We start from the raw sequence: 48,652 nt of genomic DNA on the forward strand, positions 1-48,652 counted from the left end.
AAACAGGCAACCGGAAGGTGGCGCAGCAGGAAGTGAGAGTGATGGTAGTGCCATCACCGAAACAGGCAACCGGAAGGTGGCGCAGCAGGAAGTGATGACTTTAGACGGAGACATTTGATGGCAACACCGAAAACGAAGACGACCAAGTTCCCTACCTCGGCGGATTCGCCGTTCGAGGATGGGTATGACATTGCTGGGGAGCGAGATGCTCTGAAGGATTTGGTCGAGGCGGAGGAACCGGACGAGAAAGATCCTCGCTGGGAGCGTTTCATGGACCTGCTCGAAAGGGAAGAGCGCCTGCGGCAGGAACAGGCGAATCGCCAGCAACGCCAATACGCTGACCCGATCGTTCCAGATCATGAGGCACGCGCACTGAAGGCAATCGGCAGCCTCGTTGCTGATGAGACTGATGTGATGGCAATCCATACCAAGGAGGCCTATCGACTGTTCATCGGCAGGACGCGTGATGAAAGCCCGCGCGGCTACGGAATCACCAGCGGGAAGAAGGTTGCAGCAGTGCTCCGGTCAATCTGGAACCTGTCGGCCAATGACAATCCCTATGCGGACTGGATTCTGGTGCAGGTGACGGATCGGGTCGGCGAACTGCGCCAACAGCTTGAGCATGCCGGAAAGCATTTCCAGGACGATCTGGACAAGTTGCAGGCGCGTGGCCTGCGCGTGTCCGTATTGAAGAGTCGTGCGCCAGTGGAAGTGGAACTGGGTTTCCGTAGTCCCTACGGCTACATGATCGTGGATCTGATCCTGGACTTTGACTGGTATGCGCGTGTGGTCAAGACGATGGTGCAGAAGAACCGGCTGGGCGACATCGAGGGGAAGGAAGACTTGTACCAGATGACCAAGCGGATTCGGGCGTTGTTTGAGTCCACCTTGCCCTACCAGAAGTATCTCCTCCGTGAGGAGTTGCGCCTGCTATCCAGGAGCGATTTCCTCCCTGGCGCCAGCGATGAAGCAAGGAAGCGGGTTGAAGCAGCGGTTGGGATATTCGGTGAGGTGCCGCAGCCGATCTTCACCGGTGAAATGCGACCGCGTCATAGCCGTCGTCGGGCGGATGTGAGTGAGGCAGAGATGCGATTGCTGGTGGATGTGGCGCAGGGAAAAGTGGATACGGCCGGAAGTGATCTGAACCAGGAAAACACGCTCCTATGAGCGGTTTGTCATCAATCCAGATGGATAAAAGGCCTTTTAAGGGTAAGGGGGCGGATGAGTGGCTGGCGCGGCTCCATCGTGACTACCGGAAGGTCGTGTTTGAGATGGAGGAATTGTCCGAGCACTCGAAGGGTGCCGCAGGCAACGCCTGGTATGTGTATCTGCATCACCGGAAATCGACTGGGCAACGCTTCCTGATGTGGCGCAGCTTTGGCGTGAAGCATTTCCACCTGACATGGGACAGCATCCAGCCCACGCTGGGCCGAATGACACGGTCACAGCAGGACTGGTTTGAGGACGTCAATGCGGCAGTGCGGTTGCTGAATGCGAAGGAGGTCGTGACCAGAAAGGCAATACGCATGGCACAGGAACTGAACATCGAGGATTGAAGCAATGAAGTGGGTACGCCACCCCTTGGCGTGGATTATTTAATCAAATGAAGGAGAAGAGGCAATGAGCAATGAATTTCGTGGCACGGGCAATCTGGGCGACAACCCCACGCTGAAGACCGTCCTGGTCAAGGGCGAGGATCGAAAGGTCGCAGAGATCCGGGTTTTCTTCGACGAATACAAGCCGGATGGTCAGGGCGGTTTCGAGCAGTCGGGTGGGTTCTGGATGAATGCGTCGGTGTGGGACAAGCGCGGCGAAGATGTTGCCCAGCACCTGCGCAAGGGGGCACGTGTGCATATCGCCGGCCGCCTGGCCGAGCAGGAGTGGACAGACAAAGAGTCTGGCGAAGTGCGGAAGACGATGCAGCTCAATGCCGATGATGTCTATCTGTCGCTGTCTCGTCTGGAGGAAGTGAAATTCAGGCCGAAAGCGCAGGAAGTGGGTGCTTGATGCGAACAGTCCCTTCTTTGCTGCTTTCATCCGTGCTCATGCTCAATTCCTCAGCATTTGCTGCTGAGCGTCACGAGCTGATGATGTGCAACACCTATTCGGGTGGCGGAGGTGTCAGCGTCAAGGGCAGAACCCTCAAGTGCGAAGGCGAACCGGATGCTCGCGGCTACAGCAAATTCTTGACGACGAGTCTGACGGACCTGTACGGCCAGGGTTGGAGGGTTGAGTCCATGTCGGCCTACCCGGCGAGCTCGTCTGGGGAGGCGACGGTGATTTTCCTGCTGAACCGGACAACGACATCCGGCCCCGCATTACCTGCCCAGAAATAGGAGGCTTCATGAGACATCCAACCCAGCCCGAGGAAAACATGATTGCAGCGGTGCTGCAATCGGTGTCGGAAGACGCGTGCCGCTATGGGATGGGCTCGGGATGTTTTCATGGGTTCGAGTTCAAGGCCATGAGGCTTGGGCGGCGTGGTCGGCCAGGTGCAATGGCAAGAGTGAAGATTGTGGTCAGTCAGGATGGCGAGGTGATCGAATCACGCTTACTCGATGTTCTGAATGAACCGTTGTAGGCCGCGGCTGGGTTGAGTCTGGGATGTGAGCCAGCACTATTTCAACACGACGTTTGACGGTGAACCCGTGACCGTCATTTTTGGATGGGACGCAACGGTTTGTTCAGGGAGGTGATGCAGTGATAGACAAGAACTGGCAGGAAATTGCCCCGGATCCCGATTGGGTGCGGCAGGAAGTAGCCCGCCTGAATGAGGCAGTCGATGAATTTGCCGGTGCCATGAAGGCGAAGCTGTCGCAGAAAGCGCATGAGGGCTGGACCGGCTGGGACAAGCCTGAATCAGGCATCAAGATATGGAATGCCATGCTTGCCCAAGGCGCTGCGGTACCGCTGGCCCGTGGGCAGGAGGTGGACATTGCCAATCTGGCGATGATGCTATGGCGGATCAATGGGAGGGGGGAATGAATGCCCTTGCGATCTGGGGCCCGATGTTTTTGGCCGTGCTGGCATCTCTCATTGATGCGTCTGCGATTTCAGGATGGCTTGAGTGAAGCTCTACCTCTGCGAAAAACCCTCACAGGGCAGAGAAATCGCCAGCCACATCGGTGCTCGGACACGCGGGGATGGATGCATTACTGGTAACGGTGTGTCGGTAACCTGGGGTATCGGCCACCTGGTTGAACAGGCGAAACCGGAGCACTACAACCCGTCATTGAAATTCTGGGACATCGCGCAATTGCCTGTGCTACCGGATGAGTGGCACATGGAGGTGAAGCACCAGACCCGTGATCAGTACAAGATCGTCTCGAAGCTGTTGAAGCAGGCAACTGAGGTTGTCATTGCCACCGATGCCGACCGTGAGGGCGAAGTGATCGCACGGGAGCTGATGCAACTGAACGGCTACCGCGGCAAGGTTTCGCGCCTCTGGCTTTCAGCGTTCGATGATGCGTCGGTGAAGAAGGCTCTGGCTAACATCCTGCCGGGCGAAAAAACGCTGCCGATGTATTTCTCCGGGATGGGCCGAAGCCGGGCGGACTGGCTGGCCGGGATGAATCTCACCATGGCCTTGACCAAGGCATTCGGTGCCGGCGGTAAAGACGGAACCTTGCATTGTGGTCGTGTACAGACGCCTGTGTTGGCTTTGGTGGTGCGGCGCGAACGGGCCATCGCCGCGTTCGTTCCAAAGGCGCACTTCGGGGTCAATGCGACTTTCCTGATGGGCGGGGCATCCGTACCGATGGCCTGGGTGGTGCGAGCGGCGCTTCTCGACGATGAGGGCCGTCTCGTCGACCGCGGAAGTGCAGAGGCGGTGGTCAGGCAGGTCGCAGGGCAGACCGGGAAGGTGAGCCATGTCGAGACGACACAGGAACGCGAAATCGCGCCGTTGCTGTACAGCCTGGGATCACTCCAGCGAGATGCCTCGGCGCGCTTCGGGATGAAGGCGCAGGCCGTACTCGATGCTGCGCAGGCACTTTACGAAAAACACAAGGCGACATCGTATCCACGAACGGATTGCGAATACCTACCACGCTCGATGCTGGCCGAATCGAACGAGACGCTGCAGGCTATCGGCGGAGCGAAGCCCGAGTTGGTAACACTGGCGACGGTTGCCGAGTCGGCGCTCAATGGTGCCGATGAGCGTTTCCGGGGCAGGGCCTTCAACAACAAACAGATCACTGCCCACCACGCGATCATTCCGACGCGAAACCCGAACATCGATGTGTCGGCCATGACCCCTACCGAGCGGACGATCTTCGACATGGTTTGTCGACGGTATCTGGGGCAATTCCTGGGGGATTACCAGTACAGCAAGACAGTGATCGAGGTGATCTGCGAGGGTGAGAAATTCAGGGTGAGCGGCAAGACGCCGCTGATCCCCGGCTGGCGGCAGACCCTGCCAGAGGTGACGAAAGCATCCACGGACAAGGACGATGACCAGGATGCGGCGGTGACGCTCCCGAAGGTAGGTGTGGGCGAGGATGCCCGCAACCTGCGTTGCGAGGTGCAGGACAGAAAGACCTCACCGCCCAAACGTTACACCGAGGGCACGCTGTTGGCGGCGATGGAGTCGATCGACAAGGAGATCGAGGATCCGCGCTGGAAGGCAGTGATGAAAAACAAGGAGAAAGCGGGCATTGGAACGGATGCAACGCGTTCGGCCATTATCGAGGGGCTGTTCAAGCGGGACTACATCGTCGCCAAAAAGAAGGAGCTGCTGCCGACCGAGAAAGCTGTCGCGCTGATTGGACTGATCGAGGAGGTTTCGCCTGAAATTGCAGATCCAGTCTTGACTGCTCAGTGGGAAGATCGACTGAGCCAGATAGAAAAGGGTGAGATCGAGCTGTCGCAGTTTGAACTCAGTCTTGGTGAGTGGCTGGTGCAGGTGATTGACGGCATCAAGCGTCAGAAGGGCAGGCGGCAGATCTCCGTGTCTGGAATACGCACACCGGACAAGGGTAGTGCGGTCGTGGCGTGCCCTACTTGCGGCAAGTTAATGCGCAGAATTGATGGGCCGAATGGCTTCTTCTGGGGTTGTACGGCATACAGGGAAGGGTGCAAGTCGACGCTCCCCGATGTCGACGGTAAGCCCGGATCCGCCAGACAGGCATCGATACCACAATTGCAGGCAGGGCCTTCCTATCCATGCCCCAGATGCCAGAAGCCCTTACGCCTGGTGAAAGGCCCCAAAGGGCCATTCTGGGGATGTACAGGCTACCCGGAGTGCAAACACACCCAGCCGGATGACGAAGGGAAGCCAGGCGTTCGAACTGACGAGGTGGCAGGAAAGGTTCAGCGACCCGAGGCGGCCGTGGCGCGAGGAACACCCATGCGTACCGCCAGGGCAGGTGCAGCCTGTCCGGACTGCAAGACAGGCTTGCTCGTCAGCAAAACCATGAAAGATTCCGGTAAGGCATTTGTGGGATGCAATCGCTTCCCGGCGTGCAGATTCTTCGCATGGCCAGAGAAATAGCCGGATGCGAATGATACACACCACACGGATCGAAATTCCCTGCGCTGAGCCGGTATGGCTGGTTGCCGAATGGCCGGACGGCACCTGGTGCGATCTCCATGAGCTGTCTGAAATGACTCACATGAGCGACGACTACCAGATTGTTCGAGTGCTGACGCACGACGAAGGATTCACCCCAATTAAAACGCAACGATGGAGCCCGAATTGCAAATGACAGAAAGTGAAATCCGCCACGCAGTGAGCGACGAGCTGGTGAGGGATGTGCTTCGTGAGCGCCGCTCAGAACGGCGCTGGAGACTGATCAAGCGCGGGATGATGGTCGCGGCCGGCGTGGTGTTCTTTGCCTTGTATCTCTTCGGCTACGCGAAGCAGATGGGATGGAAGATGATCCCCAACAACGAGATCACGGCGGTGATTCACATCGATGGGGAGATTTCCGCCGGCGCCACGGCCTCGGCGGAGAAGGTGGTTCCCTTGCTCCGGAAGGCCTTCGAGGCAAAGAACGTGAAAGCAGTGGTGCTGAGTATCGACAGTCCAGGAGGCGCTCCGGTTGAAGCCGAGCGAATTTACCAGTCGATCAAGGCTTTCAGAAAGAAGCATCCCAAACCGATTGTTGCGGTGATCAACAACGTCGGTGCGTCGGCAGCCTACATGGTGGCGCTGCATACCGACAAAATCTACGCTGCGAATTATTCGCTTGTCGGATCCGTTGGCGCGGTTCTGACAGGTTGGGACTTCCACAAGGCGCTTGAGAAGCTCCAGATCAGCCAGCGGGTGTATGCCTCCGGCAATCTGAAATCCATGCTCAATCCCTATATGCCCATGACGCCAGAAGCCGATCGCAAGGCGCAGGAAATGGTTCAGAAGATGGGCGAAAGATTCAAGGCAGAGGTTCAGGCTGCCCGGGGAAAGAAACTGCAGAAAGGAGTGGATTACACCACCGGCGAAGTCTGGGATGGGGTGCAGGCCAAGGAGATCGGGTTGATCGACGAAATCGGCACGCTTGATACCGTGGCGAGTTCATGGGATAGGGCGGTGCATGATTTTGGGCCGCGCGCGCCAGGGGCGGGGTGGCTAAGCGGGATGGCCACTGGCCTTGAATGGCTGGCACGCTTTCAGAATGGTTTGCATTGATCGCTACCGAGTGATGAAAAAATAATCGCGCGGTAAGGACGCTTGATCGGACTGAGATTTTGGGTGAAATGCTAAAGTCTTATCCACAGAAAATGTGGATGAATTGTCATGGAGCCGGATATGAGTAATGTGGTGGACCTTGCGGGGTTTCAGTGCCCGGTTGGCAGCATGGCCATGCATTCCGTGTATGGCCTGGTTGAAGTCTTTTCCCAGGATGGGTGGATGCGTGGTGTGGTCTATGAACACCATGAAGAATTGAGCCTTGCCCATGAGAATGATGACGTGGTTTTTGCTGAGCACATCGAGATGCGTGAGGCATGGGTTCATGTTCGCGAACTTACCGAGGCGGATCTTGCGAAAGACATCGAGAGCCTGCGCAAGCGTGGTCAATTTTTCTTCAATCCTGTCGACTGAAGTGAGATCGACGTGCTCCCGTACCCATCTTCCCCTTGACCGCATCCCGACGCTCAGATCCACCAGAAGCGGATACACAAAGCAGTCTGTTCAGGGTTGATTTGGGCCGCTGATCATCAGTCCCAGTACGGCCAATTCCAGGCGGTCAGGTTTTAAACCTTGACCATCCGAAACTTGACCATAAGACTTGACCATAAGGATGACTTCGTCATATGCGAGCGGCTTGATTAATGAGCTTGTCGGGAATGGAAAATTGAGCCCAGCAAGGGCTTGCGCCACATACAATTATTTGTATAATTACGTTAATGATAGATACTAAGCCTGTCGAGTTCCGGGGCAGCGCCCTCGATGATCTGCGCGCCTTCCCCATCTCGGCTCGGCGCGAAGCTGGACACCAAATCGACCTGGTACAGCAAGGCGGCGAACCGGAAAATTGGAAATCGATGACAACGGTAGGCCAAGGCGTGCGGGAAATCCGGATTCGGGACGAAGTCGGCGCGTACCGGGTGATCTATGTCGCCAAGTTTGCCGATGCCGTCTATGTGCTGCACTGCTTTCAGAAAAAAACGCAGAAAACCAGCAAGGTAGATATCGACTTGGCAGCGAAACGCTACCGGGATTTGTTGAAGGAGATAGAACAATGAGCAATAAACGATTTTCCAGCGTGTGGGATGCCATCGAGGACACCCCCGAGGAAGCGGAAAACATGAAGCTCCGCTCGGTCTTGATGATGGCCTTGAAAAATCATATCGCCCGCGTCGGCATGAGCCAGTCGCAAGCTGCCAAGCTGTTCGGTGTGACGCAGCCGCGCGTCTCTGATCTCATGCGCGGCAAAATCGACTTGTTTGCCCTGGATGCCTTGGTCAACATGGCGACAGCCGCAGGCCTGCACGTCGAAATGCGTGTGCTGGAAGCTGCATAGGGCAAGTTGCAACGTTTGCCGGGCTTTATTTTCCGATTCCAAAATGAACCCTGCATGCAGAAAGTGGCTTCGTCTGCCTGGGGCGGTTGTCGCCCATGAAAAGACACTGACGAGGCGGGGGAAAGCGTTACTGGGCGGCAAGCAGCGGTCAAGCCGCCCAAGAAATTCAAGTTTGCGGGTCAACGTCTACCCTATGACCACAAACACCGACACGTCGCGGATAAAGGTGTCCCTTATGAGTTTAAGGACGCTTACCAGTTAATGGCCGCCTTTTTCACCGAAGTGGATCGTGTATTAAAGGAAGCAAAGCAATGAAAAAAATCGCCATCGGGATCATGTCTCAAGAGAAAATCCGCGAACGCATGCTGGCCATCGCCAAGGGCGAGTACAAACCCAAACCCGGCGAACCTAAAATCTGGTTCACCTCGATGAAATCCCTGGCTGAAGTCCTGAGCGACGATAATCGCGCCCTGCTCAAGACGATCCGTGATTTGCAGCCTGAATCCATCAGCGGTCTGGCCGTTATCACCGGCCGCAAACCCGGAAACCTTTCGCGCACCCTAAAAACCATGTCCCGCTATGGGATAGTGGAAATGCGCAGGGAGAATCACCACGTGCGGCCCATTGTCATGGCAACCGAATTCCAAATTCTTGCAGCGTGAAATTTGGCGCTGCATCGTTACCCCTCAAGGCCACACGCCTAATCGATGGAATCCATCTTTGCGGTGTATCAGCTGACGAGACATCATCTCGTGTAAAGCGGTTGCGACCGGCTCTAGTCGGCCAATCGGTCGTCACTGGCTGAGTGGGGAAATGCGTTACTGGGCGGCCGGTGTAGGACTGTAAGCTGCCAGCTGTGAAATCGGCACGTACTTCTGTTGATCGGCCGAAGCTGCCGGTTAGGCTGACCGTTCCATATGTCAGGTCTTCGGCTCTAAGCAGTCAAAGCGCCGTTCAACGTAAAAGCAACCGGTGTTGCGCGGTTTTATCACGCAGCGTCCGAGTTGACTTCCGGGTTGGGCGTGCAGTCACTACTTGGCACCCTGCAAGAGGAACAAATCAAGAGGAATTCTTGACCAACTATCCTTAAAGAGTGGCTCTAGTGGTTCAAGCTCTTGGAGCGACCTTAGAGGCGTAAGCTTCTGCAATGATTTCAGTGGCTCCAATTTTGTGAGTTTGCTTACTGCCCCTTCGATAAACCCTACGCCACCACCTTGATGGTCTCGGACAATCCCATCTTTGAACCAACCAAGATGCTTTCCATTAAACCCATAAATTGTGGACTTCTCAAGATAAGCAACTGGAGTTCCATTCCAGAGAAATATTGTTAGCTCTTCGTTGGTGTCGATATAGGCAATTGCCGTGCCCTCACGATCGAAAAGGGTAATTTCACGGGCACACGCAACGGACGAAAACAGCAAGCAGAGGGTGATGAGCAGGAGTTTCAGTTTGTCAGGAATCATATGGGCCTCATGGAAAGAATTTGGTCGCCACAATCAATTCGCCCGCAGGCGATATACAACCTGCCTGAATCATTTTTTCCGCAACTACCAAAATCTTCTTTCGATGGGTATGAAAGATCGGTACGTAATCATCAGCCCCATCTCCACCACAGTGATCATCAAGAGCCTCGCGCGAAACAAAACACCTCACGTTCTTTCCATCAACCTTTGCGCGAAAAAAGACGCTCGATCTTTCTCCGGCCCAAACAACTTCATCGCCAAACTCAATGTGCATCGCTTTTTCCTTTGCTTAGTGGAAGCGCCCAATGTTAAACGGCCACACATATTCCTGCCGTTACAAGCCCCCCGCCGACAAATGCGCAGACGGTAGACGCAATCAGTAGCCCCCAAATGATGCTATGCCAAAGCTTCTGGCGTCCGGAATCTTGGAAGGCGTGATTGATGTATGTGTGATGGAAGAAGAAAACGATGGTGGCCAGGAATGCCCCTAAGAGGAAAAATGACAAAGCGCTAAGTGCATAGAGCTTGAAAGCAGGATAGATAGGCTTACCCACTAAAGCCTGAACAAAGGCAAGCATTGCAACTACCGCACCTGCGTTTAGAACTCCGAGCCCCTTTGCTCCTTGCGAAATGAGATCGTGAAGGCGATCAATGGTTTTCATCCGTCGATCATGTTCAAGTTGTTGCCCAAGGAAAGCTTGCTGACTTTCACCACCACGTTCCATTCATGTCCCCCTACGACAAAGTTTATGCGATGGCTTGATGCCCAACGCCTTGGTTAAGCAGAGCCGCGAAGCCGCTTCGGTTTGAACGAATTGTTAAGCGCTACCAACTGCCTTTTCTGGGCTTGGGGGCCAATTAGCGTTCCGCTCTCTTCGTTTCAAGCTGCAACAGTGCAGCTTCTCGTAGGTTGGCCATCACCGGGTCCACTTCCCATTGGGTGTACTTTTCTATCAGGACAACCTGAGCCGAGTAGAACTTTTTCTCCATTGCTTCCAGCAACAGTGCCGTAATCAAGAAAGAATGCCTGACCGAGTCACTTTGACGCATCCGCTGATCGGCTTTGGTGATGAAATTAGCTTCCGATTCTTTTTTTCTAAAGAGCCCGAACATTAGTCAATTCTCCTGTGGCGCGCCTAACAATTATTCACCAGACAGGTCGATCTGCATTATTGAAATTCGCAGAACATGCTGACGTGCCGTAAGGCGAGGTGGTGCTCATTAGCCGCCACATCGACAGAATGAAACCGGTCGATCACAAGCCTCGCAATTCCCTTCTTTAGCGCGATGGGTAATATTTTTAATTGTTTCATCGTAGGTTTTTTGGTCGGCGTATTCTCTTTGCCTTTGTTCGCGCTCTAACTTTTCTTGAGCAAGTATCACTCTTCTAGGAACCCCATACTCCTGCCCAAAAGAATCATTAAACCAAGGCGGCGGATTTGGCAGCGGTTTACTATCACTAACGGGTTGCTGCGAAAACGATGGGGCATAGACAACCCACTCTTCATTTCTTCGTTCAAGCTTTACGGGCTGCCCTGATTTTTGAGCGCACTGCTTTGCGTAGGATGCTGCTTGTTCGTAGATTTCGAAGAACGTATCAGCCATATCCGGTAATGCCTATGAAGGTCATGGAAACTCACGCTGCGACACTAAAGATTACCCATGCAGACCAGTGGGCCGCGAATAGACTCGCAGCGAGAACTCCAGGAGTGATTAGATTTTCAATGAGAAGATTGAAAAATCCGACATTTCTATGCAGTGAAAGAAATAGCACGCCAACAATGAATCCAAAAATAAACGTGCCGATAGCAAACAATAACGAGAAAGTCCCAGTGAATAACAAACCTAATAATGAAAACCATGCGGCTAGAGAAATTAGCACAATGAGCAGCTTATACAGTTGCCCAATCACGCCCATTTTGAATAAACCGGGTGGAGCTAATTGTGGATTCTCAAACCAAGTGGAAACTCCTTGGTATATCAATGGAGCAAGAGCGGGTGTCAGGAATGCAGCTGTGTAAATGGGATTCATATAATGTGCTTTTGTTTCACTACGTTTGAGGATATTCCGTTTTCATCTTCCTACAGTTGGAATTCATACCAGCGTAATGCCATTGAACCTCACCATCAATCCAGCAAGCTGATCAGGTGGGATAGCCCCAGACAGAGAGTGAATCGACCTGGCTGCATGACGGGTCAGCTGGCATTCTGAACCAACCTGTTGAGTCGCCCAACTGATAAATGCCGCCCATACCTCATCGGTGTGCATGCCTTGCTTATCAATGTCGCGGATGAAGTCATGCAGTTGGTTCAACTCCGGCATCTTCTCGATTTTTCTGACGAAATTCGGGAAATCGTTCGGACGAATCAACTCGTGGTTAACAATTTCCATCAAATTATTCAGCAAGGCGATCAAGTGGGCAGAGTCGTGCGTTATGGCCATTTTCTTGCTGCCACGCTTCTTTCTGGGCGTTGGTGCGCCCAGTTGCCCCATGGGTCGAGTGGTACGTGCACGGCGCGATGTCATCACATTAGGCAAGTCGCCACCTTCGTGATCACAAAAATCTAGTGACATATCCTCAGCATGAAGTACTGCCATGCACGATTGCGTGTGCACGACGCTGCCCCCCCCCCACCCAGCTGCCAGCATCTGCTTCACTTGCCTGATTTCTGGCAAGTTGTCAGCTTTATCCCCTTTGGCCCGTTCGTGCAGGATCAGGTAGTGAGTGTATTCGGTCGCCAAGTTGTACTGCACTGCCAGTTTTGCAAGTTGTTCATTTGTCATTCGCATGGGGCGCCCCATCTCCTGTATACGCTTTGCAATTGCAATACGCGTCAGGCTCGCCGATTTTCCTTCCCAGGGTAAAACATGCACTACCTCTTGAACACGGCGCTCCGCATCAAGTGAATAGGCAAGCTTTATATCGCCCGCAAGTGGTTGACTGAATGCCGCATAAATATGAAACGTTCCATCGTGAAATATTGCCTTGGGTAACAGAGTCGTCCAAAGAGGGGGAACAGGCCAGACCACTTGCAGACGCGTCGCGCGAGGCTGTCGCATGCGGGCGAACTGCCGTAGAACAACGGATTCGATATCCTCGTTAGGGGACACTGCTTCGTACGCGCCCTTGGTATCTTCAGCCAGCGTACGTAAGGTGGCATGGGACGGGCTGCTGCCCACTCCTACGATGAAGTATCTGAGATGGCTTTTTTGCGCCATGACGATCAGCGAATCTATTTGCCAAATTTCGCCATCCGTAATCAGGAGGACGTCACCACCATCCCGCTCAGAAGGACGAGTTGTAGTCGCACGCAGCGCATCCTCCATCTCGGTCCCGCCCATGTCTGCTTCAAGCCCTATCAGTTCTTGGATTGCCCGGCCTTTATGGAAATCGTCGGAGGGCTTCATGTGCCCAAAGAGCAAACGATAATTTGATCCAAAAAGGGTGACGTCAAATTCGTCATCGGCCTTCAGGGTTTCGATGACCTTGATTGCCGCCTGTCGTGCCTGTGTGATGCTGTCTCCTGCCATTGAACCGGAGCAGTCAATTACCAAACGCAGGGACAGTGGGCGATCTGTGTAGACATCTGGAATGGCAGGGCAGAAGGTGGCCATGGCAACCCATTGTTCATCATCCCGTACACATGAAATGTTTGAATAGCCGGCTCCATCCATCATGAGAATGAAGTCCCGATCGAGCCAGCCCTTTTTTAGATTGAGACGGATGCCATGTTCGATGGCTGCCATGGTCAAATTATGGGAAGGCGAGGCCATATCGCCCTTCGCCAGTTCGCCCAGCACATCGATAGCAAGGGTGAATGGATAGCCCGCGCCAATATCGACCCCTGGAATCTGGTGGGGCTTCAAGCCAGCGTACTCCGGGTTCCCGTAACGCGGCGCGATGGCAGTTGGGATGACCAGCCTTAGTTGTCCCTGCTCACGGACCAAGGGTTCAGCATAGCGGTATCGAACCACGGCTTCCTCACCGGCCATTAGGTTGCCAAGGTTAACGGTGTATAGATCCTCACTGGATTTCTCCAGCAGGATTGCAGTGTTGCCATCCTCGATGGCCTTCTCGTATTCCTGCTCGGCCTCTTTCCTCTCCACCGCGATGCCGGAGAGTTTTTTCCCGCCGAGTTCGAACTCGATATCCAGCAGAACGGCGCGAGCGGAAAGAGGGAACGTGTAGATCGCTTCGATGTTCTTGTCGTCGTCATTGCGGTAGCGCTGTTCCACTTCCAGTTCAAACAGCTCGCCTGAAATAACGCCTCGGGCTGTCACACCCAACAGGGGCATTTTTTCCCCGGCCAGGGTCTGCATGATCGCGAGTTCATTGCCCATCGATGTTCTCCTCTTGTATCACTCGGTATATCTCCCCAACCCGGCGCAAGAATTCCCGCAGGGCCTCAGGACTCATGTGCGCCCGTTCGGGGCTAACCACCACCTCAATTCCATCAGCCACCACGAGGTGGCTTCGAACTTCCACCGTGCCTGCTATAAGCGGCTTTACCGGAGGCATGTCGCTGTCCTTACCCGCCAGAAGTTCTCCGATGGCTTCCAGGCTCAGCCCAGCACCCGTCCATTTCCGAATCAGCAATAGCTGCTCAACGTGATGGGCGGTGTACCAGGCACCGCGCTTTTCACCCTCGGGACGATCCAGTAAGCCCTTCTGGACGTAGAAACGCACCGTGCGACGGGTCAATCCCGTAAGCCGGCATAGATCGTCGATGGAATGGCGTACTTCTTCGTGCATGGCAGTCGTATCAAACAGCGTTTGTGCTTATAACGACTGTAGTTAACGACATCACTTGTGTCAATAATTATTTTATGGACGGGCTCGAAAGCGCCAATTCGGCATCTTTGTAAGCGGACATTGGTGGATGTCCGGTTGAGGTAGGTCATGACTGGCCGGAATGGCCGAGGAAGCGACGGTGGGTCATCTAACCATAACCGGCAGATCATCGGCCCAAGCGGTCATCCATCCTGGTGATGGCACCAGCCGGTTCAGACTAAAAACCGACAGAATTAACTTCGACGCACTCACTCCAGGAAGGAGCAAAAATGCACGGCTTCAACAGCCCTTGTCGTGAATTATCCAAAGCACGCAAGATGTGGAGTCCATGTGCTGGCTCAGTTAGATACCATCGTCGGACAAGTAGTTGATCGCGAACTCGTACAAGAAGGCGGCGCTGGTATGTGCTGCATAAGCGTGTGCCGTATCGGTTTTCTCTTCGTCACCAAAATCGCAAACCGACTTTATTGCAATACATTTGGGTCTAGGTTCCGGGGAGTATTCGGCGGCCGTGAATACGGCGTAGCTTTCCATTTCAATTCCAACCAGATTCTTGTGCTGCTCTCGGACGTCCTCCATGGTAGCCGAGGTTTGAAGTACAGACGCTCCACTCGCCATAGCATCAATTATCACCTTTGGAAGAGAATCTGGTTTTGCGCCTTGAAAATTCCCATGGATACGGGCAAGAAGGCCCGGCATCTCTGCGACAGTTCGAACGCCGACCCGCAGAGCTTCATCGAGCCGCCATTGATATGCCGCAGGACGAAATTGAATGAAGCCAGACTGGCTGTTCTTAATCCATTTGCCGGCGCCCCAATCGAAACATGGATCCGCAACTAAGATGTCACCGATTTCTGTCTTTCCCCTGACCCCGGCACATATTCCAGCAATGGCGACAATACGCGGGCGAAAACTGTAGATCAGCTTACTCGCGGCAACGGCCGCCGCTGGCATACCCATCCGAGGAGCTGCGGTTGCAACGATACTAAGAGCGCCCTTCGAACCGGCGAAGCGCCCAATGTAATAGCGAGCGTGATCATGGGCGACTTGGACTTCCGACCAATCGCCGTCAAGACCTAAGATGCTTGATAGCTCTTCATCTTCTAATGCAACAAAGATTCCCAAGTCCGTATGGAATGAACTCCCGTCACTTACAAACGGTGGCTTCGCCAACTTCTGTAAATATGCAATCGCCTCCTGTAGGGGCGCCCGCCATTCGCTATCGCCATAAGAAAAGCGAACCAACTTCCAAAGTGGAGACGAGAACTCTGTGGCGGCGATTGCGGCCGCGTCATCGTGCGCTGTGAGTCCAAAAAGATATGCCGGCGCTTTTGCCTGAGTACTCTCCTTGATGAACCTGAGTACGTCTAATCCTGCACCCACCGCGATTCTACTTTCTGGACGCGGCGGCAGGTTTATGTCGAGTATGATCAGTTCAAAGCGCGTCTTCTTTATTGCCCGCTTCGCCGTTATTACGTCGGTCGCGTATTCAATGTTGTCATCAGCAATGCCAGGAACGGACAGCAACGCTTCGGCAATCAGTCGGCGCTTTTCCTGTTCATCATCCACGACAAGAATCTTCATTGGTGTTCCCTTCGACCCATAAATGCTTCAACAAGCCTTCCAAGGTCGGCTTGCCAGGTTAGACCACCTTGATCGTAGTAGACACTACCTAGAAATATATCTGGGAAGTCTCTCGCACACCGCTGCGTTATCTCGTCAAAGCTCACCTCCTCATCGCCCTCACCAAAAGTTTCAAGTTGGGTGACGACGATAACTGCCGCCGAGATAGAACGATGCTTCATTTTGCACATCAAATCGTAGCCACCAAGCGGGCGCATCCTTCCCTCTCTGGCGTTGGGTTTGCGATCAAAGGTCGGAATAGTCATGTCCAGAATAATAAGTTCAGGCCATGATGCATCTATTGCGCGCATCGCGCTTTGAAAACTCCCAAAGATATTTGTATCGCACGACCCCGAAAACTCTTGGCAGAAGAAGGCCGAAATGCTGGCGGCCTTTATTGCACTGTCTTCGACTATGTGAACTATCAGGCTCATATCCAAAGCCCGCCCAATGACAACCTAACGACAAATTCTCGATCATCAGTCACAGACAACTCAATTCTGTGTTGAACTCGCAGATCGAACTCTGCAATTCTCCAAACCTTAGAAAGTCCGGATCCGCCCTCTTTTCTGGCCATCTTTAGGGCTGAATCACGCTCGTATCGCCCCATTGCCTCAACCGCACTCTCCCGCCGTTCCATCAGTGAAACCTCGTCCCCCAGTTTGCTTTTGCATTCGAGGATCAAGGATTCATCTTGTCGTCTTGCCGAAATGAAAACTTCAGTCCTTTGCTCACCAAGGCCACTATGGAGAATGATGTTCTGCAAAAGAATGAATAGGATTTCGCACAATCCATCCAACATTCGCCCATCAATCTTTTCTCCTATGGTCAAATTCAAGACGGGATGGATGGGGTTCTGAACGTAGCAGTTTGCAATTTGCTGAAGAGCTACGTGAGTGGCAACTTCAATGTCTAACGGGTCTCTGGAAAGGTCTGTCGGGCGCTGGAACCAGTCTGCAACATCTTCAATCGCGATTTGGAATGCCGTCCGCGCTCTGGCCACTGCGTTGATGAATGGTGTTACGGTCGAATGCTCAATCTTCGACTCAACGCCTCGAACCAATGTGTCAAAGGCACTTCCAATCTGCTTTGCTGCTGAGTTGAGCAAATCCGCTCTAATTGCATCGAGTGACCGCGTTGTCAGATGCCAGCAATGTGCTATTAGTCGGTCTGCCAAATCGTTCAGCGTTGTATTTGGCGTGATCCCATCCATTAGACTCTGCGTTTCAGCAGGGCCAGCGTGAAAGTCAAACATCGCAACGTCATCCCCTAAAAGACGGACATGCAACTTCCCTTTCAAGTACTCGAGAACAATCTCGTCGAAGCGTTGAGAAAATTTGGCAAGTTGCCTTTGCAACAGATCGAAGTCCGAGACCGTGAGGTTTTGTAATTTCCGATGCCATGTTGAGGGTAAGACGTATTCTTTGTCTTTCTTGAGACACAGTAAGTCTTCAATGACCAGCGGCCTTCGCAGATGACCTTCGAAAGCCCCATGCCTAATAGAGGTGCTAACGTGTGTATCGAGGCCGTAAGCTGGATTCAGTGCAAACTCAGAGATAACTTCAAGAAGCATTGCGTTAAAGAGTCCCTCGAGTTCTGATGCTGGGAGCTTTAAGGCCTTGAATTCTGGGTGCCCTTTGCTGCTAAGCATCTCGCTGAGACGCTTGGACAGTTTCTCTGCCTGATACGCCAAAGAAGGAGAGCTCAACAGCTTGAGATAGCGGGCTAATGATTCGGCCAGACTTGCCTCTAGCACCTCACGAATTCCAGCCTCATCAACATATATCTTGCTAGTCTGCATCTTGCACAAGAGGTTAGCGACTTCACTACCTCTTGTAATCGCGCGAATCTCCGCCTGGTAGGATGCAACATTCTGCGGGTCTACTTCTAGGAGAAGCTGGCAGATCGAAATTCTCTCTAAGTCAATTTCTTCGACAGAATCGAAACAGGTCGTGTCGTCCAGAACACGAGGCACGCAAATATAGCGAAGAAAGTAGATCAATCGATCCCGGTTGTAGCTGCTAACACGGTCCTGTAGAGCAGACGGTCGATCTACTCCCTCCGCTTCCATCACATTTTCATAGATGTTCGAAAGATCCCGCTCCAACTTGGCATTGCCATATCTGGTCGCAAGATGGAGAAGCACTGCTAAATCAATTGAACTTCGGGCGTTTTCGAAGTTGAGATACTGTCTTGCCAACGCCTCTAAGGGAAACGACTGGGCGCTAGATGGCGTTGTTAGGGCTTGGTCAATGGCCAGTTGAACGGCTTCGTAGAGTTGTCCGTTTGCATAGTAGGCCTTAAACAGGGCTCTCTTGGCAGCATGCGAAATGAAATCGATGCTTGAATCTATCGCCAATGAATAATGAGAGGCGGCAGAGATGAAGTCACCAGTCCGGAGACGGATATGCCCCACATACATTGCCTGACGATACGATGGCAATAGCATCTCATTGCGCTCCACCGCCGCGACGTCGCCTGTTGTTAATGCACGTCGTAGCTTCAGTGCTGGAGAACTGGGGTGGGCGGCCGACAATTGAGCAAGCCAAGGGGCGCCACTGCAAACGCGGTCAAGTGCAGACGTGCTCCATGGGTTGTCAAGGGATCGGCTTAGTGCCATCGCCACGTCAAGATCACTTGGGGCATCAGCAGCGACATAGTCATTCGTCCGTTGGAGAAATGCCGTCACTTCAAGGGTGAGGGAGCGATCCGGACAAAGGAGGGCCAGCTTCTTCAGCGTTTGTCGGCTCTTAGAGGCATCCGATGATAGGGAAGAGACGTCGTACATAAGCGCAACAATCTGGTCGCGCAGACATGACCTTCCGTCAATTTGTGGACGACATTCCAGAAATCCATAAGCGCGAGATAGCAGTTCCAACCCGTCGCACCCAGAGTCCAAGATATCTTGATAACGACCTTCTGTATACGCGTCGGCAGTTGCTAGAAACCCACATTGACTAGGAATGTATCCGTCGCGCAGCACCGCCATCATGCGCCGGATCGATAGATCGTCGATATCCCCCACCTGTTCAAGTGCCGACAAAACATGGCAGAGTTCTTCACGCTTGCTCTTGGCACAGGCATTTAGACACATTGCCACGAACGTCTCGAATCGATCAATTATTGGGTGAGGCTCTTCCACCGCAATTGGTAACCCGGAGTCTTCGATGGATGCGAATTCATATGGCAAGAGGTGAAGTCGAACGTAATCGCGAAGCCAGCGTATCTCTAAGACCTCTGCGAGTTCCGCCTCAAAACTTGAATAGGAAACATTGTCCTCGGCCCTCACACTTATGAAGTAAGTAATCCAGGCGACGAATTGATTAATCCCCTCCGTTGAAAGGACATCCTCAAGCAAGGTCTTCTGCGCTTGAAGTCCCTTCGTTACCTGACGTAACAGAAGCCGATTCCCAAGCAACCATAGTGAGAACCCAAAAGACTCCTGGATTTTGTCAATAATGGCCTCAGCCCGGTCATAATCGCCATCCGCATAAGCCTTGTAATAGCCATCCCTCTGTTTAATGAATTGGTTTAACTCTTCCACGTATAAGGATAGGATTGAAGCACACCACAGCAATTCCCCTTCCGTGGATAATTCTTCAAGGCGCACAGTCTGCGTGACCGCTGACAATGAGAGCGGGAACGTCAGTGGTGTCAGCAGTGAACGATATATCGGCGACCGGCTTAGCTCACGCACGATCGTCGGAAAGTGCTTCGGCTTTACAACGGTCCGAGCAGTTGCCAGACCGTTCCGTAAGTTCTTTGTGCTATGAAGCGTCCGTCGAAATACTTGGAGCGGGCTTCCTCTCGATGAACCGTGAGAGTGATGTTTCAACTTTCTATCTGACATACCAATCCTCACGGCTATTGGCGGGTGAAAGGTTTTCCACTCGGATTTCTGTTAAGGCGCGTGCATTGGTTAGACGGCGATCGTAAGCGACCAACATTGTCGCGAATACTGGCTATGCCGCTTCCTTACTGCATTAGGTCCGACATCCAAACTATGAACCGTTTAGTCTATCGCACCATATCAGCAATTATGACGCCAGTTTGCCGGGGTACTTTTCCGCATGCGCAAGTTGGTGGGGCAGAAGTGAAATCGAGTGGCTGGCATAGTGGCCCCATATTGGTCTGATAGATATTTTCGGCATCCGCGGCCGTCCATCATCAGGAGCGGTATGTTGCACGTCGAGTTGTCGAAGGGGCACGGAGCATGTCATCAGCTCGGACCATTAAGAATCCAGTGAATCGAACCGCAAAAGATCAGGCTTGGCCTGTCCGGTATATTGCCGACAGCCATAGCGGACGTCCGTATGAGGCACCTATGGCGCCGAAGTGGCAGACCGCTTCGGCCGAAGAGCTGAAGTTCACGGACAGTTAGCGAACGGCAGGGCCCCCAGATAACCGATTGTCATGACGTTGAAGGATGGTGGCTCTTGAGCGACCAGGCTTGCGAGCCTGTTAATCCGCCCCGGCCAAGTATTGACACACCATTTGAAAATTGGCAACCTAAAGCCTGTTTTGTTGGCTCATGCAGCCCGATTGGCTTCCCGTAAGGAGCCGCCTTTTGCCGCAAGGCGCGCATAAATGCCGTTCAGTTCCTGAAAACGGCGGGTCTTCGGATCTGGAATTCCATCGCAGTTCAACCACCCCATGGGGAGCCACGCTCCCTTTGGGGAAAGTGCTCCCCTTTTTTATTTTTTGAGGAGAGCATTATGTCTGAATCCAAATTCTACGATCTTCATGTCACTGGCCTTGGCTACTTGAACCGTGTTCGCATGGTCAAGCCCAACAAAGGTGAAACGTTCCTCGCTTGCTCCATTTCCGCTCTCCGTGGTGAGTGGAACAAGGACGGCTCGATCAAACCTGAGTCGACTAAATTCGACGTGCGGGTTTATGGTCAGGACGCGATCAAGGCGATCGAGGTGCTCAAGCCGCATGGCGATGAGAAACGGAAAGTAATGATCCAGTTCAAGCTGGGTGACATCTACCCTGAAGTGTTTGTCTACGAAAAAGACGTGGGCACGCGCAAGAAGGGTGATACCGGTGTGATGATCAAGGGCCGCTTGCTCAAGATCACCAATGCCTGGGTGGATGGTAATCCGGTTGTTCTGCCTGCAGGCTCTTCGCAACAGCAAGAGGCTGCAGCAGGCGGCCAGTAACGTCCAGCTTCACAAACCCGACCGGGGAGTTTCACGCTCCCTGCCGGGTGTCGTGGACTCCCCGGTTTTCATTTTGAAAACCAGGAGTCCACGATGAAAGAAGCTTTTCTGAATGTTCTGTTCGATTTGCGCATCATGAGTCTGTGCGTGGTGGTGTCACAAGTCATCGCCTTGGCGAGCACTCTGTCGAATTGATGGAGTCAATCTGAAAACCTCCTGCGTGGGGTTTTCACCAGAGGGCCAACCCTCCGGTGAAAACCCCGCAACCAACCAGGAGACATCCATGAATCACCAACTTTCACTAAATTTCCTTCAATTGATGGCCAAGGCTGAAGTACCGATCGAGGACGCCAGGTGGTTTCACTGCATCGCGCGTCGTCGGGGTTTGCTTCGTGAACGGGATGTACTCCGGTTCCGTCGCATCCAATCCATCCTGGCTGATAGAATCTGTTTCGGTTGATCGAAGGAAACGCCCAGCCTCTGGGCGTTTACCCAAGCGGGCCATGCCCGTTTCGGTAAACCCCGTTTCTCGTTTGCTGAGTACAGCAGGATTGGCGCCCTAAGCGCTGGCTTTTAGTCCGGGCAGCCCCTCATACCGGATTGGGATTCCTCCGCAGTTTCCCAGGGGTTACATTGGCGACGGATGCATCCCCATCTGCTTGCCTCATCCCTGAGACGGTCCGATAACCCGTCTTCCCTACACCCGCCAGAAGGCTTGCCCGAGACCAGGTTTCGGGCAAGCCCTCTGGGCATCGATCAGATCATGGGTTGTGACGGCCAGAACGGTCACGGCATTTGCGGTTTGCCGCATCCAAAAATTTGCGCCGAGCCCCTCAGTGCGGCGCGTCGCTTCCTATATGGAAGAGTTGAGCAGGGGTTCCATTACCAACCATATTGAATCATGACCAACCCATCCTGCCCCGCAAGCGGGGTATCCAGGAGAACTGGCCATCTTGGATAAGCCGTTTGCCAAAGTTTCACTGCTGGCTGTCAGTATCAGCCCGATCGATGCGCGTTATGCATCGCCCATTAAAGCCGTTCAGTTCCTGAAAACGGCGGGTCTTCTGACCTGGAATTCCATCGCAGTTCCACCCCATGGGGAGTCACGCTCCCTTTGGGGAAAGTGCTCCCATTTTTTTCTGATTCTTAAGGAGAGCACTATGTCTATTCGCATCAATGGAACGCTTGTAATCAAGGAAATCAAAGGTGCCAACGGCAAGTTCTGCGTAGGCGACCTGACCACCCCGATCGGAGAATTCAAGGTCAAGGAGCCCATCCTCGATCAGTTTTCTGAAGGCCGATACGAGGGTGAGTTTCTCGTCGATAACTTTTACCTCAGTTCGTATATTTGGCGCGGGAAATCGACCACCGACATCCGTGCGAAGGTAATGGAAATATTCCTGGACACGGTTGATGAGGGAAAGATTGAGGACGTGCCGACCGAACCCGATCCAATCGCCACAGAATCCACAGCGGCAGCGAATCAAGCCGGTCCATCCGATATTCCTGTTCCAGCTGCGCTGGTTCAGGAGCATGAAAACCAGGATCCGGTTTTCCAGGAGTTGCTGGAATTGTTTGGGGCCGATCTTGCCGACCTTGTCTGGGTTAGCAAGGACGTGAAACTTGACCCCACTGTGGATCGAGCTGTCTTCCGCAGTCAGCGTGACCGTCTGAAGGAGATGGGCTACGTGTTCGATGCAAAAACCCAAGGATGGTCCAGGAAGGAAAAGTAATCATGAAATCGAGCATGCCTCCTCCGGCTGAGATTATTGCCATCACAGTTGACAATTTCCGTGCCCAACAGGCTGAGGATGTTGTCAACGATGTGTTCCTTCAGGCAGAGCAGATTCTGCGAAGTTTGGGGGATACGGGCGGTGGAAGAGCGTTGGCCAGGCTCATCAAGGCGTTGCACGGTGAAGGTGGGTTGAAATTCAATGACCTCCTGCCCCTGGACAGTGGGAACCGCTCGATCGCGTTGGCACTCATCAAGGAATTTCTGGATGAGTGCCGTTCATTTGATGAGTGGGAGTCACTGGCCGAATTGGCTGATCGTTGCGTATTTCATGGGATGTAGTGCCATGAAGCGGAGTTTCATGAAAGTTTGAGTCCGGTCAGTCCCTGAAACCGGAACGCCTCGCAAGAGGCCGGGATTTAATTTCATCAACCACCCCATGGGGAGTCACGCTCCCTTTGGGGAAGGTGCTCCCCTATTTTTTAAGGAGAGCAATATGTTATTTGGCCTTGGCATTACCGTCACAGAAGCTGCTCGCCAGCTTGGCATCAAGGACCCCGATGGTTACGGGATTATCCTGGCGACTACAGACGTTGAGTATGTGGATGCAGCAGAAGCCTTCCAGGCGTTGTGTGGCGAACAGTGCCACCTTGAGAGGGAGGACTTCGAGGCTGCAATTGATAGGCAAATGAAAAATGGCCGACTTGCAATGGGCTTCCTGTTCATCGGAATGGCCAGGATCGATACCGGTACGAAAAAACCTGTTCCCGGTACTGAGGCCTATGGAGTCGTGTGCCTGCCTGGTCAATTCGGCTGGGTAAAAACACAGGACGCGCTTCCGGGCGAGCAACAGCCAGTGGTCGTGATCGCTGCGTCAGGGGTGATGTCGTTCGGGCGGATGATCGAGGGGCGGTTCTGCGAGTATCACCCTGACGTAGACCGCTTTGTTGACAGTGAAATGGAATGGGGCGGAACACGGGGTATCCAGCAATGGATGCCGATCGATCGACCTCTGTCCTGATTTTCTTTTAAAGCCCCCACCCGGGGGCTTTTCTCGAACGCGCGGGCTTATGCCGGCGTGCTGGAGAAAGGCTCCGGGCCTTTGAAGTGTTTCACTGCTGGCTGTCAGTATCAGCCCGACCGATGCGCGTCATGCATCGCTTATGAGTCCGGTCAGTCCCTGAGACCGGAATGCCTCGCTGCTCCCACAATGGCATGGAGGCCGGGATTCAATTCATCAACCCAGCGGGGCGTTTTCACTCCCTCTTGGGGAGTATGTCCCTTCATCGAAGGAGAAAGGTGTGTGCGGTCAACTGGCAAGACGGTGGTGCAAACTGGAGCTGCCGCTTCAAGTGCTTCAAAGTAATTCGGGCTTCTATATCGGCACGGCCGATGGGGATGACCCCGTTTCAAAAGAGAGCGTTGAGTATTTTCAGACGCATGCCGCTGCTCAACAGGCACTGCAGGATGGTACCTGGACGCAGGACGTATTTCTTTAAGCAATTGCTGCTGCAGCGTTTCTCTGCTGGCTGTCAGTTACAGCCCGACCGATGCGCGTCATGCATCGCCTTATGAGTCCGGTCAGTCCCTGAGACCGGAACGCTTCTACGGAAGCCGGGATTCAATTTGTTATTTCAACCCAGCGGGGTGCAACCACCCCGCACTGGGTTCGGCTGCCTCCGCGTTTTTATTTAGGAGAGCAGCGCTATGAATTACCGTACCCGCAAGGTATCCGAGATTGACGTGGATGGATTGACCGCCGAATTGAGCTTCGAGCCTTCCTGCGTCATGAGCTACATGGAACACAAGATCGAAAAACAGGGTGGACTGGTCGCAGTTGGCTATCTTGTTGACGATCATGATGTGGAAAATCCCTTAGACGACTGTGACGGAATGGGACATATTTATTCTTCGCACCGTCATTCTGGCCAGCACGCCAAGATGCAAGCCGTACTTGGCCTGGACTCGGACTGGCAACGTGATTTATCCCTTCGAGTGGTCGAGCGTGAGGCGGAGTCTGCCTTGATGGAGTTGGTCAGAACCAGGCTCCAGGTCGATCTGGTTGCTTTCATCCTTGAGTGCGCCAATAACAATGAAATGAGCCGCGATCAGGCGATTGAGTACTTCGTCGTGGACTTCACAGGCCAGCTTCCCTATCACCGGGAAACCTGGCTTACTGAAAAAGTGCGTGAGCTCGTCACCTGGAATAGCCTGCTTGATGATGCTTGGCAATTAGCCAGACTGTCAGGCCAAGTAGGCGATCCCTACACAGTCATGCTTGATTGTTATGAGCATGGTGACCAGGTTTGGTCGGTGACAGGCTCTGGACCGCAATGCCTCTTTGATACGGCTCGGGGTGCCGGTGTTTGGGTGCCCGATCAATGCCTTCGTGATGAGCTGGACTCGATCAAGACCAATGAAGGAATTGAAGCGGCGCGCACCAAGGCAGTCGAGTTTGCGCTTCAGGCACTCGGGTCGTATAACTCCTGGCTGGCGGGTGACTGTTACGGGGTGGCGGTCGATGTATTTTTGACCGAGGGTGATCGCCTGAAACTGATCGACGAGTCTGCTGTATGGGGCTATGTCGGCAGAAAATGGGCGGAAGAATCACTATCTGAGGAGGTTAGGGCAGTGCTTGGCAATGCTGTCCTTAAAGCTGCATGAACCCTATATCTGATATTCCCCTATGGGCATTTGAGTGGGCCGGCGCATTTCTTGGTCTGACTGGCGCTGCATTGCTCTCACTCAATGTAAGAGCAAGCCGCTTCGGCTGGCTGCTGTTCCTGCTGTCCAACGGTGCCTGGATTGCTTATGGAATCAAGGTTGGCGCGCATGGACTGGTTGTAATGCAAATCGGCTTCACACTCACAAGCCTGATGGGTGTTTATCGCTGGCTGGTGGCAGCAAAAATGTAGTTTCAAGTGAATTCCGCTCAATGCGGCTACCCGGAGGGTGCAATCCCCTCCGGGGGATTCCCCTCCTTTTTTTGATTGAAAAGGAGAAGGAAATGGATGCAAACGAGCACACGCAGTTCTATCTTGACCAACTCAAACCTTTGGTTGGCGGGGTCATAGAGGATGCCGTTCGTACTGACGGGGATGAGTTCGGCGACGAGTTTTTCGGACTGTCCATCAGATGCAAGGATGGCGAAGTCAGGCGTTTGATCATCCTGGCGGACGATGAAGGCAATGGCCCTGGCAGCTTCGAGATTGTTGAAGGAGAGAGCCATGGCTGAGCCTTCGATTGCTACAGCGTTGCGCTGCGCACTGGCTGACCTTGAAGCCATCATGCCGGAATATGATCCAGAGCATGAGCACTCTGCCTGGGAGACCCTTACCGAACTGCGGACATTGGTTGATTCTGAAGAACGTCTCCAGGCGGCAGATCGGTATGACCCAGCCACTCAGATTGTGATTGTCTGGTCGGTCGAAGATGTATTGGAAGTTCGTCCCGATCTGGCAGAAGAGCAGGCCATTCAGGTTCTACGCTTGGTCGAGAAGCATCATGACGCGAGTATTGGCGTCAACTGGGAAACACTGGAGAGCTTCGCATACGATCTATTCGGTGAAGCACCGACAGCGCCGGAATAGTTTTTCCCTTGCCCCCTCCGGGGGCCTTTCTCGAACGCGCGGGCTGATGCAGGCGTGCTGGAGAAAGGCTCTGGGTCTTTGAAGTGTCGCACTGCTGGCTGTCAGTTACAGCCCGAATGATGCGCGTCATGCATCGCCATATGAGTTCGGTCAGTCCCTGAGACCGGAACGCCTTGATGTCCCCACAAGGGCATGGAGGCCGGGATTCAATTCATCAACCCAGCGGGGTGCATCCACCCTGCAAGGGGTTCGGCTGCCTCCGCGTTTTTTTAGGAGAGCAACATGCATGGTGATGTTGAGACTTGCGCTGACCTATCCGCCGAGCAGGCGGCCATGAAGAAATTTCTCGTTGAGTATGAATTGCCTTACGTGCATTTGGTGCGTGTGGGCATCCAGGCCAAGAACGAGGGATCCGCAATTTCGATTGCCAATCGGGCCTTCACTGATTGCACGCTTTGGGACAACACGCCCGAAATGCCCTTGCTGTACGACGACTATGAAGAAACCGGGGATTCTGGTGACGTTCTGGAATTCAAGGTTGTTGGCGAATATCAGGAATGGCCCGAGCCTGAGGTGTGCGTCAAGATTGTTGAGCGTGATGCGGCTGCCAGGCGTGCGTGCGAGTACCTGATCGCCGCGCATGAATGCAGTAACTCCGTATCTGTTCGCGAGGCACTCTTTCAGTCTGCACTTGAGGAAGCGCATGCAGCGATGCCTCACCTCTCAGGTTCAACCAGCTCAAGTAATGGCACCGCTGAATCGGAAGCGAAACCAACGGTTGTGGCGGGGATTGAAGGCGGAATCGTTCAATGGATGGCATCGGATCAACCCATGCGCTACCTGGTCCTCGATGCCGACACGGTTGGTAACGACAGCATGGACGTCACGATGGAGAACGGCAGCATTGCAGAGGTCATCCGGACTTCTTCCACAGTGCTTGCAGATCACCTTCCTGAGTGGGTGACGAAATTGGTGGAAGAAGTCGAAGGCCAGTAGCAAAGCGGTAGATCAAATTTTTCTTAACCCTATCGGGGCATCCCCGTCAGGGGGTGTCTCCGGATTGTTGCTAGGAGATGCAAATGGAAATGATGAATGTGAAAATCTATGTGCTCTGCCGCGATGCGGGCGGATCGTCCGATTTTTTTGTGACGGATGTTTGCTTGTCCAGATCGTCGTATGACATTGGCGAGCACTACGACGTCGCCATTAAGCGTGCGGAAGAGGCCGGCTATGAAACGCCGATGGAAGCCTTCGATGAGTTCGAGCCTGCCGGCAAGTCGCTTGCACGGCTTCAATCCATGCAGACAGTCGAGGCCATTGGGGAAGATGTTCCAACGGTCCTGGTATGGCTGGGCGAAGGCGGTGTCGAGGAGTTGATCGCGGATTTCCAGCTGCGCTACGTGGTTGTCTCAACCGATACTGAGTATGCGGACGATGACTGTTTGCATGCAATCAACACGGGCAATGAGATTCACGAAGCCCTTTGTCATACTGGGGTCGGCACCGTAAAGCAGCACGAGGCCGGTTTCGTTTGGAACCAGGTGCGACGGCTTGCTGAACCTGCTTTGTGGCAGCCGGTTGATTACAGTGATCTGGATACCCTGCCTGCGGATTTGATTAATCCACTGGGGATCAGCACACCCGACAAGGCCACGGCTCAGTTGGGAAGTTTGCAGGATGCGGTTGTGAAGCATCGCAGGCGTTGCCGGAAAGCGCTCGGGATGGATGAGGTGCTCAAATGAAGCACTATCTCATCACCTCAATTGGCGAAAACAAAGGTGCTCCGCGGGTGTGGCTTCAAGGTTCCAATCTGGATCATGTTGGATTCAAGCCCGGCACTCGATTCGACATCAAGCTGGATGACGCGAGACTGGTGCTCACTCGATCTGACCAGGGCATTCGTGTGGTCTCGCGGAAACGGCGAGGCGAAAGCGAGTATCCGGTCATCGACATCAATAGCTGGGAACTGCTGGAGATGTTCGAGGGAATGAGCGCGGTACGGGTGGTGATGCTGGAGGAGGAAATCCATATCCTTCCGCTTGCATCCGAGCTGCGTCGCCAGGAGAGAGTCGAGCGAACTGCCGCCAGGATGGGGCAGGGTGACCCGCTGGAAATCGGGTCGCTTTCCCATGGCGGCGGCATCATGTGCCATGCGATTCATGCGGGGTTATACCGCGAGGGGCTGGACTCAAGGCTGATTTTTGCCAATGAGATCAGACCTGAGCTGCTCGATCATGCCAGGGAAGCCAATGATTGCTGGGAATCCGACACCGTAGGCATCGCGGCTCCCATGCAGGAACTGGCCTTTGATCGCTGGGCCATGGCCAAGCTTCCAGGCGTGGATATTCTGGAGGCCGGGATTCCATGTTCTGGTGCCAGCCTCTCCGGACGCTCCAAGCGCAAGCTTGGCGTGCCGGAGGATCATCCCGAGGTAGGTCATCTGGCTGTTGCCTTTCTTGCGATCGTCGCAGCGGTCAACCCGTTGGTGGTGGTTCTGGAAAACGTGCCCCAGTATCGGGATACGGCCAGCGGCGCCATCATCCGATCGCAGTTGCGAGACCTCGGCTACGCAGTCCATGAAGTGGTGCTGTCCGGCGAGTCCTTCAATGCAGTCGAGGATCGTAAGCGCTATTGCATGGTGGCCATGACCAATGGGGTGAGCTTTTCGATGAACGACCTGGCGGTGCCGGAAAGAATCCCGGTCACCCTTGGAGATGCGCTGGATGAGGTCGACGACGACGACCCAAGGTGGTCGACCATGCCGGGTTTGAAAGCCAAGCAGGAACGCGACAAGGAGGCCGGCAAGGGATTCATGATGCAGGTTTTCGATGGAGCTTCTACCCGGATCGGGACTATCACCAAGGGTTACGCCAAGGTGAGAAGCACCGACCCAAAGATCCGCCACCCGCGCAACCCTGACCTGCTACGTCAGTTGACCGCAGGGGAGCACGCCCGGGTAAAGCAAATTCCCGAGCGTCTGATCGATGGGCTTTGCGAAACAACTGCTCATGAAGTCCTTGGCCAGTCGGTGATATATGGGCCGTTCATGGCGATCGGCGCCTTGATTGCAAGCGCGCTCAAGCGCTGGGCAATCGAGGGGCCAAGCGGTTGCCAACAAGGCGATGCAGCACTGATTGCTTGCGGTTAGTTTTTGCCCTCCCTCCGGGGGGGCTTTTCTCGAACGCGCTGGCTGCGGCCGGCGTGTTGGAGAAAGGCTCCGGGACTTTGTAGTGTTTCACTGCCGGCTGTCAGTTTCAGCTCGACCGATGCGCGTCACGCATCGCCTTATGAGTCCGGTCAGTCCCTGAGACCGGAACGCCTCGATGCTCCTACAAGGGCATGGAAGCCGGGATTCAATTCATCAACCCAGCGGGGTGCATCCACCCCGCAAGGGGACGGCTGCCTCCGCGTTTTTCAGGAGAGCAGCAATGAGATGTATCAACGAACAACTGACCAAGGCAAACGACTGTTTGCGATTTGTGGCCGATGATCTGCGTGGCGCACTGGCTGACGCCAACGCAGTGCAAGCACTTGTGCTGTTGCCGCTGATCGCCGACACGACCAGACTGGCGCAGCAGGTCAGCGCACTGATCGAAGCGATGGGGGCTTGCGAAAGTGAAGCGCAGCATAGGCTCGACTGGGACCTGATCGGGAAAGTGATGGCGAAGCACGGTATTTCGGGTGACATCGCACCACTCGAATCAGAAAGCGGGTTCATTGCCAGGCTTCTTGATGAAGCATGTTCCAGAACCTTGCGGGCTGAACATTCGATTGCAGAAGGGGACAGCTTGTTATCCATCGAAATGAAACGCCATGTCCTGCATCTCGACGACCTGGAAGAGGCGGTGTCCTTTTACGCAGATGATATTGAACCTGGGCAAGGTGGCGTTCTTCAAGGAAAGCTGAGGGACTTTTCCGGATGTACCCATGTGTCGTTGATTCGGAGTGACTGGATCACCGTGGCAGCCAGTCTGCGGTATGCAGACAATCACAGCGCGGCGGCATATATCGAGGAAATTATCGATGCAGGCGCTGGCGATTCAGTAGGGTGATCCAGACCTTGTCAAGGTTATTGAAACGCGCATAATAAAATAGTTATGCCTGCTAGCTGTCAGTTTCAGCCCGACCGATGCGCGTCATGCATCGCCATTGAATGCCGTTAAGTTCCTGAAAACGGCGGGTCTGCGGATCTGGAATTCCATTGCATTTCAACCACCCCATGGGGAGTCACGACTCCCCTCCGGGAAAGTGCTCCCCTTTTTTCCAGGAGCACGCCATGCTTTACAAAATATCGGAACTCTCTGACCTGTATGCGGATGCTTGCATCCGGGACGAATCTGGCGAGTTGATGTTCCTCTCCCTGTACGGTCGGGACACTGCGATTCAGCAGCTTCTCGCCGCATTCACCCTGAAGGAAAGCTGCGGAGGCTTGTCTGGTTTCCGCCTCACGCCAGTCAATGACGGCGATGGCCGCTCGGTCGAGCAGGTCCATGTACGCAGTCCGGACCGGCTCACAAAATTCAGCGGACGATTACCCAGGGACAACCTCTTTGGGAACCTTGTCCATACCTGGATATACGATGCAGCCCTGCTAAAGCCTGACAGGTCTACCAAGACCGCGTGGTTCATGCTGGACGAGCCATTTACACCGGAAGCAAGGCCTCGATTGCTGCAGGGGATATGGTCTTTGTACAAGACCCTCTCACCTGTTCCGTTACTCGATAGCTGGAGGGACGTAGTCATACGGGCAACCCATGCCGAGTGCGTGAGTTTTCTTGAAGACAGCGACCATCCACCGATCGGGAAGGTAACTGCAGCCAAAGTCATGTTGACCGAATCATTTTCGGACGACGTGTCGAGAATGGTTCAGGCAGGCATGATCGGCCTGAATGGCGAGGAAGAGGCTTACCTCGAACAGGCTCGAAGCGCCAACGCCATGGCTGCGTAGCATCAGCGATTTATCAACCCAGCGGGGTGCAACCACCCCGCAAGGGGATGGCTGCCTCTGCGATTCTTTGGAGGGTCGTATGGTGGCTATCAGCACCTATCAGATCACCCGCCGTGAGGCAGGAATGTACGAAGTTCGCCTTCTGGTGGACGGCACCCCATGCCCAGGGCGAATTGGCATGCTGAGCGGGCGTCCAGGGCATTGGGAAGCAGAGTGGGTGGATGGCTCCCGCATTGGATCATTCAGAACACGCCTGGAAGGTGCCAAAGCACTCGAAAACTACAGATACTTCGTTTGAGACATCTGGCAATATGCCCCGCCAATTCGGGGGGCTTTTCTCGAACACGCGGGTGAAACCGGCGTGTTGGAGAAAGGCTCCGGGCCTTTGTGGTGTTTCACTGCTGGCTGTCAGTTACAGCCCGACCGATGCGCGTCACGCATCGCCTTATGAGTCCGGTCAGTCCCTGAGACCGGAACGCCTCGATGCTCCCACAAGGGCATGGAGGCCGGGATTCAATTCATCAACCCAGCGGGGTGCATCCACTCCGCAAGGGGACGGCTGCCTCCGCGTTTTCATTTAGGAGAGCAGCAATGGTATTTCCCAAAACGATTCAGTGGCGCGGACAGACGTATCAGGTGCCGTCAATGTCCGAAATCGAGGAGTGGGTGCTCGATTCGGTATGTGAAACCCCGGAAGGGGATTGTGTCGAGTCCGACCACCCAGATAGCTGGCTCAGCCTTCTGGGCATTATCTAAATGGGATCATCATGATGAGAGAAGCGTTCTCGGAGTCTGAGGTGAACCTGATTGTCCAGGGGCTGGATTTGCTCCTTGCAGAAAAGCAGGAAGCACACAGGTGGGCGGATGAGTCGTACCGCTACGGTGGCAGCGAAATTGCTTACACAGAAAGCGACTTCGGCATCCCGCAAATCATTGCACTGCAGGGAAAAATCGACGGGGCTATGGTGTTGGATGAGCCGGAAAGCGAGGTGTCGGCATGAGCCTCATCTATCCTCGTTTGGCCCAGAACTTTATCAAGAATGGATATTTCCCGACGGACGAGGTGACGCTGGCCCGGATTCTCCAGACGCTCGACATTGGTGGTGGGCAACTGCGTATTCTTGACCCGTGCTGCGGCGAAGGAACGGCATTGGCTGAAGTTAAGCACCACCTGGTTCAATGCGGAGCATCTGTCGTGGCCAATGGCATCGAGTTCGATGCGGAGCGTGCGTGGCATGCCAAGGGGATACTGGACACAGTCGCGCACAGTGATGTGAACGATGTGTTTGTGTCTGCCAGAAGTCAGGGTTTGCTGTTCCTGAATCCACCGTATGGCGATGTCGTATCGGACAAGGCGGCTACGGGAGATCGTTCCCGGGGTGATCGTCTTGAGAAGGTGTTCTATCGCAAGACGGTTGCCTGGCTGCAGTTCGGCGGTGTCATGGTGCTCATCGTTCCGCACTACGTTCTGGACAAGGAGTTCTCCGGAATGATTGCCCGGCACTTCGAGCAGGTTCAGGTATTCATGGCGCCGGAAACACGATTCAGGCAGTGCGTCGTGTTTGGCGTCAAGCGTCGTGCAGACGGAGCGGATCCAGGCGTGCAGAAGCTGCTTGAGGCCTGTGGTCGCGGGGAAGTGCCAGCCGTATTGCCGGAGTATTGGCAAGGTGAGCAGTTCCTGGTTCCACAGATCAAGGAGGCCGAAGCACGCTTCACGTCAATTCGCATTGACGGTCCCCAGCTCCAGGCTGAGCTTGAGCGTGTTCGCAAGAATACGCTCTGGCCGATGTTCGGGACGCACTTTGTGCGTGCTGGCGACACGCACCGCCGGCCCTTGCGCGCGCTTTCAGACTGGCATTTGGCGCTGGCGCTGGCAGCAGGACAAATCTCGGGTGTGGTGGAGTCTGGCAATGGAAGGCGTCTCCTGATCAAAGGTGACACCTTCAAGGAGCGTGATCTCAAGACGACATTCGAGACCCGGGCCGATGGGTCCGTGTCAGAAATCCTGACCTATACGGACAAGTTTGTGCCAAGCATCACCGGCATCGACTTCACCCCGGGTCCGGGTTTTGGGACAGTCGTTTCGATTCGTTGAATTTTTTCAAACCCCCTTGCGGGGAACATTCCCGCAAGGGGTGTTCCCCTCTTGGATTATTCGAGGAGGAACACCATGCGTTTATTTGAAGACAACATTCAGATTGAAATACCCGGACGGCCGACTCCATCGGCCCGTTCTCCCGAGGCAGACCCCCGCCTTGACGGAAAAGTGAACTCTGTCAGTCGACGTGATGCAGTTGAAGCATTCCTTCGTCTTCGGCTGTTCATGCCAGAGAGACAGAAGCAAATCGTGGCCACATGTATGAATGGAGAAGAACGGCAGTTTTTTTTCGACAAAATGGTTGAGATTGCGGCCACTGTCGAAGGCATGCCGGTAACGTACCAGCAAGATGGCAAGGGCGACGAGGCCATTGCACACCTTCACTATTTTCTGGGTGATTGCCATTGGTACATCACCGAGAAGGACAGGGAAGGGGAGGTCGAGCAGGCTTTCGGATATGCCATCCTGCACGGTGACTTGATCAATGCCGAGTATGGATATATTCCGATTACAGAGCTTGTTGGTACAGGTGTCGGCGCCGAGTTGGATTTCCACTTTAAGCCCATCCCCATGACTCAGATCAAGCAGTCGCTGGAGGATCGGTATGGATGATTCTTCGCAGGCAATGTTCTGATTCTTAACCGCCCCTCCGGGGGCTTTTCTCGAACGAGCGGGCTGATGCCGGCGTGTTGGAGAAAGGCTCCGGGCCTTTGTGGTGTTTCACTGCTGGCTGTCAGTTACAGCCCGACCGATGCGCGTCACGCATCGCCTTATGAGTCCGGTCAGTCCCTGAGACCGGAACGCCTCGATGTCCCCACAAGGGCATGGAGGCCGGGATTTAATTCAATTCAACCCAGCGGGGTGCATCCACCCCGCAAGGGGATGGCTGCCTCCGCGTTTTTTAGGAGAGTCGTCATGGAAGCAGTCATTGAAGTATCGCAGCAGGAAGTCATTCCTTTGAGCGATTTCATTCACGAGTTCGGGGAAGGGCTACTGAGCGCGGTTCAGCAGCAGAATCCGCCAATCTACGATGGTGTGCCGAATTCCAGGCATGCCATCCTGATGGAAGCGTTGCTTCGCAAGCCTTTTCCGCCTCAGCAGGATGCAGTTCAGGCTGTAACGCGCCTTCTGGTCGACGAAGCCCAGCCCGCAGCGATCATCAACGCTGAAATGGGTACGGGTAAAACCATGATGGCGATTGCCGCCGCGGCAGTCATGCACGAGGAGGGCTATCGCCGCACATTGGTGATCGCGCCACCGCATCTTGTTTACAAGTGGCGGCGCGAAATCAAGGCGACGGTGCCTAATGCCCGGGTCTGGATTCTCAACGGCCCAGACACGTTGCGCAAACTCCTGCAGTTACGGGAGTTGCGTGAGAAGCCGGTCGTTCCAGAGTTCTTTGTCATGGGACGTGTGCGCATGCGCATGGGATTCAACTGGAAGCCGGCCTACACCCATAAGCGGACTATCGTGGGTGAGGGCCAGGACAAGCAGGTGAGAACCTATGCATCCTGTCCGAAGTGCGGCGCATTGCTGGTGGATGACGAGGGCAACCCATTGCCAGCGAGCTTGGCTGAAAGCAGGCTTAATCAGACGCGATCCTGTTGCACCAATCAGCAGTCGGTGAAGCGGGTAGTGGATGGCGCGCTGTTGGAAGACAGGGTGTCATGCGGAGAACGTCTTTGGACGCTGGTGTCGAAACGTGGAAACACCCAATCCCGGCGTGAGCTGGTTATGGAAAGCCTGCGTCAGATACCGACCATCGGTTCCAAAACTGCCGACAGGCTGCTGGATCGGTTCGGTGAGGACATGTTGTCCGGGATGCTTGAGGACAACGTCTACGAGTTCATCAATTTGATGGACGACAAAGGCGATCTGTTCTTTACAGACCGGCAGGCGCGCAGAATGGAGCGTGCGATGGCCAACACCGAGTTCTCCTTCGGGCAGGGCGGCTACCAGGCAACCGAGTTCATCAAGCGCTACCTTCCGCAGGGATACTTCGGCCTTCTCGTGGTGGATGAAGGGCACGAGTACAAGAACGAGGGATCCGCGCAAGGGCAGGCGATGGGTGTTCTTGCACGCAAGTGTCAGAAAACTCTGCTCCTGACCGGCACCCTGATGGGCGGCTATGCCGACGATCTGTTCTATCTCCTGCACCGGCTTAACCCGGGTCTGATGATTGAGGACGGTTTTGGCTACAACAACCGCAATTCGCTTGGGCCTGCCGGCATGTCGTTCATGCGCGATCACGGCATCCTGAAGGACGTGTTCAAGGAGACTGAAAGCGAGTCGCATCGCACGGCGCGGGGCAAGAACATCACGCACCGCACCTCCAAGGGACCAGGATTCGGCCCGAAGGGCATCATGCGCTATGTGCTGCCACAGACGGTGTTCCTGAAGCTCAAGGATATAGGCGGCGATGTTCTGCCGCCTTACCGAGAGCATTTCACGGAAGTCCCTATGACGGAGGCGATGTCCGGGATTTACCGCGAGTTGAGCATGAGCTTGCGCGAAGATCTCCGTGAGGCGCTCAGGAAGGGCGACACCAGCTTGTTGGGCGTTGTCCTGAATGTGCTGCTGGCCTGGCCGGATACGTGCTTCCGTGACGAGCTGGTTCGCCATCCCCGATCGAAGCAGCAACTCGCTTTCGTGCCGGCGTTGATGAGCGGCACCGAGGCAAGTCCGAAAGAGCTGGAACTGCTGCGTATTTGCAAAGCGGAGAAGACGCGAGGCCGGAGGATTCTGGTGTACTCGACCTACACCGGCACTCGTGACACCACCACCCGACTGAAAAACTTTCTTGAAAAGGAAGGTTTCAAGACAGCGGTGTTGAGGGCAAGCGTCGATGCGTCAAAGCGGGAAGATTGGCTGTTTGATCAGGTTGACCGCGGTGTGGAGGTGATCATCACCAACCTTGAGCTGGTCAAAACCGGGCTCGACATGCTGGAATTCCCGACCATCGTGTTCATGCAAAGCGGTTACAACGTCTATACCCTGCAGCAAGCCTCCCGTCGCAGTTGGCGGATCGGCCAGAAGCAGGACGTGGATGTGCATTTTCTGGGCTATGCAGGATCGGCCCAGATGGGATGCCTGGAACTCATGGCAAAGAAGATCGCCGTGTCTCAGTCAACATCTGGCGACATGCCGGATTCCGGCCTGGACGTCCTGAATCAGTCGGGGGACAGCATTGAAGTCGCCCTGGCCAAGCAGCTGCTTGCTTGATTACGTATTGCAGCCACCCTTCGGGGTGGCTTTTTTTACGTCTGAGCCGTTATTCATAGAAGTGCTATTTCCAACCGCTGTTTGCGTTTTTCCCAATCCGGCATCACCTGCCCGAGCAGGCGAAAAAAACTGGCGTTGTGATCACGGTGCTTGAGGTGGCAAAGTTCATGGGCCACCACATACTCGATGCAAGCTCGAGGTGCTCGAACCAGATTGGCGTTCAGCGTCATCGTTCCGGCCTGCGACAAGCTGCCCCAGCGCGACTGCATTGCCCGTACGATCAGACGTGGCCGCTGGTGTCCCTTGAAACGGGGTACCAATTCATCCAGCACATCCATGTAAGTCTTCCGGGCATGATCAAGATACCAACGGTGCAACAGTGCCTTCACGCGATCAGAATCAGCCTTGCCTGGCATTGTCAGCACCAGATGACCGCGACTCATCTTCACTGGAGCTAATTCCCCGGTCACGACCGTCAGCCGATATTGCCGCCCAAGGTAGAGATGCGTTTCCCCACTCACATACTGCCGTGCCGGCGTTCTCGGGCTGTAGCGCTGAAAATTGGTCAGTTGCTTGCTGATCCATGAGGCACGTTTGCCAACTCTGGCATGGATCGTCTCGAAATCGCAGTCGGCAGGCGCGCGAACGACTACAGACAAGTCAGGGTGTACCTCGATCCCGAGCGTGCGACGCGTCGGCAGGAATCGAATTTCGTAGCCGATGGTTTCAGTGCCGAAAATAATCTCTTGCCGCACCTTCTTCACGTCTGCATCCGGTGCCTGGCCAATTGCATCGATCGATTGATGATCTCGTCCATTTCCTCGGTAGTCAGGGGGATGCCCCGCTCATTCCGGATTTGGTCATAGAGAAAGTCGTCCATCTCGTTCATCGCCCGGCGCTGCGCATCCAGGTTGTCCCAGAATCCCACGACCCGGTTTCGCTCGACGATGGCCCAGATGCTGACCGCCGCCTCTGCCGCCACTGCCTTTGCCTGCGTGGCATCCGCAACATGCCGACCGAAATACGGCTCCAGGACACCGAAACAGGCAATTGCGTGATCGTTGCCGTGTAGGACAGCTGGTACATCATCCGTCTTGCGATTGACCACCGCATCCTTGATCTCGCTGGCCCGTTTCAGATACTCCAGATCGGAAATCCGCCCGGCTCGGTAATCGTCGATAGCCTGCTGAATCAGCTTGGAGAATTTCTCGAAGAAGGCGGGGTCTTCGTCCAGGTGCTCGGTGATGGCGCGTTTGGTAGCGTGGGCGATCATGTCCGCCTTGGCGGCAGTCGGCTTGCCATGGCCTTGCTCTTCCACGATTTGCTGGAAGGCCGCGCTATCGAAAATGTTGACCGGTTCATTGAGCCTCAGCACCTCGTTGGCCGAGATATGGGTGTCGAGCAGCTTTTGGATCTTCGGTTCGTAGTCACGGTAGTCGATGGACTCGGCATAGCGCAATTTCACCGCCGCCTTCAGATTGGTGAAGCGCTTGAGGTCTGTCTTGTAAGCCTTGAAACGGTTCTCCGGGGTTGTGGTGATAAATTCCTCGGAAGACATGGCGATAGCCAGCGTCTTGGCGTAGGCCGAGAGCCGTTCGTAAAAGTTTTCACGGATTTTTTCGTCGGCCAGCAGTTGCTCGAAGGCTTCCTCATCCTGCCGGTTGGCCACGGTTTTGAACACATCCCACAACTCGGCGTGGCGCTGCGGCAGTTGGCGCACCTCGTCGTTGATGCTGGTCAAGGCTCCGGCGAGATCACCCTCTTCGAAACCCTCCAGTGCGCTGTAGGTGGTCAACGCCTGATCGAGTTCGCCCAGCACACCGGCGTAGTCGATGATGTAACCGAACTCCTTGGGCTTGGCTCCCTCATCATCGTCGTAGAGACGATTGACGCGGGCAATGGCCTGCAGCAGGGTGTGTTCTTTCAGCTTGCGCGTAAGGTACAACACCGTGTTGCGCGGCGCGTCGAAGCCGGTCAGCAGCTTGCTGACCACAATGAGAATCTCCGGGTCGCTGCCGTGCTTGAAGGCATTGATGATCTGCGTCTCGTAAGCCTCGGCATCGCCATAACGCTTCATCATGCGTTGCCAGAAGGCGACCACTTCATCGGTGGATTCGTCGTCGTCCACGTCGTCGAAGCCTTCCCGCTCGTCAGGCGCAGAGATGATGACCTCGCTGCTCACTTCACCGATATCATCCAGAAAAGCCTTGTACTTCAGCGCCGCTAACTTGGAGGGTGCCACCAGCTGTGCCTTGAAACCCGTGCCCTGCCAGTTCTGCTGGAAATGCGTGCTGATGTCGAAGGCCCGCATATAGATGACCTGATCGGCCTTGTTAAGCATCTCTGCCCGCGCGTATTTCTTCTTGAGATCGGCCTTCTGCGCCGACGTCAGCCCCTCGGTGTGGCGCTCAAACCAGACATCAATCGCCGCTTTGTTCTGCTCAATCTCCACCAGACGCCCTTCGTAGAGCAAGGGCACGATGGCGCCGTCCGACACCGCCTGGTTGATGGCATAGGTATGGATGATGCCGCCGAAGCGCATCACGTCGCTTTTCTCGCGCTTCAGTAACGGCGTGCCAGTGAAGCCGATGTAGCAGGCGTTCGGGAACATCTGCCGCATCCGTGCTGAGAACATGCCCAGTTGCGTGCGCTGGGTTTCATCCACCAGCACAAAGATTTCCGTGGATTCGTCCTGGAACTTGCGTGTGGACAGCGCCTTGTCGAACTTGTGGATCAGCGAGGTGACGATATGCGCCTTGTTCTCGGCCACCAACTCCACCAGATGTCGCCCCGATTCAGCCCGATCCGGCGTCAGACCGCAGGCCGCGAAGGTGTTGCCGAGTTGCTTGTCGAGATCGACCCGGTCAGTGACCAGCACGATGCGTGGCGTGCGGATATCGAGATCGAGTACCAACGCCTTGGCCAGCATCACCATCGTCAGCGACTTGCCCGAGCCCTGGGTGTGCCAGACGATGCCGCCGGCCCGTCGCCCGGCATCGTCGCGCTGCTTCATCCGCCCAAGAATGCGCTCCACCGCGAAGAACTGCTGATAGCGGGCAATCTTGCGCCGCCCGCCATCGAATACCGTGAACTGTAGCGCCATGCGCAGCAGACGCTCGGGCCGGCACAGGGCGTAAATCGTGCGGTCCTGTTCGGTCAGAGCCCGACGCACCAGATACTCGGCATCGGGTTCGCGCACGCCAAAACCTTCGGCCAGCAACTCATAAAGCCCAGCCTTCGCCTCCTGCGGTAAGGCTTGGTCGAGCACCGCGCGCAATGCCGCACCGTCCTCGTCCTTCTCTTCCTGCTCCTCGCGCCACACCGCCCAATACTTGGCCGCCGTGCCCACGGTGGCATATTTGCAGTGGTTCTTATTGGTAGCGATCACCAACTGGGCGTAAGTGAACAGCGTCGGGATGTACTCGTCGCGCTGGTTGCGGATCATCTGTGACACCGCCTGCGCCACTTCGGTATTGGGCGATTTGCACTCGATCACCGCAAAGGGGATGCCGTTGACGAACAGCACGATGTCCGGCCGAGCCGTCTCGTGGCTGCGGGTGCGCTCCACCGAAAATTCGGCGGTGACGTGATAGACGTTGTTCTCCGGATTCTTCCAGTCGATGTAGTTGAGCGTGAAGCTGCGCACGTCGCCTTCCACCGACTGCTCCAGCGCCACGCCCAGCGTCAGCAAGTCATAGACCGCTTCGTTGGTTTTCAGCAGGCCGTCGTACTTCACGTTCTTCAGCCGCTGAATGGCGCTTTGGATATTTTCCTCGCTGAACAGATAGTTCTCGCCCTTGTGCTGGATGCGATTGATGCGCTTGAGACTCTCGCGCAACACCTCTTCCAGCAGCACGTTGGAAAGACGCCCGCCACGCATCGCGAGTGCCTGCTCCGGCGTCAGATAGCGGTAGCCGAGATTGGCAAGCAAATGCAGCGCGGGGATTTGCGAGAGGTGTTTCTCATCGAAGCGGAAAGCAGTCATACGCTGCTCCCCCATACATTCGCTGAGGCGGCGTCAAAAAAGGTAACGACCAAGGGCACATTTCTCTCACGCTGCCTCACCACGGCATTTACCCGTTCACGAAACGATCGCTTGTTTTCGTCATCCAATGATCCTTGGACGCTCACAAAAAGATGCGCCACCTTGCCGTCAGATATTTTCCGGAGTACATGGTTGTCATTGTCCGAAAATGAGTGGCCAAAAATAAATAGCGCATGATCTTTCTGCTCCATTTGTGCAGAAAAGCTCTTGTAGGAGTGGTACAAGTACGCGCTATGTTTGATCTTGGTCAGCTTCTGTTCACTGCTACCTTCAGCGACAAATAGTGGAAACATATCGTGCTCCATCGCTAATCTGGCCTGAGTGAGAATAGGTACGCCTTTGTCTCGCCATGTATATTTCTTGAGCTCACTGCCAGAATCGAACAGATGGATAGCACCGTGAAGATAGTGGATTCGTTGATCGCGGGCACTCGTCTCACCTTGCCATGTAACGTAGTCGGTGAAGTCGCCCACTCCACCACGCCCAAAGCCGTCGTTGATCGTTAACGACAAAGGGTCGCTGAACGGTTGATCCTCGTGCAGTGTTACCCAATACAGCAAGAGATCGTAGTTGACTGTGTAAACTCGACCGTCGTTACTGGCGTTGAGAAAATGGGACAAAAACTGACGACATGACCAAAATTTTTCGTCAACAATATGGTTAGGAATTTCGGGGTGATTGTCTGCAATAGTTCGTACCAGCGCTGTCTTCAATTCACCTGCTTGGCAGTGCATCTTGTCGGCTGTGTGTTGTGCCGCTGGTTCAAATACGGGTAACGTCTTGGCGGCATCTTCCAAGGCACGGATCACCTCTTCGAAATCCTTGGTATCAAACACTTCGAACATCCGCGCTGCCTCTGGAATGGCGAGGAAATGGGTTTCCCGGGCTTGCTCATACAACGAGCGGTAGGTGAAAATGCTTGGGTCACAGGCAATGCTGAAGCCGTTTCCCAGTAAGAGATGGCGCTTTTTATATAGGTCAGCCATTTCGAGTGCCGTTTGAAACGAAACCACTTCAGTCATTGGTTGGCCTCCTCAGGTACTTTCACTCGCCATTGGCCGGTGAGAAGCTTTTGCATCAGGCCGCGTTTCTGTGTTTTGAGGGCTTTGACCTCGGCTTGCAACAGAGCAATTTCCCGCTTGGCATCGTCAAGCACGGCATTGATTTCCCGTTGCTCATTGAGCGGCGGTAGCGGAATTTGAATGCGGGCGAAGTCTTTCCAGCGCAAGCTACCGCGCCTATCCACGGAGGAGTTGGTATTCGCCGCAAAAATCTGGCGCAACTTTTCAGTCTTGAGCAGCTTGTATAAATAACCGTCGTCGATCATCTTGGCATCGGCTTGAAAAACCGTGTAGATCGGGCTGACCAATCCAGCGGGCACCGAATCCTGATACCCGATGGAGCCTTCCTCGATATGGTTAGTTGCGTAGGCAAATTGGCCGTGCCTGACAACCTTGTATTTCGAGGTGTCATGGCTGAACACCTGTTTGTCAAAATATGTGAGCGAATCGACCAGCCCGTCGTATTTGGTACAGGAAAGGACCGGCAAATCGCTGTCGTTACTATTTAGCGCTGACACCTCCCGGGCGGCCTTGCCGATCTCCATGACCTGCCAGTCGCTTGGGGCGGAGAACCAATGAAGGGTCCTTGTGGTCTTGGTATTGCGCTGTCCAAAGCGAGCGTGGCCGAACAGCAGGTGATTCGATAGAGCCTCATTTCGTCGCCGATTCGACGCAATCAGTTGTTCGGTTTTTTCAATCGCAGCATCCCACGTCCCTAGTATCGCAGCCAAACGTCGCTGCTCGGCCAGTGGAGGTAAAGGCAAAATGAATCGTCCAAGCTCGCTGGTATTGATGTGGAGCATGGAGGACCCAACTTCCAAACCACGCAACCGCGCCTGACCGATTTCAGAGTTAACGTAGTGACAAACAAAGTACGGGTCGACCTTGTTTCGCTGAAAGCGATTTATGATCAGAGCGTGGCAATTTGAACCTGCGGCTGCTGGCGGAACAACCGCTGCGGTACCGATATGGCCAGATTGAACTACCAGAAGATCACCTTCACGAAGGCAGCTCTTCTGATTCCTCTCGTGAAACTCCTTGGTAACCCAAGTGGCATTCATGAAATCAATTTTGTTCGGCCTTACGTTGAAGCCCTGGAGATATCTAACTCCAATTTCCGGGTCGTCTGTTTGATATGGCAACGAAGGGCCAACGTAGCCGTTTGTAAGTAGCTCAGTGACCTCATCAATAAATACCTGCTGCCAGTCGTCGGGGCATTGCCCCACGAGCAAAGGCGTGAGCCTTCCCAAAGTCATTTCTTCTTCTCCAGCTTCTTCTTCGCGCTCTCAATCTGCTGAATGCTCTTCTCCGGCGTCGGCAACGCCTCGGGCATGGTGCCGCCCAGCTCGTCGATGGTCTGGCGTACTTTCTTGCCGACCTCGAAGTGAGTCTGGTTGGCCTTCTGCTTGCCGCGCACCTGGTCACGGCGCAGCTTCTCTTCCGTTTGCGTGGCGCGGAACAGGTTGGCGGCGAGTTCGGTGCTGCCCATGTGGTCGAGAATTTTCTGGCTTTTCTTCAGGCCCTTGATGGTGTGGATGTCCTTCGCGCCCCGGCCGCCATAGAGGCCTTTGTAGCCGTGGTCCTGGAAAATGGCATAGTCAATCGGCGTTTCGACGCCGGCGTCCTTGGCCGCAGCGGCAAGGTGCTTGTTATGCTCGGCTAGTTCGTTACGGATGGCCAGCCGCTTGTCATTCTCCGACAGCCGGGCGAAGGCTTCGTTATCGTTCAATTCCTGCCGGCGTGTCTGCAGGGCGAAGTAGGTCTGTCCATTGGCGATGACCGGCTTGGACGGGTCGCCGTTCTGCACGATGAGATAACAGGCGTAGCGGGAAAGCCTGTAGTCCTCGATTTCACGCTTGGCGCCTGAGCCGATATCGACCATTTTCGCCGTTTGGGAAAAATGGTCGTCGACCTCATTACCCGACTGGCGACAGGCCTCCATCGATTTTTCGATTACGCGCTTGAATTTGTCCCAGGCTGCATATTCCAGCAGTGGCTGTAAATCCCGTGCTACCCAGTATTCATTGCCTTCGGCATCGAACTGGCGGATTCCCTCGAAGGTCTCATGGTGCTGCTCGACAACGCGCTTCTCTGTCATACGCTCAGTTCCTTGAGGTAGGTTTTCATCTTGGCGCGCACTTCGGCCAGCTCCGCTTCCAGGCATTCGATGTCCTGCTCCACGGCAGCCACGTCGATTTCTTCCTCTTCCTCGAAGGTGTCCACGTAGCGCGGGATGTTGAGGTTGAAGTCGTTCTCGGCGATCTCGGCAAGCGGGGCGACGTAAGCGTATTTGTCGACGTTCTGGCGCGCATCGAAGGTGGCGACGATTTTGTCCAGGTGCGAGTCGAATAGGGCGTTCTGGGTCTTGGCGGCCTGGAAGTCGCGGCTGGCGTCGATGAACAGTACGTCGCGGCAGGCTTCGCGCTCGCCGCCCTTTTCCCGCGCCCGGTCAAAGACCAGGACGGCGACCGGGATGGATGTGGTGGGGAAGAGGTTGCCCGGTAGACCAATGACGGCATCGAGCAGGTTGTCCTCGATCAGCTTCTGCCGGATGCGGCCTTCGGCGCCGCCGCGGAACAGCACGCCGTGAGGTACCACTACCGCCACGCGACCGGCCTGCGGCTGGGCGGTTTCGACCATGTGGCTAATGAAAGCGTAGTCGCCCTTCGACTTGGGCGGAACGCCGCGCCAGAAGCGGTTGAAGCGATCCGACTCGGCATGCTCGGAGCCCCATTTGTCGAGGCTGAAGGGCGGATTGGCAACCACCACGTCGAAGTGCATCAGGCGATCGGCTTCGATCAATGCCGGGCTGTTGAGGGTGTCGCCCCATTCGATGCGCGCGGAGTCCTTGCCGTGCAGGAACATATTCATGCGGGCCAGCGCCCAGGTGCTGCCGTTCACTTCCTGGCCGAACAGGGCGAAATCGCGGCTGCCGGTTTCTTCTACCAGTGCCGCCGCCTCGATCAGCAGGCCGGCGGAACCGCAAGCCGGGTCGCAGATGCGGTCGCCGGGTTTGGGCTTGGTCAGGCGGGCGAGCAGGCGGGATACCTGCTTGGGCGTGTAGAACTCGCCGGCTTTTTTGCCTGCATCGGAAGCGAAACGCTCGATCAGGTAGATGTAGGCGTTACCAATCACGTCCTCGGAAACGCGGGAGGGACGCAGGTCGAGCTTGGCGAAATCCTCCAGCAGGTTTTTCAGGCGACGGTTGCGATCCTTGGTCTGGCCGAGGTTGGCTTCAGAGTTGAAGTCGATGTTGCGGAACACACGGTCAAGCTTGGCCTTGTTGGCATCCTCGATGCCGTCGAGCACGATGTTGATCAACTCACCAACGTTGGCCGCGTTACGGCGCTCGTAAAGGCTGTTGAAATCACCGGCGAAACGTTCAATAACCTCACCGGTCTTTTCATCCTTGAACTCGACAAAAGGCAGCGTGAAACGCTCGCGATCCAGCTTGCGCCGGATGCGCTCGTCGTCGTCGCCGTACTGCTGACGATAGGTGTCGTAGTGGTCTTGCCACAGGTCGCTGATGTATTTGAGGAACAACATCACAAGGATGTAATCCTTGTATTGGGCCGGATCGACAACGCCACGAAATGTGTCGCAGGCGGCCCAGGCGGCCGAGTTGACTTCTTGTTGTGTGATCTTGCCGTTCATCCGCAACTCCTTCGATGTTTGGAAAGGGCGGGAGAGGTTCCTCCCGCCCTTGGTCTTAGCCGGGGATATTTTTTGGATCGTGTCCGTGGCTATCCGACTGTGCAATCTTTCCATCCAGATTCTTGATCTTCAGCTCAGACCCTTCGCGCTGGCTCATTTGCCGGGCGGCATCGATGGCTTCCCGCTTGGTGTCGTGATGTGAACCTGCGCGGCTTGCGCCGGCTTTCTTGTTGTCCCAGCCACCTTGGGGGTTCGGCTGAACAAAACGGGTGTTGCTAGGTGAAGGCGTTTTTGCCATGATGGATACCTTATACGTTGCGTTTCATAACGTGCCGGTCCGGGTATTGCGAGTACCTGGGTCGGCGCCTGGCCCACTTGAGTTCAGTGGGCATCCTGAGCTTTACGCATCAGAATTCCATCGATCAGCGCCTTACGCCGATCCATTAATTCGGTTGTGATCCTTGCCTCCTGACTGGCAAGCTGTCCGATTTCGACGATTCGTCGCTGAGTCTCCAACGGTGGGACTGAAATCACCAACTGCTCTAGTGCTGCCTTGCTGATCATTCGCACCGAAGTTCCCTCGGCCTGCGCCGCCAACGTAGCTTGAACTGCCGGTAGGTTGATATACCAGAGGAGGTATGCGGGCAGCACCTCGATGGGCCGAATCAACAACATGGGAGCAGCAAGGACCGCCGGCCCCACGTCAGCCGAAACTAGCGCCACTGAGTTAGTCCGCCCACGTGAGCGAAATACCAAGTCGCCCCGTCTGATCAGGTGATGCTCGTTGAAATCCGGCAGATCCACCCGAACCGCATCTTCCACGTGCAGCAAGCTGGCGTCGTCTATGTCCTTCATCTGCACAACGGCGATGGCTCCCGTCGCGTCGTGCTCAAGGCGCGACCGGAACGGGTAACCCATGCGAATGCTTGTTACTTGCCCCAGCTTCGTCATGTTAGTAGTAAAGGCATTTCTGGATAATGTAGAAATTCTAGGCCACCAGATTATCGGTGTCAACAGTCGTAATCGCTTTTCTGGTTTATTATCTAGCTGCCTGATCGATCAGCACGATTATTTTGGTATGTGGTGTGTCCTTTATCACTCAGCTTTGCATGCCTGCCGGCAACCCCCAAGCGCAAGCCAAAGCCCCCAGGAAACCTGCCAAGAGCAGCTCAGCTCGATCTCGTTGACCGAAGCAAGGTTCGACTTCCACCAGGATCGTTGGACGATGTCGTGGCCTTGTTCCTGGGGTGGGACTTTGCGTGAAGCGTGACCATTCGTTTGGTGGCTACGAATGTGTAAATCTGGGTCGTGCTGATACAGGTATGTCCCAGCAGCTCCTGGATCACCCGCAAATCTGCACCGGCATCCAGCAAGTGAGTGGCAAAGGCGTGCCGGAGGCTGTGAGTACTGAGGGGTCTTTCGATCCCCTTGTTTGAGGCGTGCTTCTTCACCACCAGGCGGAGTACGCCCGTGCTTATTTTCTTCCCGCGAACCGAGAGGAACACATGATTGCAAAGGTAGTTCCGTCTCAGGGCGGGTCTTGACCTACTCAGATACAGATCGAGCCAGAATGCAGCCTCTTCACCAAACACCACCAGCCGCTCCTTGTTTCCTTTTCCACAAACTCGAATCACACGGTTTTTGAAATCAAAGTCTTCGAGCTTGAGATCAGATAGCTCGGTGGCTCGTATACCGGTCGCATAGAGCAATTCGAGCATGGCCTTGTCACGCATGCCTTGGTGAGAATTGAGATCGGTAATATCAAGCAGTGACGCCATCTCATCCTGTGTCGGCGTGTTCGGGAGGCGGTGGGGTATTTTGATCTTGCCAAGCCGCATGGTCGGGTCCTGCGCAACCTGCCCATTGGTCGTGAGATATTGGTAAAACCGACGAAGCGAAGTGGTATAGCGAGCCACGCTCCGAACGCTGACCTTTCTCTCCAGCAGGCTTGCCAGCCACGCCTCAATGTCCTGATTGTGGACCTGGAGTAGCGTCTTCCCATTATGCTGGGTCAGCCACGATCCGAAATTGATCAGATCCGCCCGATAAGCGTCGATGGTCCTGTCGGCGAGACCATGAACAAGCCATAACTCATTGCTGAACTGCTCCACGGATGGGAGCAGGGATTTAGATTTTGCGGAACCCATTTATTTTGCCTTTCTTGGTTTAACCCCTTCGGCTCCGCAACTGCAGGGGGAAATTTTCAGCTTATTATTTTCGCCGCCACTCCCATGACGGTATTGCATTCAAGTTAGCCCATCCCGTGTGCATTCCTGAATCGTTTTCTGATCGTGCCTGGAGGCACGATCCACAACAGACAGCAAATTTTAGTATTTCCTGACGTGCCATGCCAACCCCAGCTTGATGAGCAGGTTGGTATAAGACTCTTCGTGCTTTCTGACGTCTAACCTCAAGGGCTGTTTTCATTTAAGGCAACGTGGCAGGCTTCTTCTGCCGACTTGCCTTCCTGCTTGTTCGATCATTCCTGGCCTTACCGATGTCCGATATATGTATACAATTAACGGACATGGAGCCAGTCATGCTCAACCCGACGCCCGTCATCAAATTACAGGTGAGGCAACGTATCAACCAGGCCCCGGCAGCCAAAGTGTGGACGCCGGTGGATTTTCTCGACCTGGGTAGCCGCGACGCGGTGGACAAAACGCTCCAGCGCATGGTCGCCAGCAATGATCTGCGCCGCATCGACCGAGGACTGTACGACCAGCCCCGGATGAATTCACTCACCGGCCAGCTGACCGCCCCTGATTATCGCAGCGTGATCGATGCCGTCGGTCGTCGCGACCAGGTACGCGTACTGATTGATGGGATGACCGCCGCCAACGATCTGGGCCTGACCAATGCGGTGCCGGGGCAGGTCATTGTGCATACCGATGGCCGACTGCGACCGATCCAATTGGGAAAATTGACCCTCCAGTTCAAACTGACGGCGCCAAGCAAGCTCTACTGGGCAGACCGTCCAGCTATGCGAGTGGTGCAAGCCCTGTACTGGCTGCGCGATGGTCTGAAGGGGGGTCTCCTCGTTTTCAGTGCAATAAGTGACGGTACGAAAAGCTAGCACTGGCGCGGAGGTGGTGTTGGTAGATCGTTGATTTCATTGACTTTCCTGTTCACTTTCAAATCTGCGATTCGTGGCGTCAAACCGTGGTCGGTTTCATCCATTGGTGCCAGTTATCGATGCATTTGGCCGCGAAGGCAGGATTTGGTCAGCATAGCGGTCAACCGGGAAGCGAAACACACCCCGCAAGTTGATGCTCTCCAGCCTGGTGGGCGCAATCTTCC

Annotated in this window: 52 protein-coding genes; 32 read left to right on the forward strand and 20 right to left on the reverse strand. The window is 54.7% G+C overall.

Annotated elements, in window-relative coordinates; genetic code table 11:
• The first annotated feature begins 117 nt into the window (after window positions 1-117).
• The 12 genes from B059_RS19575 (at window position 118) to B059_RS0116815 (ending at window position 8,623) form a co-directional block, all read left to right on the forward strand.
• Window positions 118-1,167, forward strand: a complete 1,050-nt coding sequence (locus B059_RS19575; protein WP_018079409.1) for a PFL_4669 family integrating conjugative element protein — start codon at window positions 118-120, stop codon at window positions 1,165-1,167.
• The gene (locus B059_RS0116760) at window positions 1,164-1,556 is read left to right on the forward strand and encodes a hypothetical protein (protein ID WP_018079410.1); all 393 of its coding nucleotides are present in this window, start codon (window positions 1,164-1,166) and stop codon (window positions 1,554-1,556) included. Before B059_RS19575 ends, B059_RS0116760 begins: the two co-directional genes overlap by 4 nt.
• Before the next feature lie 64 nt (window positions 1,557-1,620).
• Window positions 1,621-2,007 carry a single-stranded DNA-binding protein gene (ssb, locus tag B059_RS0116765; protein ID WP_018079411.1) on the forward strand — a complete coding sequence of 129 codons (387 nt, stop codon included), beginning with the start codon at window positions 1,621-1,623 and terminating at the stop codon, window positions 2,005-2,007.
• Window positions 2,004-2,336 carry a hypothetical protein gene (locus tag B059_RS0116770; protein WP_157273799.1) on the forward strand — a complete coding sequence of 111 codons (333 nt, stop codon included), beginning with the start codon at window positions 2,004-2,006 and terminating at the stop codon, window positions 2,334-2,336. Before ssb ends, B059_RS0116770 begins: the two co-directional genes overlap by 4 nt.
• A gap of 8 nt (window positions 2,337-2,344) precedes the next feature.
• Window positions 2,345-2,581 (forward strand): hypothetical protein, encoded by a 237-nt coding sequence (locus tag B059_RS0116775; RefSeq protein ID WP_018079413.1) that lies wholly within the window; start codon window positions 2,345-2,347, stop codon window positions 2,579-2,581.
• A gap of 119 nt (window positions 2,582-2,700) precedes the next feature.
• On the forward strand, window positions 2,701-2,985 hold the full coding sequence (locus B059_RS19580; RefSeq protein WP_018079414.1) for a hypothetical protein: 285 nt from the start codon (window positions 2,701-2,703) through the stop codon (window positions 2,983-2,985).
• Window positions 2,986-3,067: 82 nt separating this feature from the next.
• The gene (locus B059_RS19585; RefSeq protein ID WP_081601677.1) at window positions 3,068-5,491 is read left to right on the forward strand and encodes a DNA topoisomerase III; all 2,424 of its coding nucleotides are present in this window, start codon (window positions 3,068-3,070) and stop codon (window positions 5,489-5,491) included.
• A gap of 210 nt (window positions 5,492-5,701) precedes the next feature.
• Window positions 5,702-6,625 (forward strand): S49 family peptidase, encoded by a 924-nt coding sequence (locus B059_RS0116795; protein WP_245538821.1) that lies wholly within the window; start codon window positions 5,702-5,704, stop codon window positions 6,623-6,625.
• A 120-nt stretch (window positions 6,626-6,745) separates the two neighbouring features.
• Window positions 6,746-7,039 carry a hypothetical protein gene (locus tag B059_RS0116800; protein WP_026177611.1) on the forward strand — a complete coding sequence of 98 codons (294 nt, stop codon included), beginning with the start codon at window positions 6,746-6,748 and terminating at the stop codon, window positions 7,037-7,039.
• Window positions 7,040-7,344: 305 nt separating this feature from the next.
• Complete coding sequence (locus B059_RS0116805; protein WP_018079418.1) at window positions 7,345-7,683, forward strand: type II toxin-antitoxin system RelE/ParE family toxin; 339 nt, start codon at window positions 7,345-7,347, stop codon at window positions 7,681-7,683.
• Entirely contained in the window at window positions 7,680-7,961 is a 282-nt protein-coding gene (locus B059_RS0116810) for a helix-turn-helix domain-containing protein (RefSeq protein ID WP_018079419.1), read from the forward strand. Before B059_RS0116805 ends, B059_RS0116810 begins: the two co-directional genes overlap by 4 nt.
• 311 nt (window positions 7,962-8,272) lie before the next feature.
• Window positions 8,273-8,623 (forward strand): HVO_A0114 family putative DNA-binding protein, encoded by a 351-nt coding sequence (locus B059_RS0116815; protein WP_018079420.1) that lies wholly within the window; start codon window positions 8,273-8,275, stop codon window positions 8,621-8,623.
• Between the two features lie 369 nt (window positions 8,624-8,992).
• Here B059_RS0116815 and B059_RS20080 read toward each other — a convergent pair whose 3' ends face one another.
• The 11 genes from B059_RS20080 to B059_RS19600 all read right to left on the reverse strand — a co-directional run bounded on the left by B059_RS20080 (window position 8,993) and on the right by B059_RS19600 (window position 19,450).
• Entirely contained in the window at window positions 8,993-9,424 is a 432-nt protein-coding gene (locus tag B059_RS20080) for a 4-fold beta flower protein (RefSeq protein ID WP_018079421.1), read from the reverse strand.
• 7 nt (window positions 9,425-9,431) lie between these two features.
• A complete protein-coding gene (locus B059_RS20515) occupies window positions 9,432-9,698 on the reverse strand; it encodes a DUF1488 family protein (RefSeq protein WP_081601678.1) in 267 nt (88 codons plus the stop codon).
• 34 nt (window positions 9,699-9,732) lie between these two features.
• Window positions 9,733-10,149, reverse strand: coding sequence for a hypothetical protein (locus B059_RS0116825; RefSeq protein WP_157273801.1), 417 nt, complete (start codon window positions 10,147-10,149; stop codon window positions 9,733-9,735).
• Window positions 10,150-10,282: 133 nt separating this feature from the next.
• Window positions 10,283-10,537 carry a hypothetical protein gene (locus B059_RS0116830; RefSeq protein ID WP_018079423.1) on the reverse strand — a complete coding sequence of 85 codons (255 nt, stop codon included), beginning with the start codon at window positions 10,535-10,537 and terminating at the stop codon, window positions 10,283-10,285.
• 108 nt (window positions 10,538-10,645) lie between these two features.
• Window positions 10,646-11,029, reverse strand: a complete 384-nt coding sequence (locus B059_RS20955) for a hypothetical protein (protein ID WP_157273802.1) — start codon at window positions 11,027-11,029, stop codon at window positions 10,646-10,648.
• Between the two features lie 31 nt (window positions 11,030-11,060).
• Complete coding sequence (locus B059_RS20960; protein ID WP_157273803.1) at window positions 11,061-11,456, reverse strand: hypothetical protein; 396 nt, start codon at window positions 11,454-11,456, stop codon at window positions 11,061-11,063.
• Between the two features lie 63 nt (window positions 11,457-11,519).
• The gene (locus tag B059_RS0116840; RefSeq protein WP_018079425.1) at window positions 11,520-13,766 is read right to left on the reverse strand and encodes a VIT and vWA domain-containing protein; all 2,247 of its coding nucleotides are present in this window, start codon (window positions 13,764-13,766) and stop codon (window positions 11,520-11,522) included.
• Window positions 13,756-14,178 (reverse strand): MerR family transcriptional regulator, encoded by a 423-nt coding sequence (locus tag B059_RS0116845; protein ID WP_018079426.1) that lies wholly within the window; start codon window positions 14,176-14,178, stop codon window positions 13,756-13,758. Before B059_RS0116845 ends, B059_RS0116840 begins: the two co-directional genes overlap by 11 nt.
• Window positions 14,179-14,559: 381 nt before the next feature.
• Entirely contained in the window at window positions 14,560-15,801 is a 1,242-nt protein-coding gene (locus B059_RS0116850) for a phosphorylase family protein (RefSeq protein ID WP_018079427.1), read from the reverse strand.
• On the reverse strand, window positions 15,798-16,274 hold the full coding sequence (locus B059_RS0116855) for a response regulator (protein ID WP_018079428.1): 477 nt from the start codon (window positions 16,272-16,274) through the stop codon (window positions 15,798-15,800). Before B059_RS0116855 ends, B059_RS0116850 begins: the two co-directional genes overlap by 4 nt.
• Window positions 16,271-19,450 (reverse strand): hypothetical protein, encoded by a 3,180-nt coding sequence (locus B059_RS19600; RefSeq protein WP_157273804.1) that lies wholly within the window; start codon window positions 19,448-19,450, stop codon window positions 16,271-16,273. Before B059_RS19600 ends, B059_RS0116855 begins: the two co-directional genes overlap by 4 nt.
• A 1,105-nt stretch (window positions 19,451-20,555) precedes the next feature.
• On the opposite strand from B059_RS19600, the gene B059_RS0116865 reads away from it, so the two are divergent.
• The 19 genes from B059_RS0116865 (at window position 20,556) to B059_RS0116960 (ending at window position 36,592) form a co-directional block, all read left to right on the forward strand.
• The gene (locus B059_RS0116865; protein WP_018079430.1) at window positions 20,556-21,002 is read left to right on the forward strand and encodes a DUF3577 domain-containing protein; all 447 of its coding nucleotides are present in this window, start codon (window positions 20,556-20,558) and stop codon (window positions 21,000-21,002) included.
• A 953-nt stretch (window positions 21,003-21,955) separates the two neighbouring features.
• Window positions 21,956-22,735 carry a DUF3275 family protein gene (locus tag B059_RS0116875; RefSeq protein ID WP_211206936.1) on the forward strand — a complete coding sequence of 260 codons (780 nt, stop codon included), beginning with the start codon at window positions 21,956-21,958 and terminating at the stop codon, window positions 22,733-22,735.
• Window positions 22,736-22,737: 2 nt separating this feature from the next.
• Window positions 22,738-23,076, forward strand: a complete 339-nt coding sequence (locus tag B059_RS0116880) for a hypothetical protein (RefSeq protein ID WP_018079433.1) — start codon at window positions 22,738-22,740, stop codon at window positions 23,074-23,076.
• 154 nt (window positions 23,077-23,230) lie between these two features.
• Window positions 23,231-23,755, forward strand: coding sequence for a hypothetical protein (locus B059_RS0116885; protein ID WP_018079434.1), 525 nt, complete (start codon window positions 23,231-23,233; stop codon window positions 23,753-23,755).
• Between the two features lie 280 nt (window positions 23,756-24,035).
• Complete coding sequence (locus tag B059_RS0116890) at window positions 24,036-24,233, forward strand: hypothetical protein (RefSeq protein WP_018079435.1); 198 nt, start codon at window positions 24,036-24,038, stop codon at window positions 24,231-24,233.
• A gap of 208 nt (window positions 24,234-24,441) precedes the next feature.
• Complete coding sequence (locus B059_RS0116895; RefSeq protein WP_018079436.1) at window positions 24,442-25,398, forward strand: hypothetical protein; 957 nt, start codon at window positions 24,442-24,444, stop codon at window positions 25,396-25,398.
• Window positions 25,395-25,649 carry a hypothetical protein gene (locus B059_RS0116900; protein WP_026177614.1) on the forward strand — a complete coding sequence of 85 codons (255 nt, stop codon included), beginning with the start codon at window positions 25,395-25,397 and terminating at the stop codon, window positions 25,647-25,649. Before B059_RS0116895 ends, B059_RS0116900 begins: the two co-directional genes overlap by 4 nt.
• Window positions 25,650-25,741: 92 nt before the next feature.
• On the forward strand, window positions 25,742-25,969 hold the full coding sequence (locus tag B059_RS20965) for a hypothetical protein (RefSeq protein WP_157273805.1): 228 nt from the start codon (window positions 25,742-25,744) through the stop codon (window positions 25,967-25,969).
• A complete protein-coding gene (locus B059_RS0116910) occupies window positions 25,962-26,324 on the forward strand; it encodes a hypothetical protein (RefSeq protein WP_018079439.1) in 363 nt (120 codons plus the stop codon). Before B059_RS20965 ends, B059_RS0116910 begins: the two co-directional genes overlap by 8 nt.
• 333 nt (window positions 26,325-26,657) lie before the next feature.
• Entirely contained in the window at window positions 26,658-27,320 is a 663-nt protein-coding gene (locus B059_RS20085; protein ID WP_157273806.1) for a hypothetical protein, read from the forward strand.
• 83 nt (window positions 27,321-27,403) lie between these two features.
• Window positions 27,404-28,066 carry a hypothetical protein gene (locus tag B059_RS20090; RefSeq protein ID WP_018079441.1) on the forward strand — a complete coding sequence of 221 codons (663 nt, stop codon included), beginning with the start codon at window positions 27,404-27,406 and terminating at the stop codon, window positions 28,064-28,066.
• Complete coding sequence (locus B059_RS0116925; protein ID WP_018079442.1) at window positions 28,063-29,472, forward strand: DNA cytosine methyltransferase; 1,410 nt, start codon at window positions 28,063-28,065, stop codon at window positions 29,470-29,472. The genes B059_RS20090 and B059_RS0116925 overlap by 4 nt, the downstream gene beginning before the upstream one ends.
• 280 nt (window positions 29,473-29,752) lie before the next feature.
• Complete coding sequence (locus B059_RS0116930; RefSeq protein WP_018079443.1) at window positions 29,753-30,376, forward strand: hypothetical protein; 624 nt, start codon at window positions 29,753-29,755, stop codon at window positions 30,374-30,376.
• Between the two features lie 224 nt (window positions 30,377-30,600).
• On the forward strand, window positions 30,601-31,272 hold the full coding sequence (locus B059_RS19615) for a hypothetical protein (protein ID WP_018079444.1): 672 nt from the start codon (window positions 30,601-30,603) through the stop codon (window positions 31,270-31,272).
• A 591-nt stretch (window positions 31,273-31,863) separates the two neighbouring features.
• Entirely contained in the window at window positions 31,864-32,028 is a 165-nt protein-coding gene (locus B059_RS21145; protein WP_018079445.1) for a hypothetical protein, read from the forward strand.
• A 41-nt stretch (window positions 32,029-32,069) separates the two neighbouring features.
• Entirely contained in the window at window positions 32,070-32,273 is a 204-nt protein-coding gene (locus B059_RS0116945; protein WP_157273807.1) for a hypothetical protein, read from the forward strand.
• Window positions 32,270-33,367 (forward strand): DUF6094 domain-containing protein, encoded by a 1,098-nt coding sequence (locus B059_RS0116950; RefSeq protein ID WP_018079447.1) that lies wholly within the window; start codon window positions 32,270-32,272, stop codon window positions 33,365-33,367. The genes B059_RS0116945 and B059_RS0116950 overlap by 4 nt, the downstream gene beginning before the upstream one ends.
• 75 nt (window positions 33,368-33,442) lie before the next feature.
• Complete coding sequence (locus B059_RS20095; protein WP_157273808.1) at window positions 33,443-33,982, forward strand: hypothetical protein; 540 nt, start codon at window positions 33,443-33,445, stop codon at window positions 33,980-33,982.
• Between the two features lie 303 nt (window positions 33,983-34,285).
• On the forward strand, window positions 34,286-36,592 hold the full coding sequence (locus tag B059_RS0116960; RefSeq protein ID WP_018079449.1) for an SNF2-related protein: 2,307 nt from the start codon (window positions 34,286-34,288) through the stop codon (window positions 36,590-36,592).
• A gap of 53 nt (window positions 36,593-36,645) precedes the next feature.
• On the opposite strand, the gene B059_RS0116965 is transcribed toward B059_RS0116960, so the two are convergent.
• The 9 genes from B059_RS0116965 to B059_RS19630 all read right to left on the reverse strand — a co-directional run bounded on the left by B059_RS0116965 (window position 36,646) and on the right by B059_RS19630 (window position 47,499).
• Complete coding sequence (locus B059_RS0116965) at window positions 36,646-37,356, reverse strand: M48 family metallopeptidase (RefSeq protein ID WP_018079450.1); 711 nt, start codon at window positions 37,354-37,356, stop codon at window positions 36,646-36,648.
• Window positions 37,353-40,577 carry a type I restriction endonuclease subunit R gene (locus B059_RS0116970; RefSeq protein WP_018079451.1) on the reverse strand — a complete coding sequence of 1,075 codons (3,225 nt, stop codon included), beginning with the start codon at window positions 40,575-40,577 and terminating at the stop codon, window positions 37,353-37,355. The genes B059_RS0116965 and B059_RS0116970 overlap by 4 nt, the downstream gene beginning before the upstream one ends.
• A complete protein-coding gene (locus B059_RS0116975; RefSeq protein ID WP_018079452.1) occupies window positions 40,574-41,659 on the reverse strand; it encodes a DUF4917 family protein in 1,086 nt (361 codons plus the stop codon). Before B059_RS0116975 ends, B059_RS0116970 begins: the two co-directional genes overlap by 4 nt.
• Window positions 41,656-42,954, reverse strand: coding sequence for a restriction endonuclease subunit S (locus B059_RS20520; RefSeq protein ID WP_081601679.1), 1,299 nt, complete (start codon window positions 42,952-42,954; stop codon window positions 41,656-41,658). Before B059_RS20520 ends, B059_RS0116975 begins: the two co-directional genes overlap by 4 nt.
• On the reverse strand, window positions 42,951-43,796 hold the full coding sequence (gene dinD, locus B059_RS0116985) for a DNA damage-inducible protein D (RefSeq protein ID WP_018079454.1): 846 nt from the start codon (window positions 43,794-43,796) through the stop codon (window positions 42,951-42,953). Before dinD ends, B059_RS20520 begins: the two co-directional genes overlap by 4 nt.
• Window positions 43,793-45,352 (reverse strand): type I restriction-modification system subunit M, encoded by a 1,560-nt coding sequence (locus tag B059_RS0116990; protein WP_018079455.1) that lies wholly within the window; start codon window positions 45,350-45,352, stop codon window positions 43,793-43,795. Before B059_RS0116990 ends, dinD begins: the two co-directional genes overlap by 4 nt.
• A gap of 55 nt (window positions 45,353-45,407) precedes the next feature.
• On the reverse strand, window positions 45,408-45,650 hold the full coding sequence (locus B059_RS20525; RefSeq protein WP_081601680.1) for a DUF2188 domain-containing protein: 243 nt from the start codon (window positions 45,648-45,650) through the stop codon (window positions 45,408-45,410).
• Window positions 45,651-45,733: 83 nt separating this feature from the next.
• Window positions 45,734-46,303, reverse strand: coding sequence for a restriction endonuclease subunit S (locus B059_RS0117000; protein WP_018079457.1), 570 nt, complete (start codon window positions 46,301-46,303; stop codon window positions 45,734-45,736).
• Window positions 46,304-46,521: 218 nt separating this feature from the next.
• Window positions 46,522-47,499, reverse strand: coding sequence for a tyrosine recombinase (locus B059_RS19630; RefSeq protein WP_018079458.1), 978 nt, complete (start codon window positions 47,497-47,499; stop codon window positions 46,522-46,524).
• A gap of 392 nt (window positions 47,500-47,891) precedes the next feature.
• On the opposite strand from B059_RS19630, the gene B059_RS19635 reads away from it, so the two are divergent.
• Complete coding sequence (locus tag B059_RS19635; RefSeq protein WP_018079459.1) at window positions 47,892-48,428, forward strand: DUF6088 family protein; 537 nt, start codon at window positions 47,892-47,894, stop codon at window positions 48,426-48,428.
• Window positions 48,429-48,652 lie beyond the last annotated feature (224 nt).

Origin of the sequence: Thiobacillus denitrificans DSM 12475 (assembly GCF_000376425.1) — a bacterium.
GTDB lineage: Bacteria > Pseudomonadota > Gammaproteobacteria > Burkholderiales > Thiobacillaceae > Thiobacillus > Thiobacillus denitrificans.

What these genes read in the sequence shown, in the direction of transcription:
- B059_RS19575 (WP_018079409.1), top strand. Translation starts at nt 118, where the DNA reads ATGGCAACACCGAAAACGAAGACGACCAAGTTCCCTACCTCGGCGGAT.
- B059_RS0116760 (WP_018079410.1), top strand. Translation starts at nt 1,164, where the DNA reads ATGAGCGGTTTGTCATCAATCCAGATGGATAAAAGGCCTTTTAAGGGT.
- ssb (WP_018079411.1), top strand. Translation starts at nt 1,621, where the DNA reads ATGAGCAATGAATTTCGTGGCACGGGCAATCTGGGCGACAACCCCACG.
- B059_RS0116775 (WP_018079413.1), top strand. Translation starts at nt 2,345, where the DNA reads ATGAGACATCCAACCCAGCCCGAGGAAAACATGATTGCAGCGGTGCTG.
- B059_RS0116795 (WP_245538821.1), top strand. Translation starts at nt 5,702, where the DNA reads ATGACAGAAAGTGAAATCCGCCACGCAGTGAGCGACGAGCTGGTGAGG.
- B059_RS0116800 (WP_026177611.1), top strand. Translation starts at nt 6,746, where the DNA reads ATGAGTAATGTGGTGGACCTTGCGGGGTTTCAGTGCCCGGTTGGCAGC.
- B059_RS0116805 (WP_018079418.1), top strand. Translation starts at nt 7,345, where the DNA reads ATGATAGATACTAAGCCTGTCGAGTTCCGGGGCAGCGCCCTCGATGAT.
- B059_RS0116810 (WP_018079419.1), top strand. Translation starts at nt 7,680, where the DNA reads ATGAGCAATAAACGATTTTCCAGCGTGTGGGATGCCATCGAGGACACC.
- B059_RS0116815 (WP_018079420.1), top strand. Translation starts at nt 8,273, where the DNA reads ATGAAAAAAATCGCCATCGGGATCATGTCTCAAGAGAAAATCCGCGAA.
- B059_RS20080 (WP_018079421.1), bottom strand. Translation starts at nt 9,424, where the DNA reads ATGATTCCTGACAAACTGAAACTCCTGCTCATCACCCTCTGCTTGCTG.
- B059_RS20515 (WP_081601678.1), bottom strand. Translation starts at nt 9,698, where the DNA reads ATGCACATTGAGTTTGGCGATGAAGTTGTTTGGGCCGGAGAAAGATCG.
- B059_RS0116825 (WP_157273801.1), bottom strand. Translation starts at nt 10,149, where the DNA reads ATGGAACGTGGTGGTGAAAGTCAGCAAGCTTTCCTTGGGCAACAACTT.
- B059_RS0116830 (WP_018079423.1), bottom strand. Translation starts at nt 10,537, where the DNA reads ATGTTCGGGCTCTTTAGAAAAAAAGAATCGGAAGCTAATTTCATCACC.
- B059_RS20955 (WP_157273802.1), bottom strand. Translation starts at nt 11,029, where the DNA reads ATGGCTGATACGTTCTTCGAAATCTACGAACAAGCAGCATCCTACGCA.
- B059_RS20960 (WP_157273803.1), bottom strand. Translation starts at nt 11,456, where the DNA reads ATGAATCCCATTTACACAGCTGCATTCCTGACACCCGCTCTTGCTCCA.
- B059_RS0116840 (WP_018079425.1), bottom strand. Translation starts at nt 13,766, where the DNA reads ATGGGCAATGAACTCGCGATCATGCAGACCCTGGCCGGGGAAAAAATG.
- B059_RS0116845 (WP_018079426.1), bottom strand. Translation starts at nt 14,178, where the DNA reads ATGCACGAAGAAGTACGCCATTCCATCGACGATCTATGCCGGCTTACG.
- B059_RS0116850 (WP_018079427.1), bottom strand. Translation starts at nt 15,801, where the DNA reads ATGAAGATTCTTGTCGTGGATGATGAACAGGAAAAGCGCCGACTGATT.
- B059_RS0116855 (WP_018079428.1), bottom strand. Translation starts at nt 16,274, where the DNA reads ATGAGCCTGATAGTTCACATAGTCGAAGACAGTGCAATAAAGGCCGCC.
- B059_RS0116865 (WP_018079430.1), top strand. Translation starts at nt 20,556, where the DNA reads ATGTCTGAATCCAAATTCTACGATCTTCATGTCACTGGCCTTGGCTAC.
- B059_RS0116880 (WP_018079433.1), top strand. Translation starts at nt 22,738, where the DNA reads ATGAAATCGAGCATGCCTCCTCCGGCTGAGATTATTGCCATCACAGTT.
- B059_RS0116885 (WP_018079434.1), top strand. Translation starts at nt 23,231, where the DNA reads ATGTTATTTGGCCTTGGCATTACCGTCACAGAAGCTGCTCGCCAGCTT.
- B059_RS0116895 (WP_018079436.1), top strand. Translation starts at nt 24,442, where the DNA reads ATGAATTACCGTACCCGCAAGGTATCCGAGATTGACGTGGATGGATTG.
- B059_RS0116900 (WP_026177614.1), top strand. Translation starts at nt 25,395, where the DNA reads ATGAACCCTATATCTGATATTCCCCTATGGGCATTTGAGTGGGCCGGC.
- B059_RS20965 (WP_157273805.1), top strand. Translation starts at nt 25,742, where the DNA reads ATGGATGCAAACGAGCACACGCAGTTCTATCTTGACCAACTCAAACCT.
- B059_RS0116910 (WP_018079439.1), top strand. Translation starts at nt 25,962, where the DNA reads ATGGCTGAGCCTTCGATTGCTACAGCGTTGCGCTGCGCACTGGCTGAC.
- B059_RS20085 (WP_157273806.1), top strand. Translation starts at nt 26,658, where the DNA reads ATGAAGAAATTTCTCGTTGAGTATGAATTGCCTTACGTGCATTTGGTG.
- B059_RS20090 (WP_018079441.1), top strand. Translation starts at nt 27,404, where the DNA reads ATGGAAATGATGAATGTGAAAATCTATGTGCTCTGCCGCGATGCGGGC.
- B059_RS0116925 (WP_018079442.1), top strand. Translation starts at nt 28,063, where the DNA reads ATGAAGCACTATCTCATCACCTCAATTGGCGAAAACAAAGGTGCTCCG.
- B059_RS0116930 (WP_018079443.1), top strand. Translation starts at nt 29,753, where the DNA reads ATGAGATGTATCAACGAACAACTGACCAAGGCAAACGACTGTTTGCGA.
- B059_RS19615 (WP_018079444.1), top strand. Translation starts at nt 30,601, where the DNA reads ATGCTTTACAAAATATCGGAACTCTCTGACCTGTATGCGGATGCTTGC.
- B059_RS21145 (WP_018079445.1), top strand. Translation starts at nt 31,864, where the DNA reads ATGGTATTTCCCAAAACGATTCAGTGGCGCGGACAGACGTATCAGGTG.
- B059_RS0116950 (WP_018079447.1), top strand. Translation starts at nt 32,270, where the DNA reads ATGAGCCTCATCTATCCTCGTTTGGCCCAGAACTTTATCAAGAATGGA.
- B059_RS20095 (WP_157273808.1), top strand. Translation starts at nt 33,443, where the DNA reads ATGCGTTTATTTGAAGACAACATTCAGATTGAAATACCCGGACGGCCG.
- B059_RS0116960 (WP_018079449.1), top strand. Translation starts at nt 34,286, where the DNA reads ATGGAAGCAGTCATTGAAGTATCGCAGCAGGAAGTCATTCCTTTGAGC.
- B059_RS0116970 (WP_018079451.1), bottom strand. Translation starts at nt 40,577, where the DNA reads ATGACTGCTTTCCGCTTCGATGAGAAACACCTCTCGCAAATCCCCGCG.
- B059_RS0116975 (WP_018079452.1), bottom strand. Translation starts at nt 41,659, where the DNA reads ATGACTGAAGTGGTTTCGTTTCAAACGGCACTCGAAATGGCTGACCTA.
- B059_RS20520 (WP_081601679.1), bottom strand. Translation starts at nt 42,954, where the DNA reads ATGACTTTGGGAAGGCTCACGCCTTTGCTCGTGGGGCAATGCCCCGAC.
- dinD (WP_018079454.1), bottom strand. Translation starts at nt 43,796, where the DNA reads ATGACAGAGAAGCGCGTTGTCGAGCAGCACCATGAGACCTTCGAGGGA.
- B059_RS0116990 (WP_018079455.1), bottom strand. Translation starts at nt 45,352, where the DNA reads ATGAACGGCAAGATCACACAACAAGAAGTCAACTCGGCCGCCTGGGCC.
- B059_RS20525 (WP_081601680.1), bottom strand. Translation starts at nt 45,650, where the DNA reads ATGGCAAAAACGCCTTCACCTAGCAACACCCGTTTTGTTCAGCCGAAC.
- B059_RS0117000 (WP_018079457.1), bottom strand. Translation starts at nt 46,303, where the DNA reads ATGACGAAGCTGGGGCAAGTAACAAGCATTCGCATGGGTTACCCGTTC.
- B059_RS19630 (WP_018079458.1), bottom strand. Translation starts at nt 47,499, where the DNA reads ATGGGTTCCGCAAAATCTAAATCCCTGCTCCCATCCGTGGAGCAGTTC.
- B059_RS19635 (WP_018079459.1), top strand. Translation starts at nt 47,892, where the DNA reads ATGCTCAACCCGACGCCCGTCATCAAATTACAGGTGAGGCAACGTATC.